This window comes from Agathobacter sp. LCP21S3_B2 (assembly GCF_052118705.1).
Lineage (GTDB): Bacteria > Bacillota > Clostridia > Lachnospirales > Lachnospiraceae > Roseburia.
The window spans coordinates 1-57,671 of the sequence record NZ_JBQKGQ010000020.1 but is presented as its reverse complement, the minus strand read 5'-3'; the positions used below and the strand labels follow the sequence as shown (position 1 = coordinate 57,671).

Sequence of the window (57,671 nt, the reverse complement as noted above, 5' to 3'; positions counted from 1 at the left end):
TATACCTGTAAAACGCTCTACCTTCTTTTTACGCGTGAGCTTTTCAGGCGTAAAAGAGTAGGATTTGTCTTTTATGGTTTTATAAATTGTCTGACCCTGTTTCATACCATAAACATGAACCAGTGTCTCGTGAAGCTTGAGAAGATTGTCTTTTCCCATGCAGTTTAGGAAAGAATCTACCTCAAAATGGTCGAAGTCTTCGGATACTGCCGATACTTCAGAAATATCTGATGTATCAATGCTGTCCGTTGAGGATTTAGCCTCATCTGCTTCGTTTTTATTTGAGCTGTTACCAGAACCATTATGAGGTGTCTGTTCGTCAGTGAATGGTAAGTCATCGTTAGTTGCAAGCTCATCACCTAACGGTTCACTGTCTGTATAGCTGCTATGATTGCCATCGATAAGTTCATTCAAATTGTAAGATTTTGCGGTGATAGCATCGGTATCGGTATCGGTATCAGTATCGGTATTGATATTGATATTGATATTGTTATTGACGTTATCTTCCTTGGATGGAATATCTGCTACTACCTGATACTTGATGTTTTTTCTTCGCTGGACAGCCTGTTTGCAGAAATTTACATTGAATCTGCGTACAGCGAATCCCTTATCTTTCCAGAACCTTACAGCAGGGTCATAGCCTGTGTCATTGCTCATTATGATGTACTCATCAGCACATGGGGCTGCTGATATATCTGCTGTGTTTGCAACGATATGAGTAGCTGAAGAATTATCATTATATGGCTTTGTGTTATCTTGTATTTCAGTGTTGCCTGATGCATGTTCACATGTGCTTTCACTGAGGGAATCGTTGTGTCCCATCAGATAACCCATATAGGATACCAGCTGAAAATCGAGGGCATTCGTTCCCTCATAGCATTCCTCAAATCGTACGTTAATACTGTTGTTTTCCATAAGCCTGATGACTGACATGTATGACATGTGAGGTGATTTTTTTGTGTAAAAAACTACGATTTCGTCGTCCTCATCTGCCATATCAAACAGCATCAGCCAGTTGTCGTTGACATTTTCGCTGTCTACTAAAAAGTGTCTGATAATAATCACCATTAATCCGGACAAAAGTATTGTAACATGAGTTTGAAATAATGGCAAATAAACATGATTTTTAGAAATCTTAGAAATGTTAACAATACAAAGTGCGCAACATATGATATAATTTTTATATGCTATGAGGATTAGGGGGATAAAATGAGAGGCAAAGAAATAAATAAACCGATGCTTGAAATCTGCTGTGGCAGCTTTTCGGATGTGAAAACAGCATATGAAAATGGTGCAGACAGGGTTGAACTGAACAGTGCCCTATATATGGGAGGGCTGACACCTACACTCGCCAATTTAATATATGCAAAGGAAAAATGCAATATACCGGTAGTGGCAATGGTTCGGCCGAGGGGCGGCGGATTTTGCTATTCGGATGAAGAATACGACACTATGCTTATGGATGCAAAAATTCTTTTAGAGCATGGAGCAGATGGTATTGCGTTTGGATTTCTGACAGAGGAAAAAATGCTTGACAAAAAGCGCACGAAGGAAATGATAGAGCTCATTCATGAGTATGGCAGGGAAGCTGTGTTTCACCGCGCCTTTGACTGCATAGATAATCAGGACAGTGCAGCGGAGAAGCTTATTAGGCTTGGCGCAGATCGTATCCTCACAAGCGGTGGAGCAGTAAATGTATGGGATGGCAGAAAACAGCTTAAGCATCTTCAAAATCAATATGGAAAAGATATTACGATTCTGGCCGGAAGCGGTGTGAATGATAACAATGTGAGAGCATTTATCGAATATACAGGTATTACGCAGGTGCACAGCTCGTGTGGCTCATGGAAGTGTGATGTGACAGCAGCGGGTAATGCAGTAGATTTCTCGTATGATGAAGCGATGAAGAACTGCTATCAGTGTGCGGATGCAGGGAAGGTTAGGAAGCTTGCGGAAGAGGTAAGTGGAGAGTAATATTAAAGCAAAAGATTATAGAATTTCGGAGGAAGCAATTAATGGCAGAACAGGAAAATAGTAAGGATTTAATCAGTGTACTTTGGAGTGGCGCTGATGTACTTCGTTCTAAAATGGACGCGAATGAATATAAGAATTATCTTTTGGGAATTGTATTCTATAAATACCTATCAGATTCATTTTTGATTAGAGTATATGATTTGATAAATGATGAGAAACCGGAATCGCTCAAGGTGGCACTTGAGGCATATAAAAATGAGTTGAAGGGTGAATATGCTAATGATTTGCTTGATGAATTAAAGCAGGATCGTAAATATGTAATTGAGCCTGAGCTTACATATACATGTTTTGCAGAGGATGCAAGGAATAATTGCTTTAATCGTGAGCAATTACAGAAAGCATTCAATAATATTGAGCAGAGCGGAGAGTTGTTTGTGGATTTGTTTTCCGACATTGATTTGTATTCAAGCAGGCTTGGAGCGGGAGACCAGAAACAAAGTGATACAATTGCAGAACTGATAAAAGTAATAGACCAGGCGGATTTGCTTAATTCCGATGGTGAAATACTTGGAGATGCATATGAATATCTGATAGGACAGTTTGCGTCAGAGACCGGTAAGAAGGCGGGAGAATTCTATACACCACAGGCAGTATCAAAAATTCTTACTAGAATAGCAATAACAGGACAGGAGAATGTGAAAGGTTTGTCAATCTATGATCCATGTATGGGCTCAGGTTCGCTGCTTCTTAATGCAAAGAGATACTATAAAGGTGATACAAACTATATAAAGTATTATGGACAGGAACTGAACATGTCTACATATAATCTGGCGAGGATGAATATGTTCCTGCATGATGTAGCTGCGGAGAATCAGAATCTGCATCATGGAGATACTCTTGATGCAGACTGGCCAACTGGTGAGGAAACTGACTTTCATATGGTACTTATGAATCCGCCGTATTCTGCAAAATGGAGTGCTGCATCAGGATTTTTACAGGACGAAAGATTTTCAGAATATGGTGTTTTGGCGCCAAAATCAAAGGCTGATTATGCATTTTTACTTCATGGACTTTATCATCTGAAAAGCAATGGAACAATGGCCATCGTTTTGCCACATGGAGTGCTTTTCAGAGGTGCAGCAGAGGGAAAAATAAGAGAAAAGCTCCTTCGTTCAGGAAACATATATGCGGTTATAGGATTGCCGGCTAATTTATTTTATAATACGTCTATTCCTACATGCATTGTTGTACTTAAAAAGCATAGAGATGGCAGAGATGTACTGTTTATTGATGCGTCAAAGAAGTTCATTAAGGGCAAAAAACAAAACGAAATGTCAGACGAGCATATTGATGAAGTTATGGATTTGTATAACAGAAGAGAAACTGTGGACAAAGAATCCTATCTGGCAAGCTTTGATGATATTGAAAAGAATGATTTCAACCTAAACATACCGCGATATGTAGACAATTTTGAAAAGGAAGAGGAAGTCGATATAAATGGTCTGCTCGAGGATATGAAAAAAACTGATGACGAGATAGGAAAGGTCGAAGGTGAGTTTGTGAATTTGTTAAAAGACCTGACATCGTCTGATGAAAATATAATGGCATCGTTAAAGCGTTATATTGATATGATTGAGGGGTGATTTGTATGGAAAATCCAAAGATTAGATTTAAAGGGTTTACTAAGGATTGGGAACAGCGTAAGTTGGGAGACGTGTTCAAAGAATACTCTGAAAAGAACCATACCGAGTTATCAGCTTTAACTATAATTCAGGGTGGTGGAACAGTAAAAAGGGAAGAATCTGATAGGAATTTAATGTATGATACATCCAATTTATCTAACTATAAAATGGTGAGAAAAGACGATTTCATTGTACATCTTCGTTCCTTTGAAGGAGGCTTAGAAAAATCATCATTAGATGGCATTATAAGCCCTGCATATCATACATTTCACAGTGACATGGCAGATTCAAGATTTTATTATCCGTACTTCCGATCTTATGAATTTATAAAGCATAAATTAGTGTCACATGTGTACGGAATAAGAGACGGCAGAAGCATAGATATTGATGGGATGAAAACTATTGAAATCCCGTATACATCAATTGAAGAACAACGAAAAATAGGAGATTATCTGGATTGTTTAGACCACCTCATCACTCTTCACCAGCGAAAGTGTGATCAGACAAAAAATCTGAAAAAATATATGCTTCAAAAAATGTTTCCACAAAATGGAGCAAAAATTCCAGAGATTAGATTTGATGGATATACCTACGATTGGGAACAGCGTAAGTTTAGTGATGTGTTCACTGGATTGCAGAATAATACTTTATCAAGATCCGAATTGAATTATGAAAGCGGAACTGTCAAGAATGTACATTATGGCGATGTGTTGATTAAGTTTGGAGATTATATCGATGTCTCCAAAGAAGAATTGCCATTTATAAATGATGACTCTAAAGTCGAAAAATTCAAAGGTTCTTTTTTACATAATGGAGACATTGTAATTGCTGATACGGCAGAGGACGAAACTGTTGGGAAATGCACAGAAATACAGGGTGTGGATGACATTAAGCTTATTTCAGGATTGCATACAATACCTTGTCGTCCTAAGGAAGAGTATGGTGCAAAATTCCTTGGCTATTATATGAATTCATCAGCATATCATGCTCAGTTGATTCCATTAATGCAAGGAATAAAAGTAACATCTATATCAAAGTCTGCACTACAGGATACCAATATGATAATTCCAAAATCGGTAGACGAGCAGACGATAATTGGAGAATATTTTTCCAACCTTGACCACCTTATCACTCTTCACCAACGTAAGTGCGATGAACTTAAGAAAATGAAAAAATATATGTTACAAAATATGTTTATATAATCATTTGATATTAGAGTTATGAGATCTCTTGAAGGAAGGGAGGGTTAAGAGTGTCACAGGGAATTAAAATGGATACAATAATTTTATATCACGGTTCTCCTAACAAAATAGTAACACCGGTATTTGGCGGTGGAGATGATAAACATGATTATGGTCGTGGATTTTATCTGACAGAAAACGTAGATTTAGCAAAAGAATGGGCGGTTTGCAGACCTAATGAACAGAATGGATGGGTTCATAAGTATGAGTTAAATACAAGGAAACTAAAAATTTTTGATTTTCAGGAGAAGGATGTTTTATCGTGGCTTGCAGAACTTATGAAACATCGCGATGCTGCTGATTCCAAGCGTTATAGGATGCTTGCAGCAAAGTTTATTGATAAATATGGTATTGCTACCGATGCATATGATGTGATAAAGGGATGGCGCGCAAATGCATCATATTTCTACATTGCAAAAGAATTTGTCCGAGATAATATTGATATAGATATTCTTGAAGAATTGCTTTCGTTAGGCGGATTGGGGATTCAGTATTGTATTAAGACAGAAAAAGCATATGCAAATTTATGCGAGATAGAAAGTGATTTACTTCAAGTTGAATACAATGAATTTAACAATAAGTATAATCAAAGAGATATTGAAGCAAGAAAAAAAATGCGTAATTTAGTAGATTCAGATGCAAATAAGGTTACGAATGTTTTTAGTACATTGTTATAGAGGTGAGAAAATGGGCGCATATTCAGAAGCGTATCTGGGTGACGTGGTGGAAAATCAGGGAAAATTATTTGATTTTGTGGCACAGTCTTATCCTGATAGTGATACAGAAGATTTTATAAATACGTATATGAAAAGTAAAACCAGAAAAAACATTGATGATGCGATGGCTTATGTTAATACTATGGATGCAAAAGAACTGTGGAAATACTTTTCAGACACAGAAAAATATAAGTTAAAGAAGGGGAAAGCAATCGAAGGATTTATGCCTGATTGGATTGGAGAATTTTATGCTTATTATCAGTGGTATTATGATATTCCAAGCGCAGAGGTAATAAATAAAGTACCGGTCGATTTTCTGAGGAAAGCTTATTGTGGACTTCATGATTTAGAGCTTGATTTGGCGGTAAAAAAGGTAGGTAAAGTATAAATGAATATAGTTTGTTTTCATAATCCAAATGAGGAAAATGGATATCTTAGTAACTGGTATTTAAGTGAGTTTGAATGTGATGGAATAAGATTTTCATCAATGGAACAGTACATGATGTATCAAAAAGCAAATTGTTTTGGTGATACAAAAATAGCGGAGAAGATTCTTGAAACTACAGATGTTGCACAAATTAAGGATTTGGGAAGAAAGGTTTCAAATTATAATGAAACAATCTGGAATGGAAAGCGACAGATTGTTGTTTACAAGGGAATTTGTGAAAAATTTCAAAATCCTGAATTGAAATCCAGACTAAAGGCTACAGGTGATGCGGTTTTAGCGGAATGTGCTGTGAGGGACTGCATATGGGGTATTGGATTGTCAATGACAGATCCTAAAAGATTAGAAATGGAAAAGTGGAGAGGAAAGAATTTGCTTGGATTTGCACTTATGATGGTGAGAGATGAAATATAAAATATGAAAGATAAAATTCTGATTACTTTTAAGAGCATACATCCGTGCTTTTAATTATTTTTAGGCGTGGGGTAATTACTCACGTCTTTTATATTATAAGTGATGAATAGTGGCATCACTCGTTATTAGCGTAAGTCTATTTGAATATGGTGAATAAAACCAAAAGTTTGGGAACAGCGTAAGGTTTCTGAAATTGGTAATATCGTTACAGGTTCAACTCCAAAAACAAGTATTAGTGATAATTATGGTGGAGAATTTTTATTTGTTAGTCCTGCTGATATACAAGAAAATCGTTATGTTGATGAAACAATAACTACACTTACAAAAAAGGGATTCGACCAAGGTCGCAAGATAAGGGAGAAGGCTTCTCTTTTTGTGAGTATAGGTTCAACAATAGGAAAAGTGGCACAAACAAGCCAAGAATCAACAACGAATCAGCAAATAAATGCTGTTGAACCTTATGATAACTTTGATGATGATTTTATTTTTACGTCCTTAGAAAATATATCTGGAAGTATAAAAGCTATAGCATCTAATCAGGCAGTGCCAATTGTAAATAAGACCACATTTGGAGAAACTGAAATTAAAGTACCTTCAGAATTGGCAGAACAACAAAAAATCGGAGCTTATTTCCGTAATCTCGACCACATCATCACTCTTCACCAGCGCCAGACAGATTTTTATAAAAAAATCAGTTTCTACTATATCTCATCGTAAGCCAATAAAAAATTATAAATGTTGAAAACGATTGGGAACAGCGTAAGTTGATAGATTATCTTGAGGTATCATCTGAAAAGAATAGAGATAATCGTTTCACAAAAGAGGATGTTCTATCGGTTTCAGGTGAATATGGAATTGTAAATCAGATTGAATTTCAAGGTCGTTCATTTGCAGGTGCATCGGTTTCGAATTATGGTGTTGTGGAAAACGGAGATGTTGTATATACAAAGTCACCATTAAAATCTAATCCATACGGAATAATCAAGACAAATAAGGGAATTCCGGGGATTGTATCAACCTTATATGCAGTTTATAAGCCAAAAGAAATAACGGATTCAAAGTTTGTACAGATTTATTTTGAACTTGATTCCAGAATGAATTCTTATATGCATCCGTTGGTAAACAAAGGTGCAAAAAATGACATGAAAGTTTCAGCAGAGAACGCTTTAAAGGGGATGGTTTCTTTTCCTAAAAAAGATGAACAGGAAATGATTTCATTATATTTTTCCACCATCGACCACCTCATCACTCTTCACCAGCGCCAGCACAAATTACATCTGAACATGCTTTTATAAACTGTTTTTTATCGTAAGTAACATTGTATCTATACAATGGTTACCATAAATTTGACAACGAATCAAACATAAATCAACCTCAAACAAAGCAAGCCTAATTATGGTTACATCAGCGTAAGCAGTACTAATAAAGGAGGTAGCGTATGCTAGAGGATATGAGCAAGGATGCATTATTTTACAACTATTACGCACAGTGGATAGAAGTGTATAAGAAAGATGCAATTCGTGAAGCCACTATGGCAAAGTACAGGATGACTCAAAAGTGGGTGGAGAAGCTGGCTCCAGAGCTTAAGGTTTGTGAGCTGACAAGGACCGCGTATCAGAAGATACTAAATGATTACGCAAAGGAGCATGAGAGACAGACAACACTTGACTTCCATCATCAGCTAAAGGGTGCGGTAATGGACGCTGTGGATGAGGGGCTGATAGAGCGTGATCCGACCAGAAAGGCTATCATCAAGGGTAAGACACCACGTGAGAAAAAGATTAAATATCTCAATCAGTTTGAGTTGCATACTTTGATAGCTGATCTGGATATAAAGGAAGAGCCGAACTGGGACTGGTTTATTTTGCTTGTGGCAAAGACAGGGATGCGTTTCTCAGAGGCGCTTGCCATCACACCGAAGGATTTTGATTTTGGAAGACAAACACTTTCTATAAGCAAGACTTGGGATTATAAGGGTAAGGGCGGTTTTCTACCGACGAAGAATAAGTCATCTGTGAGAAAGATTCAGATTGACTGGCAGATAGTAGTAAAGTTTTCTGAGCTGGTAAAAGGGCTGCCGGAGGACGAGCCTATATTTGTAGGAGAGGAAAAGATTTATAATTCAACCGTCAATGATGCTCTCACCAGACACTGTAAGGCCTGTGGGATATCGGAGATTTCCATTCACGGACTTAGACATACGCATGCATCGTTGCTTTTGTTTGCCGGTGTTTCTATAGCCAGTGTGGCGCGCAGATTGGGGCATGCGAGTATGACAACAACGCAGAAAACATATCTGCATATCATTCAGGAACTGGAAAATAAGGATGTGGATCTGGTAATGAGGACTTTGTCAGGACTGTAATGTAGCTTTTTACACAATATGCTTACGCTGATTTTGATATAAGTAATTTTGTGGTATTTTATGCCTATATTTGCTATAATAAATATAGTTAGTGTTTAGGTTTTGAAGAAGGAGAAATTATCATGCCGGAGTTGGAATCGTTAATAGAGCAGAAATTGATTGAGCAGTTGATATATGGGGATTCGCAGTGGACGTACAGACCAGATTTAAAGACAGAAGCGGATTTATGGAACAATTTTAAATATATTTTAGAGCAGAACAATAAGGACAGGCTGGATGGTGAGCCACTTTCTGATTCAGAGTTTGAGCAGGTAAAGAATCAGTTGCAGTTTTCAACATTTTATAAGGCTGGAGAGTGGCTGGTAGGCGAGAACGGCAAGGTCATGGTGCATGTACAGCGTGATACTAAGAAGCTTCATCTGGTTGTGATGAATCATGAGCATATTGCAGGTGGCAGCAGTGTGTATGAGGTTATAAATCAGTACAGTGCATTGAAGGATGATGATGATGCCGCATCAAGAGACCGTAGATTTGATGTGACCTTGATGATAAACGGTCTTCCAATGATACATATTGAGCTGAAAAACAGACAGCATTCATATATGGAAGCATTCAATCAGATAAAGAAATACATTGGTGAAGGGCAATTCAGGGGGATTTTTTCGGCTGTTCAGATGTTTGTTATAAGCAACGGTGTTGACACGAAGTATTTTTCTGCAGCAAGTGATACGGAGCTAAAGAAAGAATTTATCAGCGGATGGGTTGACAGGAACAATCAGCCGGTTTCTGATTATATTGATTTTGCAAAAAATGTCCTTAAGATTCCGCAGGCACATGAGATGATTGCAAGATATACGGTTTTAGATAATGAAGCTAAGCGGCTTATTCTGCTTAGGCCATATCAGATACATGCTATTGAGGCAATTCGTGAAGCATCACGAACAGGAAAGTCGGGATTTGTATGGCATACTACAGGCTCGGGAAAGACGCTTACATCATATAAGGCAACAAGAAATCTCCTTATGGATATTCCGGCGTTGGATAAGGCTATTTTTCTTATAGACAGGAAAGATCTTGATGAGCAGACAAATACGTCATTTAGTTCATATTCTCAGAATGATTCAATTGATGTGGATAATACTGATAATGTGACTGATTTGAAAAATAAACTTAAATCGTCTGACAGACAGATGATTGTTACTACAATTCAAAAGATGCAGATTCTCATTTCAAAGCGTCTGAAGGAGGGCACACCTGAGTATAACAGGTTAAGAGGATTAAAAATAGCTTTTGTGGTGGATGAGTGTCACAGAGCTGTATCTCCGGCTACCAAGAGAATAATCGAACGCTTTTTTGGAAAGTCACTCTGGTTTGGCTTTACAGGAACACCACGTTTTCCGGAGAATCCTTATCCGTTGATGGGGGATTTGCCACGTACAACAGAGGAATTATACGGAGCATGTCTGCACAAATATACTATCCAGAATGCTATTCATGATAATGCTGTTTTGGGATTTCAAGTGGAGCACGATGGTCCAAAGGATGTGACGGATGAGACTGACAGCAGCCGATATGAAAATGAGACGCATATGCTCAAGGTGCTTGAGGTTATTTTAAATAAGTCATATCATAAGCTGGGCTTTCAAAATGGAAAAGGCAAGACCTTTGAAGGGCTTTTGACTACAAGTTCTATTTCGCTTGCACAAAAATATTATGAGCTGCTCACAAGGGTGAAAAATGGAGAAACGCCATTAAAGATAGATGAACGCATAAAGCAGGTTTTACCGGACTTCCCTAAGTTTGCCATTACATACTCTGTGACTGAAAATGAGGACGGCTCGCAGGTCAATCAGGAGAAGATGAAGCAGTCTCTTGATGACTACAACGCTATGTTTGATACAAAGTTTGATATTTCACAGATTACTTCATACAATAGTAATCTAAATAAACGACTTTCTAGAAAAGATCCTAAGTATAAGAGCAGAAACGAACAGCTTGATCTGGTTATTGTTGTGGATCGTCTGCTCACAGGCTTTGATGCGCCATGCATGTCGACAATTTTTATTGACAGGCAGCCGATGGGACCTCACGATTTAATACAGGCCTTTTCCAGAACTAATCGTATTTTTGACAAAAAATCAAAGCCGTATGGACAGATTGTGACTTTTCAGGCACCGGTACTTTTCAAGAAATGTGTGGATGATGCTGTCAAGCTTTACTCTGCAGGAAGTACAGAGGATACACCGCTTATTGCAGAGTGGGATGATGTGGAGCCTGCTTTTAAAAAGGCGCTTGCGGCACTTAGAATTGCAGCTCAGATACCGGACGACATTCCGTCAATGTCAGATGAGGAGAAGCTTCATTTCATGAAGATGTTTCAGAGCTTTGACAGACTTTTTGCACAGCTTAAATCATTCAGCAGATATGATGAAAGTATGCTTGATGATTATGGAATTACTGAACAGGAATATATAGACTATGCAGGTCATTACCTGAACATAAAAAGTGAGATTGGGCCAGACCCGGGACCGGACCCGGATAATCCGCCAGTAGAACCGGAAATAGACTCAGATTATGAGCTTATGGCATACAGTAATACAAGGATTGATTATGAATATATCATCAATCTCATTCAGAATATCGTCAATCCTGAGGATGATGGTGATATTACTCCTGAGGAAAAGCAAAAGAAGATTGATGAGGCAAAGCAGTATGTAGAGGATCTGCGTAAGGATAATCCGAAGGTTGCAGATATCATGTCACATCTGATTAATGAGATAGAGCTTGATGAGAGCAGGTTCAAGGGCAAATCAATTCTAAACATTGTTGAAAATATGAAACATGAATGTATAGAACAGGTTGTGAGTAATTTTTGCCTGCTATGGCATGCAGACAAGGATGATGTAATGTATGCGGCAACACATTACCGCAATGGGATTATCCCTAATGAGAGCGCCATAAAGGCATCTATTAATTATCCTGAGTACAAAAATACAGTGGAACATGCTTTACCTAAATTCAAGTACTATGCTAAGTTTTTTGCAGAGCTTAGGAGTACGCTGGATGACGAGATTAAGCCTTTAGTATAAAAAATATAGCTGTTTTGTCCCCAACAACCAAATCCATTTGACATTTTTGGTACACAGGAATAAAATAATATCGTTGATTTTGCATTTTGTTGACTGTATTCCGACATGATGCTACTATTTGTTCGTAAACAATAAATAGCAAATAAATAATGACATGAGGTTTTAGCAAAGGCGCTAAGGTGTATTCCTTAGTGCCTTTTTTAGCCGGGATATGCGTGGCTAAAGCTATGAATACTTAGGTCATATGGAAAAGAGGAATACAGTATGAGCAGCACAAAATTATTTAAAAACGTAAGGCTTAAGGGTCAAAAGGAGCTTACTTCAATTCTTGTGGAGGATGGAGTATTTAAGAAGATTTCAGCAGATTTACCGGAGCAGGCAGGCTGCGAGATCATTGATTTGCAGGGACAGCTTGTCATTCCACCGTATGTTGATCCGCATATGCATCTGGACTATGTATTTACTGCAGGGCTGGGTGAGGAGAATGGCTCAGGAACCTTGTTTGAGGGCATTCAGCGCTGGAGCGAGTCAAAGGGACATATGACAGTGGAGCAGATGAAGGAGCGCATATATAGTGGTATCAGGAAAGAGATGTTGAATGGTGTGCAGGCAATCAGGACTCATATTGATGTCACAGACCCGACATTTACAGGGCTTAAGGCAGCTCTTGAGGTGAGAGATGAGGTAAAGGACATCCTGGATTTACAGATTGTAGCTTTTCCACAGGAGGGCATGTATGCATACAAGGGTGGTGATGAGCTTGTAGAGGAGGCTCTCAAGATGGGAGCTGACTGTGTCGGTGCCATACCACACTTTGAGCTGGCCAGGGAATTTGGCGAGAAGTCAGTACACAAGGCTATCGAGCTTGCGGTAAAATACGATAAGCTGGTCGACGCACATTGTGATGAGACTGATGATACTCAGAGCCGCTTCCTAGAGCTTTTGAATGCACTTGCCCTGATGGAGGGGATTGGCACCAGGACTACGGCGAGCCATACATGCTCATTCGGCTCAGCGGACAACAGCTATGCCTTCAGGATGATGAAACTCTTCAAGAAGTCAGGTATCAATTTCATTTCATGCCCTACAGAGAATGTATATCTTGAGGGACGTCAGGATACCTATCCAAAGAGAAGGGGAATTACAAGGGTTAAGGAGCTGTATGACAATGGTATCAATGTCTGCTTTGCACAGGATTCCATGTCAGATCCATGGTATCCGCTTGGAAACGGCAATATGATGATGATTCTTGACCATGGCATTCATCTGGCTCAGATGATGTCTCCGGAGGAGATTACAAATGATTTAGACCTTGTTACCACAAATGGAGCCATCACCATGAGCATTACCGATCGCTATGGTATCGAGGAGGGCAAGCCAGCCAACTTTATCGTGCTCGATGCAAAATCAGAATTTGAGGCAATATGTGAGAGAGCAGGAATCACTGCTTCTGTCAGACACGGTGAGTATTTATTCGAAAAAATCCCGGCAAAGGTTACAGGAGCAATCGACCTGCTGAAATAAGAGGTAATAATTCATGTTTCAGTGCAAGGATTTACTTTCGCTTACGACTTTGTCGCAGGCGAAGGTTATCGCCGGAAAAGGCGGTATGGAAAAAGGCATCAGGTGGTCTTATAAGGCAGAGAATATCAATTTTGAGAAATGGGTGCGGGGAAAGGAGCTTCTTATAGTGAGCAGCCCTGTCACACAGAGGAAAAATTTTGATTTGTACAAGACAATAAAGAAAGCGATAGAGCTTCAAATGTCATGTGCGCTTCTGCTGGTTGGAGAAAACTATGTGACGCAGATAGATGATAAGGTAATTGATTTAGCGGAAAAGAATGATTTTCCGCTTTTTACCATGCCCTGGGATGTGCCGCTTTTGGATTTTTTTGAGGAGCTGGGGCATGCGATTTCATATCTGGATGACAGAAAGGATATAGAGGACAGTCTGCTTGCCGAGATTATTTTTGGAAACAGTATTAATACGACAAGCATAGAGCAGAAGTGTATACAGATGGGATATGAAAAAAGTGTGCTTAAGCAGGTGTTTGTACTGCATATAGCAGGCAATATAATAAACAATGATCAGATAAGAAGCTATGCGCAGACCTTAAAGGATTATTTTAAGGCTGCTGATTATCAGGCGATTGTGTCATGCTATGGAGACAGAATAATCGGTTTCATGAATGACTGCACGGACAAAAGAGATGTAATTGTGGATATTTTCACGAAATTTGATGCTTTTTTGAAAAATGAGTACAGTGATATACGCTATACACTTAACATAGGTGAAAAATGTGATAATATCTCAAAGCTTCAAAAGAGCTTTCATGAGACATCAAAGACCAATGCCGTGCTTGAACATATAGACAGGACGAATGAGATTGTCTTTTATGATCAGATGGGATTTTACAGGATGCTCATGGCATATGAGAATACCGCACCTATGAAGAGGTTTGCGGAAGAGGTGCTTGGTGAGATAATTGCATATGAGAGGAAGGCTCACACTCAGCTTATGGAGACTATGTGGACGTATTTTGAGTGTGACTGCAATCTGCAGAGGACTGCGGATAAGCTTTTTTCACATAAAAATACTGTGAAGTACAGGCTGCAGAGAGTAGAACAGCTCACAGGCAGAAGCTTTGCAGACCGCTTTGACAGCCAGGAGCTGTATAATGCGCTGATGATTTATTATTATCTGCAGTGATAGAGTGATAGGACTTAGGGAGGTTACATTAGAAATCCATCGGATAATGACTTGAGCCATGATGCCTTAAGTTTTTGGGTGGATTTGTTACGTGGGAACAAAATCGCAAAGCAGGTTTTGTTTACAAGAGACGAAAATACAGCCAAATTTACATGAGCTATTGATTTGGCAGGCAGATAAATATAATATGTGTTCAACGAAAGGCAACGGGGCCGGAGGATTAGAATCCTTCGGTCCTTTTTGCAGTATATGATGCCTGGAAAGAGAGGAATATAAAGATTATGAGCTATGGACTAATTGCAACATTGATTGTAGTGGCGATTGTCGTCGGTGCAATCACAACAAAAAAATGTGAGGCTTTCCTGATTGCAGGATCTATGGTGGGAGCTGTTGTTCTCTGGAAACAGGATTTCCTGTCAAAATGGGTAAGCACACTCGAGGGTGTGATGAGTGATGAGGCATATGTCATTTTGATATGCGGACTTTTCGGAAGTCTTGTCGCTTTGCTTACTGCTTCAAAAGGAAGCTTTGGTTTTACAAAGATTGTGTCAAAGCTTTGTAATTCAGAAAGAAAGACACTTTTTACCACATTTATTTTAGGAATATTGATTTTCGTGGATGATTACCTGAATGTTTTATCAATAGGAACAGCCATGAAGGGCACATACGATAAAAAGAAGGTGCCAAGAGAGGCTCTTGCATATCTGCTGGACAGCACAGGCGCTCCGGTCTGTGTATTGATACCGTTCTCTTCTTGGGCAGCGTATTTTGGAGCTATTTTCCTTCAGCAGGATTGTGTGAATAAGCTTGCAGGTGGAAGCCTGATGAAGACATATATGATGGCAATTCCATATTGTGTTTATCCGCTTGTGGCTCTTTTAATAGTATTCCTTTTCTGTATGGGATGGTTTCCAAAGCTTGGAGGCATGAAGAAAGCATATGAGCGTGTTGCTGCTACAGGAAAAACATACAGCGATATAAGCAGAAAGTACAATATAGGCTCTGAGTACGGCGAGGACGAGGGCAGAAGTGTATGGTATTTCATCATTCCGCTTGCTATACTGGTAGGTGTGGCAGTTGCAACAGGCGATCTGGTTGTGGCAGCAGTTATTGCAATAATTGTTTCTATGGTATTGTATATCGCAGGAAGGATTATGACATTTTCTGAGTTTTGGGATACATTTGTAAAGGGATTTTCAGATATGCTCCCGATTATCATTTTACTTATATCTGCACTTACATTCCAAAAGATTGCAAGTGAGATGAAGATGACAGAGTTCTTTGTAGATTTATGCAAGCCGTTTATGGCAGGAAGTGTATTCCCGATGATTACATTTATCATTGTAGGACTTCTGGCTTTCATGATTGCAAATGCATGGGGCGTATGTACACTTGTAGCACCGGTGCTTATACCGCTTGGGGCAAGTGTCGGAGCAAATATCGTACTTGTTATGGCTGCTATTCTTTCAGGCTGTGCATTCGGAAATCATGCATGCTTCTACTGTGACACAACAGTGCTCGCGTCAAACGGAGCAGGAATTGACAATCTTGAGCACGCAGGCTCACAGCTGCCGTATGTGCTTATCGGAGCCGGTATTTCTATAATTGGTTTTCTGATTCTGGGATTTGTGATGTAGCAGTTACACTGATGTGTGAACGGTAATTATAATTGTAGGACAATGATCCGTCAAAGGAAAAGGAGTACAGTATGGACGAAAAAAAATACGTTGTAACAATAGCAAGACAGTTTGGCAGTCTGGGACGTCCGATTGCCATGCGTATGAGCGAAAAACTCGGAGTAGAGTTTTATGACAGGGATATCGTGGAGGAGGCTGCGAAAAAGCTCAATCTTCCGGTGTCAAAAATCAATGAGATAGAGGAGAGCGCAAAGAAAAAGGTGCATTCAAACAGCTTTAGAAGGATGATGTATCCGCTTGGTACACAGGCTGACGAGCTGCAGGATAAGCTCTTTGAGGCACAGCAGAATATCATCAGATTTCTTGTGGAACGAGAGTCATGTATTATAGTAGGACGCTGCTCTGATTTTATTCTGGCTGATGAGCCGAACCTGCTTAGAATATATATCTACGCACCATATGAGGAGCGTGTGAAGAACTGTGTAAATGACCTCAATATGGATGAGAATGAGGCCAGAAAGATGATTAAGGCTGTAGATGAGGCGAGGGATCATTATCATATGCACTATGCGGGCTTTCTGCCAAATGACCAGAGATTTAAAGAAATCATGATTGACAGCAGTATGCTCGGTACAGAAGGGACAGCCGACTATCTGGTCGATGCCGTAAAGAGAAGATTTGGACTTGAATAATACATATACAATTAAATACCGGATTGTGTTATAATATGTCTGTCGGCGGATTCGTCGGCAGACTTTTTTTAAGGAGAGTAAAATGAGAGTATTAACAGATTTAGAGCCAAAGAACGTTTTTTCATTTTTCGAGGATATATGCAGTATTCCTCATCCATCATACAAGGAAGAGAGAATCAGTAATTATCTGGTGGAGTTTGCAAAGGCAAGAGGCCTTGAGCATTACCAGGATGAGCTTCACAATGTGATAATCATAAAGGAAGCATCAGAAGGATATGAGGATGTGGAGCCAATCATACTGCAGGGGCACATGGATATGGTTTGCGAGAAGGCACCTGACTGTGATAAGGATATGGACGAGGAAGGCCTAGACCTTTTGATAGATGGTGATTTTATCTCGGCAAAAGGCACTACACTCGGTGGAGATGACGGTATCGCGGTGGCATATGCGCTTGCTATTTTGGACGATGACAGCCTGTCACATCCACGCCTTGAGTTTGTATGCACTGTATGCGAGGAGGTCGGCATGGAGGGTGCTACAGGCATCGATGTGTCTATGCTTAAGGGAAAGAAGCTTCTTAATATGGACAGCGAGGAGGAGGGCGTGATGCTCGCAAGCTGCGCCGGTGGATGCAGAGCCGATGTGAAGCTGCCGGTAGAGAGAGAGACTGTGAGCGGAACAAAGCTTACTGTGAGCTTATCAGGTCTCACAGGCGGACACTCAGGCTCAGAGATTGATAAGGGAAGGGGCAATGCCAATACTCTTATGTCCAGACTGCTTCGCGACGCATCGGCACCTGTAGCTATAGCTTCTATAGAGGGCGGCAGAAAGGATAATGCCATTCCAAGAGAGTGTACTGCACAGATTATTGTAGCACCTGATGAGGCTGCGGCAGTGAAGGCTTCGATAGAACAGGCAGCAGCTGAGATTGCGGAGGAGTTTAAGGCATCTGATCCTGACCTTAAGCTGACTGTGTCAGAGGAGACTGACTGCAGTGAGTCAGCTATAAGTGCAAAGGATAGCGCAAGGGTTATCGCACTTATCGAGGCACTGCCAAACGGCATCATCAGAATGAGCCGGGAAATAGATAAGCTTGTTGAGACCTCACTTAATCTTGGAGTTTTAAAATCAGACGATGCTGCTGTCACTTTAAGATACGCAGTCAGAAGCTCTGTCGGTGTGGCTAAAAAGAGCCTTAAGAACCAGCTTGTATGCATAGCAGGCGCTTTTGCGGCAGAGGTTACATTTGAGGGTGATTATCCTGCATGGGAGTACAAGAAGGATTCAAAGCTCCGCGAGGATATGGTACGGATTTTTGAGGAGATGTATGGCAAAAAGCCTACAGTTGAGGCTATTCATGCCGGTGTCGAGTGCGGTCTTTTAAGCGGCAAGATTGAAGGACTCGACTGCATATCAATGGGACCGGACATGTATGATATCCATACGACTGAGGAGAGGCTTTCCATATCCTCTGCAAAGAGGTCATATGAGTATATACTCAGAGTGATTGCGTGCAAATAAATAGTTATTCAAGGCTTTTGATAAAGGAAAGAGGTGTCATATGATACCTCTTTTTAAATGCCCTGTGAAAATAGCTCAGATTGTGAAATCCGACAGACAGTGAGACATCTAAAACTGAGGTGTTGCCGCGCTCGAACTGTTCTACGGATTTTTCAAGACGCACATTGTTGATATACTGCACGCAGGTCATGTTCATGTGTTTTTTGAAGAAACGCATGAAGTGGTATTCACTGAAATAGCAAAGCCCGGCAAGCTCTGCAACCTGGATGCTTTCGGCATAGTGCACCTCGATGTAATCGAGCACATTTTTTAGCTTATCGGAGGATGTGTTGACACCGAAATCAGCATTTTTTTCACTGTATTGCAGCAATAGAAATATTGCCTGAAGCAGAAATGCCTTTAGAGCCAGCTCATAGCCGAATTCCTGACCGGAGTATAGATTTGTTATGCGCATGAAGCATTTGCAAAGGGATGAATATGCCGGATGCTTCGGTGCAATCAGGTAAGGCATGGCAAACTCATGGTTGATTAGCGGAGTCAGATATCTTGAAGAGCATATATCGGTATTGTTTCCACCTAAAAAATTGATATGGAATACATACGTTTCCGAGTAAAATTCGTCGCAGTCTCTTATTGAAATGGAATGCAGCAGCAGTGGCGGGATAAAGATGATATCGCCTTCCTTTGCTTCATATTCGAGCAAATCAATCTGATAGGTGCATGAGCCCTTTGTAATCAGTGTGAGCTCTGCCTCATCGTGCCAGTGTGTAGTGATGACAGGGTAATCTGCTGCAAGTCTTGTTATATATTTCTGAACGGGGAAAAATACTTCTCCGTGCTTTGCGTTTTCTTTCTGCCCGAGGGCAGGCAGATTATTGTTTTTCATATTGTTGTTTCTCCATAGCTTTTAAAACTATACCCTTTAAAATTATAAGAGCAGTATTGTGTTATAAAATGAAAAAATATTGCAAGAATTTATACTAAACCCTTTCTATAATAGCAGTATAATACATCGAGGCGAAGTGCTCAAGATGTAAATGAGTGCAAAATTTATGATTAGATAAGAGGTACATATTATGGAGAGAAAATGGTGGCATGATAAGGTGGTATATCAGATTTATCCAAAGAGCTTTCAGGATTCTAACGGAGACGGCTTTGGTGATTTACAGGGTATCATCAAAAGGCTTGATTATCTTGAGACGCTTGGAATCAATGCAATATGGCTTTCGCCGGTATTCAAATCACCGCAGGCGGACAACGGTTATGACATTTCGGATTACAGGGATATTGATCCGACGTTTGGCAGTCTCGATGATATGGAGGAGCTCATAAACGAGGCCAAGAAGCACAATATAAGGATTATGATGGATCTTGTATTAAATCATTCTTCAAACGAGCACAGGTGGTTCAAGGAGGCTAAAAAGAGCAAGGACAATCCATACCATGACTACTATATTTGGAGAGACGGAGATGAAGGCGTGCCGCCAAGTGATATGAAGGCTTGTTTCGGTGGAAGCGCATGGGAATATGTGCCGGAAATTGGACAGTATTATTTCCATCAGTTTTTACCGGAGCAGCCGGATTTAAACTGGGAGAATCCAAAGGTCAGAAGAGCAATCTACGATATGATTCTCTGGTGGATGGACAAGGGAGTCGGCGGCTTCAGACTTGATGTAATCGACCAGATAGCAAAAGAGCCGGACAAGAGAATCACCATAAACGGACCAAGGCTTCAGGAATATTTTAAGGAACTGAGCAGGGAGACCTTCCAGAAGGGCGACCTGATTACTGTAGGTGAGGCATGGGGCGCAGACACAGAGCGCGCAAAGCTTTACAGCAATCCGGATGGCAGCGAGTTTTCTATGGTGTTCCAGTTTGAGCACATAGGGCTTGATCAGAAGGAGGGCGGCGAGAAATGGGACCTTGCACCGCTTCCGTTTAAAAAGCTCAAAAAGATAATGGCTCACTGGCAGAATGAGCTCTACAACTGTGGCTGGAACAGTCTGTTCTGGGACAATCATGACCTGCCGCGTATCGTGTCAAGATGGGGCAATGACGGGGAGTACAGAGTGGAATCTGCAAAGATGCTTGCTATATTGCTGCACGGCATGCAGGGTACACCATACATATATCAGGGCGAGGAGCTGGGCATGACAAATGTACAGTATGATATCGAGGATTATAAGGACTGTGAAATCATAAACATGTACCATGAGCGCCTTGAAAAAGGATACTCAAAGGATGAAATCATGAAGTCCATTTACGCAAAGGGCCGTGACAATGCGAGGACACCTATGCAGTGGGATGACTCGGCAAATGCCGGCTTCACCACAGGAACACCTTGGATAAAGGTAAATGACAATTACGACAAAATAAATGCCAAATCACAGGTGGATGACCCTGATTCAATCTTTAGCTGCTACAAGAAGCTTGTTCAGCTGAGAAAGGATTATCCGGTATTTGTTGATGGTAAATTTACACTTTTACTTGAGGATGATGAGAATATTTTTGCATACAGCAGAAAGAATGAAGAAAAAACCATGATTGTTGTGTGCAATTTCTTTGACAAGGAGATACCAATGCCGCTTGCAAAGGAGTGTGAGGGCATGGAGGTGCTGATTTCAAATTATAAGGATACCTCTGATATGTCAGTGCTCAGACCTTATGAGGCCAGGATGTATATACGATAGATAAAATTGATACCGCTTGTTTTTATAAAGGTGTTTTATAAAAGCAGGCGGTATTATTGTATTTTTTAAGGATAATGTATATAATAAGTTACCGAAAAAATTCAATGGACGATGAAAGGAACCAATTCCATGTATGATATAATAATAATAGGCAGTGGTCCGGCAGGACTGTCTGCAGCAATATATGCAAAGAGAGCCAATCTGAATGTGGCAGTAGCAGAAAAAGAATACGAGGGAACAGGCCAGATAGCCGAGAGCGGAAATGTGAACAACTATCTGGGGCTTCCCAACATAAACGGATATGACCTGGGAGAAAAATTCAGGGAGCATGCAGTGTCTCTTGATGTAGAATTTATCGAAAAAGAAGCAGTGCAGATAGAAGCAGTGCAAAATGGTGAGAAAGAAGAATCAGTGATATACAGAGTGAAATTCGATGATGACACGATAGCAGAGGCAAGAGCGCTCATCTATACTGCAGGAGCATATCCGAGAAAGGCAGGAGTGCCGGGAGAGGATGAGTATACCGGTAAGGGAGTATCTTACTGCGCAATCTGTGACGGAGCATTCTATAAAGGAAAGACAGCCGCAGTGCTGGGCGGCGGAGATACCGCTTTGGATGATGCATTATATCTGTCCGATATATGTGAGAAGGTCTATCTGGTTCACAGAAGAGACAGCTTCCGCGGTGCACAGAGCACAGTTGAGCTCTTAAAGCAGAAAGAAAATGTAGAGCTTGTCCTAAACGAAGCAGTGACAGAAATATATGGAGAAAAAAAGCCAACAGGCATAAAACTTAAAAGTGGCAGGACACTGGCTGTAGACGGAGTATTCGTGGCATATGGCTCAGTACCGCAGTCAGAGCTTATAAAGAATCTGGTGCAGCTTGATGCGAGAGGATATGTAGTGGCAGGTGAGGACGGCATCACATATGCTGCAACAAAAAATGGTGACCATGATAGAAACGTCCAGCCGGGACTGTATGTGGCGGGAGATGTCCGTACCAAGACACTGCGTCAGGTGGTAACTGCAGTATCTGACGGAGCAAATGCCGCAACGACAGCCGCAGAGTATTTAATGGACATTAATGGCTATAAACAAAATATATAACCACGCACAAATAATTTGTATAACTGATAGCATTGACTTTCAACCCACACGTTTGTATAATAATCTCATCAATTCCTAGTAACACAATAGACTATGTAAGAATTAACGAGAAGAAGAATACAATGAGATTTAATACAAGCTTACTTCATGCCGGCGTGACAAAAGAGACAAATGGCTCTACACTGCCACCGGTATATCAGACAAGCGCCTTCGAGCAGGAGAGCGCGGCAGATCTGGAAAAAATATTTGAAAACAAAGCTCCGGGCTACTGTTACACAAGAGTTGCCAATCCTACGATTACAGCTTTTGAGAACAGAATAACAAAGCTCGAGGGAGGAATAGCATCGGTGGCATGCGCATCAGGCATGGCGGCACTGATGAATACCTTCTTAAATATACTAAGCAGTGGAGATGAGCTCATCTCAAGCGCCAGCCTCTACGGTGGCACAATAGATTTGTTCCATGATCTTGAGGCCTTCGGCATCACAACCAGATATGTCGAGAACAACAACTGGCAGCAGATAGAGGACAGCATCAATGGGCATACCAGACTGATTTTTGCAGAGACTATCGGTAATCCCTGTCTGGATGTCACAGATATTGAGAAGCTTGCAGAGATAGCACACGCACATGATATACCGCTTGTAGTTGACAATACCACATCGACAGCTTACCTGATACAGGTTTTAAAGCATGGAGCTGATATCGTGGTCAATTCATCTTCCAAATATATAAATGGAAGCAGCAATGCAATCAGTGGTATTCTGACAGACTCAGGTAAGTTCAAATGGGACAAGAACAGATATCCGGGTTTTGCAGATTATGTGAAGTATGGACCTATGGCATTTGTCGCAAAGCTGAGAAACAGTCTTTTCAGAAATATGGGTGCCTGTTTAGCTCCGGTGAATGCATACTTAAATATTATAGGACTTGAGACACTCGGTCTTAGAATGGAAAGAGAATGCTCTAATGCACTCGAGCTTGCGTCGTGGATAGAAAACAATTATCCTGACATAAAGGTTAATTATCCGGGGCTTGAGAGCAGCAAATGGCATGAAATAGCAAAAAAACAGCTCACAAACGGCTATGGAGCAATCCTTACAATCAGGGTTGGCAGCAAGGAAAAGGCATTTAAATTTATAGACAGCCTGACGATTCCATACACACTCAGCAATATCGGAGATACAAAGACACTTGTCATTCATCCGGGCTCCACAATCAGTCTTCACAGCACAGATAAGCAGAAGGAGGATGCAGGAGTATTTGAGGATCTTATAAGAGTCAGCGTGGGTATCGAGGATATAGATGACCTGAAGGAGGATTTTGCACAGGCTTTTGCAAATATAGCTGATTAAGCCATCATAATAAGGTATCAATGTGTATGCAAATGAGAGCGTGCATATGCATTTACATATAAAACAAAACATTAACATATTTACACAGTAAGGAGATTAAAAATGGCGGAGAAAGTTGATTACGCGGCCCTAAAAAAGGGCGGATTCATGAGACAGAAGCAAAAGGGCTGTTTCTCACTTAGAATTGCGGTTGTAGGAGGAAATCTTACAGCAGAAAATATCAAAACAGTAGCAGAGGTTGCTGAGAAATACGGACACGGATATGTTCATATGACATCGCGTCAGGGTATTGAGATTCCTTTTATCAAGGTTGAGGATATCAATGTGGTAAAAGAGGAACTGGCAAAGGGTGGTGTAGGAACAGGTGTCTGCGGACCAAGAGTACGTACTGTCACAGCGTGTCAGGGCTCAGAAATCTGTCCTAGCGGATGTATCGATACATACACTCTGGCTAAGGAACTTGATGAAAGATACTTCGGAAGAGAGCTTCCTCACAAGTTCAAGTTTGGTGTCACAGGCTGTCAGAACAACTGCTTAAAGGCTGAGGAAAACGATGTCGGAATCAAGGGCGGCATGACAGTAGAGTGCAGCCATGACGATTGTATCCAGTGTGGTGTATGTGTGAAGGCATGCCGCGAGGGTGCGCTTAGCATGGAGGATGGCAGGATTGTCATAGACAGAGACAAATGTAACAACTGTGCGCGCTGCGTAAAGAGCTGTCCGACAGATGCATGGAAGGGAACTCCGGGATATATCGTATCGTTTGGAGGACTTTTCGGAAACCACATCTATAAAGGAGAGCAGCTTGTTACAATTATCCGCGACAAGGAAACTCTTTTCAGAGTGACAGATGCAGCGATTAGTTTCTTCGAGAAGCATGCAAACGGTGGTGAGCGTTTCAGACTTACTCTTCAGAGAGTGGGCGAGGAAGAGTTTAAAAAAGAGATTCAGGCAGCATACGAGGGTAAATAATTCCCATGTATAGCAGGAAATATCCGGCATGCATAAACAACAATGGTTACGGCAAAAATATAATAAATATGAGTATAGGAAGGGAGATGCAAAATGGCAGATATAGCATTCGACGATCAGGTAGATATAACTGACAAGGTTTGCCCTCTTACATTTGTAAAGGCAAAGGTAGCAATAGAGGAATTAGATGACGGTGAGGTGCTTGCAATCCGTATGAATGATGGAGAGCCGGTACAGAATGTTCCAAGAAGCATGAAGGAAGAGGGACACAAGATACTTAAGCTCGAGGACAACGAGGATGGAACATACACTCTTTACGTCAGAAAGGTTGAGGACTAATCATGGCAGCAAGAATTTCAAAGGCGGATTTCGATGAAAAAGTATTAAAAAGCAAGCTTCCGGTAATTGTTGATTTTTACTCGGATTCATGTGTGGCCTGCAAGAAGCTGGCACCGGTTCTCGGAAATATCGAGGATGATTATGAGGATAAGCTTCACGTATACAAGGTCAACACAAACTTTGACGGAGAGCTCGCTGATGAGTATGAGGTGACTGCGAATCCGACACTGCTTTTCGTAAAAGACGCAGAGGTCTTAGATAGAAAGGTCGGCGCACAAAAGCCTGCCGATTTGAAAGCATGGGTTGAAGAATTATTATAGTTTTTAGATTATTATATAAAGCAGTCCGATACAGGATAATAACACATACAGATACCACAATCTGTGACACAGGAGGAAATAAAATGACTATCACAGTAGCAGGAGAGAAGAAAGAATATAAGGATGGACTTACATTACCGGAGCTTATCGAACTTGAGAATGTAGATATGCCTGAGTATGTAACAGTTTCAATAAATGAGGAATTTGTTGCCACAGAGGATAAGCCAAAGACAGTGCTTAAGGATGGCGACAATGTAGAGTTCCTTTACTTCATGGGAGGTGGATGCTAATGGCAATGACTGATGAGCAGATCGAGCGCTATTCACGCCACATTATCCTTAATGAGGTGGGCGTTAAAGGTCAGAAGAAATTATTAAAGGGCAAGGTGCTTATTATCGGTGCCGGCGGACTTGGAGCTCCGGCAGCCATGTATCTTGCAGCAGCAGGAGTTGGCACAATCGGTATTGTGGATGCGGATGAGGTAGATTTATCCAACCTGCAGAGACAGATTATCCACGGAACAGCCGATGTGGGCAAAGCCAAGGTAAAGTCAGCAAAAGAGACAATGAACGCCATGAACCCGGATGTTCAGGTCAATACATACCGTATGTTTGTAGATGCGTCAAATATCAGAGAGCTTATCAGGGATTATGATTTCATCATCGATGGAACTGACAATTTCCCGGCAAAGTTCTTAATCAACGATGCATGTGTGCTTGAGAAAAAGCCGTTTTCACATGCAGGAATCATCCGTTTCAAGGGTCAGCTCATGACATATGTGCCGGGAGAGGGACCTTGCTACAGATGTGTATTCAAGAATCCGCCACCAAAGGATGCAGTGCCTACATGTAAGCAGGCAGGCGTTATCGGAGCTATGGGCGGAGTAATCGGTTCGCTTCAGGCTATGGAGGCTATCAAGTATTTAATCGGTGTTGGAGAGCTGCTCACAGGATATCTGCTTACATATGATGCACTCACCATGGAGTTCCACAAGATTAAGCTTCCAAAGGATACACACAACTGTGCAGTCTGTGGCGACCATCCGACTATTCTCGAGCCAATCGACTACGAGCAGGAGATCTGCGAGGAGACAGCGGGCAGATTTGATGCACCTCGTACACAGGAATAAAAAGACAGTAAGGAAAGGAACGATATGAGTATCATAAGAATGAAATATCCGTTTCTGGATGAAATAGCAAAATATGCTAAAGAGCATCTGCCGGAGGAGGCGTGCGGTCTGATAGCAGGCAGTGAGGACGAAAACGGTCGTCTCATCACAAAGGTATATTACCTGACGAATACAGACCATGCCGAGGACCATTTCACAATGGATCCAAAGGAGCAGCTGGCAGCCATAAAGGACATGAGAGCAAACGGCCTTAAGCCACTTGGCAACTGGCATTCACACCCGTCTAGCCCTTCAAGGCCATCGGATGAGGATATTAAGCTTGCATACGATTCAAGTGCGAGCTACATGATAATGTCGCTTATGGCAGAAAATCCTGTAATCAACTCGTTTCATATCGAGGGTGGACAGGTCACGAAAGAGGATTTACGAATATATTCTGATGAATATTACTTCTAAATCATATGTTAATGTTTTGAGTCGCAGCGAAAGCTGCAAAGAAAAGTCAGCTTCATCGAAGATGGCTTTTCTTTTTTAGAGAAAGATGTTATTATAGCATGTATATTTAATAAAACGAAAGAGCGTGCGAAAATGAAATTAAAAACGAAGGAACTTACAACATGTGCACTTTTTGCGGCACTTATAGCAGTTGGAGCATTTATCAAGATTGATATTCCGCTTCCTATGTACACCATGCATTTTACATTACAGTGGTTCTTTGTGCTGATGGCAGGATTTCTGCTGGGGGCAAAGCTGGCATCGCTTAGCGTGATAGTATATTTGTGCATCGGACTGGTGGGAGTGCCTGTATTTGCGGCAGGCGGCGGCCCTACATATATTTTAAGACCTGGCTTTGGGTTCCTCCTAGGCTTTGTGCTTGCCGCATTTTTAATCGGAGCTATCACAGAAAAGCTTAAAAAGACCAATGCGTTTACACTTATTCTTCCGGCAACGGTCGGACTGGTGGCATATTATACAGTTGGAGCAATATACTTTTACTGCATGAAGAATTTCTATGCGGCAACACCTGTCAGCTGGGGCATAGTAATAGTAGATTACTGTCTGATAACTGTTGCACCGGACTTTATATTATGCGTATCGGCAGCAGTGTTTTCTGCCAAGCTTCGTCCTGTTTTTGAAGGAATGCTCAATGGATACAGTGTGAAGCATAAGGCAAAAAATAAAGCATAAAGCGTATAATAAAGTATAAAATAAGGCATGAAATAATATATGAAATAAAGTATGGATATGGTATTACAGGGAGATAAAAATGGCGTATTTTCCGATGTTTGTGGATATGACGGAAAGAGAGTGTCTGATCGTCGGCGGTGGAAATGTGGCATACCGCAAGGTGATTGTAATGCTGGATTTTGGCGCGAAGGTCACGGTTGTGGCAGAGGATATATGTGATGAGCTGAGAAAGCTTACAATTGATGATATAGCAAGCGAGGATAAAACGGGCTCATATACGGCAAATAAAGAAAACAATCAGACGGACCCGGATGCAGCAGATAGAATTACGTTCATAAAAAGAAGGTTTGAACGAAAAGACTGTGACGGCATGGAAATGGTTATCGCTGCCACTGATGACAATGCTTTAAATCATGAGATTGCAGAGTATTGCAAAACTAATGGCATCATGGTAAATGCGGTCGATCAGAAGGCTGATTGCAGCTTTATTTTTCCGTCATACATAAAGGAAAAGAATCTTGTTGCGGCATTTTCGAGCGGAGGAAACAGCCCTGCGCTGACTCAGTATCTGAAAGGCAAAGAGCAGGAGATTCTTACTCCGTTTCTTGGTGAGCTGAACGAATACATGGGACAGATCCGCGAAAAAGTAATAGCGCAATATGACACGGAAGCCGAGAGAAAGCGTGTGTTTAAAGAAATATTGTGTGCAGCTATTGATAATGGAAGGATTCCGGAAATATAGTTTAAAGTATGGTATTACAGATTTTAAGTTGTTGTTCATTTATAAATTATAAATGGAAAATGGCATGATCCGTAGGAGAGTAAAATGAGGTATTTAATAGGAACGAGAGGCTCAAAGCTTGCTCTTGTTCAGACTGATTACGTGATAGATAAGTTAAAAAGAGCATATCCGGATGATGATTTCGAGGCTGTTATCATAAAGACAACAGGCGATTTAGAGCAGAAAAAGGCACTCGATAAGATTGGATCAAAGGGTATCTTCGTAAAGGAGATAGAGGACGAGCTTTTATCGGGAAAGATTCATATGGCAGTCCATTCCATGAAGGATATGCCTGATGAACCGGCAGTAGGGCTTACATTTGCAAAGGCATGGAAGCGTGAAGATCCAAGGGATGTTTTGGTGCTAAAAAATGCCGCTTCACTGGATGAGCTTCCTCATGGTGCCGTGATAGGAACCGGAAGCAAGCGCAGAAAGTATCAGCTTTTAAAGCTGCGTCCTGACCTTAAGGTGGTTGGCATACGCGGAAATATCGATACGAGGCTTCGTAAGCTATATGATGGGGAAATTATATATGAAGAGGTTTCCGATAATACTGTAAATAACAATGAGATAGCTAACGAAAAACAGAATAAGTATAACGAATACAGGCTGGATGGAATCGTACTTGCAGCGGCGGGAATAAAGCGTATCGGAAGAGATTCTGAGATCACACAGTACTTTTCAGAGGATGATATGATTCCGGCTCCGGCACAGGGCACACTTGCGCTTGAGCTACGTGCTGACAATGCTAAGCTGATGGCAAAGCTTGATGCTTTGTCAGATGAGAAAACCAATCTGTGCGCAGGCATTGAGAGAGAATTTTTAAAGCGAATCGGTGGAAACTGTCATCTGCCTGTGGCTGCATACTGTGATATTGTAAGTGAAAAAGACCGAGGTAATGACAGCAACAAAAATAACAGGCTAAAGCTTCTTGCGATGTTTGGTTCAGAGGATGGAAAAAAGCTTGCAAGGACAGAGCAGGTATGGGATATTACATCAGACAGAAACAATATTGTGGAGCGTGCGGTGCACGATATTCGGTATAAATTAGAAATCGACTAAAGTTTATTATATTTAACCTGGTTTTAAACTTAAAAACATGCAGCCGATACATCAAGTGGCTCGTTTAAAAATATCAAGGCATAATTTTTAATCATAATAATTCAGTAGAAAAATAATTAGGAAAATCATGAGAGAAAACACAGGAAAAGTAGTATTAGTTGGAGCAGGACCGGGAGATACGGGCCTGCTCACTTTAAAAGGAGAAAAATATATAAAACAGGCGGATTGTCTGGTGTATGACAGGCTGTCATCACCAGAGTTTCTTTCAATGGCAAAGGCAGGCTGTGAGCTTATTTATGTGGGCAAGGAAAATCACAAGCATGTCATGAAGCAGGATGCCATAAACGAGCTTTTGTACGAGAAATCAAAATATCATGAGCTTGTAGTCCGTTTAAAGGGCGGAGATCCGTATGTCTTTGGAAGAGGCGGAGAGGAAGCTCTCTACCTGGTAGATAGAAATGTGGAGGTAGAAGTGGTACCGGGGGTCAGTTCGTCGGTTGCAGCGCTTGCAGCTGCAGGAATACCTATTACGCACAGAGGCATAGCAAAAGGCTTTCAGGTCATCACTGCGCACAGCAGAAAGGATGAGGAGGCAGATATAGACTATTCCCTTCTTACAGATGAGACAATCACCTGCGTATTTTTGATGGGACTTGCGCATGTAAAAAGCATTGCAGCAGGGCTTATGAAAGCAGGACGAAGAGCGGATACTCCGGCAGCAGTGATATCGAACGGCACACTTGCCGCGCAGCGCAAATGTATAGGAACGCTTGCAGATATCGGAGAGAAGATTGAGGAAGCAAAGCTGACATCACCGGCTATAATCGTTGTGGGAGATGTGGTTTCTCTGAATGACAGGCTGGATTTCTTTGAAAAAAGACCACTGTTTGGAAGAAAAATCACAGTACCATATATCGAGGCTATGCCTGAGAATATTGAAGCAGGAGCAAAAGATGATGGAAGAAAATTTGAAAGCTCTAAAGCGTTAAAAAATAGTAATAACAATATCAAAACAAACGAATTGATAGCAAAATTACAGCAGCTTGGAGCAGACGTCACACCGGTTAAGACAGGCATAATAAATCCGATAATAATTCCTGAATTTGCTGATAAGGTAAGATCGGCAGACTGGATTGTTTTTACAAGCAAAAATGGTGTAAGATCATTTTTCTATAATCTGAATCTGGCAGGGGCTGACATCAGGATTATAGCAAATGCAAGGTTTGCAGTGGTGGGAAAAGCTACAGAAAAAGAGCTTGCAAAGCATCACATAAATGCAGATATTATTCTGGCAGAACAGACCGGAAAAGGACTTGCAGATGCAATGAAATTATGTATGCCGTATGTCTATGGGGAAAGTGATGAGGATACATTTGATTTAGGGAAAAATAGTACATTGGATTTAAGCAATGGTAATATATCTGATAAAATGTGCAAAGTCTGCATTTTCTCGGCACAGGAGGCTTCACCTGACCTTGAGGCAGGGCTTAAAGAAATATGTGAATTAGAAAAAATTGATGCATATGTAAATGAGCAGGCATATGAGAGTATTCCTGAAAACATTGGAAACATGGTAAGTGAAGCTGTTTTTACAAGCGCATCAAATGTGGAAAGATTTTTTCATATGCTGCCGGAGAATGCATACGTGGAAACAGCATACTCGATAGGTGAAAAAACAACAGCAGCATTAGAGCAGCACAATGTCAGAGAGATACTGCAAGCTGATGACAGCAGCTATGAAGCACTGGTAGATACAATATGTTATAAAGCTTAAGAATTTATGGTGACAAAAGTTATATAATCTGAATTTGTCAAAACGCGCCAAATGTAATATACTATACACAACTGAAACATTAACATATTAAAGGAGAAGCACAATGAAAGAATACAGTATAGGTACAAAGTGTGTACAGGCAGGCTATGAAGCCGGAAACGGAGAGCCGAGACAGATTCCGATTATTCAGTCAACTACATTCAAATATGACACAAGCGAGGACATGGGAAAGCTTTTTGACCTTGAGGCAGAGGGTTATTTCTACAGCAGACTGCAGAATCCAACCTGTGACACGGTAGCAAGAAAAATCGCAGCTATGGAGGGTGGCACTGCTGCCATGCTCACATCATCAGGACAGGCAGCCAATTTCTATGCCATGTTCAACATATGTGAGTGCGGAGACCATATCGTGGCATCATCATCCATATATGGAGGCACCTTCAACCTCATCGCGGTAACTATGGCAAAGATGGGTATTACAGCTACATTCGTATCTCCTGATGCTACAGAGGAGGAGCTGAATGCAGCATTCAGACCGAACACAAAGCTTATGTTTGGTGAGACTATTGCCAATCCTGCGCTTACGGTGCTTGATATAGAGCTTTTTGCAAAGGTGGCACACGAGCACGGAGTACCGCTTATAGTGGACAATACCTTCCCGACACCTGTAAACTGCAGACCAATTGAGTGGGGCGCAGATATTGTCACACACTCTACCACAAAGTACATGGACGGACACGGAGCCACACTCGGCGGAGCAATCGTAGACAGCGGCAAATTCGACTGGATGGCACATGCAGATAAATACCCGGGACTGTGCACACCTGACGACAGCTATCATGGCATCACATATGCAGAGAAATTCGGCAAGGAAGGTGCGTTCATCACCAAATGTACAGCACAGCTTATGCGCGATTTTGGTTCTATGCAGTCACCACAGAATGCATTTATGCTGAATCTTGGCCTTGAGTCACTTCATGTGCGTATGCCAAAGCATGTGGAAAATGGACAGGCAGTGGCTGAATTTTTGGAAAATCATCCAAAGGTTGCCTATGTAAACTACTCAGGGCTTCCTTCAAACAAATACTATGAGAGAGCACAGAAGTATCTTCCAAACGGAGGCTGCGGAGTCGTATCATTTGGCTTAAAGGGCGGCAGAGAGGCAGCGTCTGCATTTATGAAGGCATTAAGGCTTGGTGCAATCGAGACACATGTGGCAGATGCGAGAACCTGCTGCTTAAATCCGGCAACAAGCACGCATCGTCAGATGAATGATGAGCAGCTTAAGGAAGCAGGAGTGCCGGCAGAGCTTATCAGAATAAGCTTAGGTCTTGAGGACAAGGTGGATTTGATTGCAGATATCTCAAACGCACTCGACGCCATAAAATAAAAATACAAAATTTATACATAAATAAATTAAAACAAAACTTTACGGAACAGCATACTAATGATATAGTAGTGTTATGGAAAAATGATTAATTTATAGGTTGAATTATTAGTGGGAAGTATTTATGAATAAAGAAGTTGATGATAAAAAGAGTATAAAATTAGATTTGCAGGCTGCATTTGCATTCTTTGGGAAATATCTTTTCAGATATTTCCCAAAGGAAGGGTATTTGCAGCTTTCTTCTTATGTTGTTTCTACACATGATACAGCAGGCAAGATTACAGATTTAAAAAATAATCATTTTATAGACAATATTGTGGATTCTGAAAAGTTGTTTGAGGCTATGGACCGGATAGCAGACGGTGCCCAAAGTGCCACAGTAGTATTACATGCTAAAGAGGGAACGGATGCATACCGCATTTCGCTTAATTCATCTGAGTTTGACGAAGAAGGAAAGACGACGGAAGCTGTTGGGATTATAGAAAAGCTTGACCACTATACAAACCGCAGTGAAATGGTCAGTGCGCTCGGCAACAATTTCCACAGCATATATTATGTGGATGTTGATAATGATAAAGTGTACACCTACAGAGTGAAGGATGAAATACGGGGGATGTTTGGAGAGCTTCTTAAGACAATTCCGGGCTATACTCAGTTGATTACCGAGTATGTTTCAAATGTTGTTTTAGAGGAAGATAAGCTCCATATGCTTTCGGAGCTATCGGTTGAAAACCTGCGCAGACAGTTCATGATTAAGGATACGTACCAGCATGATTTCCGTATTGTAAGAGACGAACAGGTGAGATACTGCAGGGCGAAATTTGTTAATGTGTCTGGAGTAGGAGAGCTTCACAAAATGGTAGCCGGTTTTTCTGATATCAGTCCGGAGAAGCAGAGAGAGTATGATCGAATAGCGTATTCAGATCCGGTGACAGGTGAGGACAATTACGATAGCTTCAAGAAAAAGATTCGCGACAGAAGAGAGCCTGGGTATCTTTTGTCAATGGATATACATTCATTTAAGATAGTAAACTCTATCTGTGGGGTGGCCAAAGGTGATGAGACGCTAAAATGGATATCGGACAATATACTTGGCGTGATTGGAGAAAAGGATCTGGCGGGGCATATAAATGCGGACAGATTTGCCATATATTGCGCCAATGATGATATTTCAGATGTCATAAGAAAGATAGAGACAATTAACTTACAGCTTCAGAAGGTTTCTAATGCACTTAAGATTCCAAAGATTGTACCGTATTTCGGAGTTACAAGGTGGGAGCCGGGGAAAAAGGTTGAGGAAGCTTACAGTGAGGCGAATTTTGCAAAGAACCGCATTAAGGATAGAAAGGATGTGCTGTATCAGGTATACAGTCAGGCGGATACTGACAAGATACTCGAGGAAAAGCGCATGGAGGACGATTTCTATAAGGATTTGAAAGCAAAGCGTTTTGAGATATGGTATCAGCCTAAGTATGATCCGAAAACCAATGAGCTTGTCGGTGCAGAGGGACTTGTCAGATGGAGAGATTCGTCCGGCAATATTATACCGCCGGGCAGATTTATACCCTTATTTGAGAGAAACGGATTGATAAAGGTGCTTGATGAGTATGTATTCCGTACTATATGTGAGTATCAGCGGAAGTGGCAGCTGGAGGGGAAAAAAATAGTGCCGGTTTCCATCAATCTGTCAAGAGCAAGTCTGTACTTTGAGTCTGTTGTGAAAAGATATCATGACATTGCAGGCAGAATAGGTGTGAAGACGGAGCTTGTGCCGATAGAAATTACAGAGAGTGCGGCGATAGATAATGACAACATAAAGGGGCTGGCAGACAGGTTCCACAGTAAAGGCTTTCCTCTTCTTGTTGATGATTTCGGCTCAGGCTATTCGTCCCTTGCAACACTTAATATGAAGTGCTTTGATACATTAAAAATAGACAAGAGCCTCATCGATTATATCGGTGATTTAAGTGGTGAAAGACTTTTGACCCATACCATTGCTCTGGCAAAAGAGCTGGGACTTTATGTGACGGCTGAGGGTGTTGAGAAAAAGGAACAGGTTGAATTCCTGAAAAATATAGATTGTGACAGCATACAGGGCTTTTATTATTCCAAGCCATTACCGGTTGAAGAATATGAGAAGCTTTTAGGGTAGCAAAAACAGCAGGTCTCATTGATTTTCAATGAGACCTGCTGTTTTTGCTTTAAAGGAAAGCATATAGATAAAAGAGCCGACACGAATCGGCTCTTTTGAGGGGAGTATAAATAATTAATAAGAGGTATAACATTGAAAAGATTTCTCTTTTCACGATGTATTATAGATTAATGGAAACTAAAAAGCAATAGAGTATAAGAAAAATTATTAAATCTTAAGAAACTAACACGTTGATGTACTAAAGTTTGCATTGATATTACTAGACTTAAGGACTATATTGAGGGAAGCTTTGTGTGTCAAACAAAATAGTTGTATGGAAACTCATACATTATTTTCACTTTTTTTGATACATAGAATATTCTGATATAAATAGATAAATGCCGGGTGTGGTTATATTATGAAATTTAAAATAGTATACGCAGATGAACTCGATAATGTGATAGAAGCAAAAAATGCAATGCTTGTTGATATCAGGACACGCGAGGAATATGAGAAATCCCATTGGAAGGCTGCTGTCAGTCTGCCGATGGATATCACGGATTCGTACGAAGAGCTGCTTAACAGAACGCAGCCCGTGATTTTTTATTGTACGCATGGCGGCAGCAGCATGAAGCTTGCCAGATATCTGGGAAACAGGGGATTTGATACTGCAACTGTCATAGGAGGCTACAATGCTTTGTGCGGATATCAAAAAAAGTTGCAGAAATATGGCTAAAACTATTTAAAAAAAAGTGAATTTATGTAACAATAATAGATAATGATTTAAGAAAGAATATAGAAAGGCTGTTTTACAATATATGGATAAATTTGAGCTTGTTGTTCCGTGTCATTTTGGTCTGGAGGCAGTGGTAAAGAGGGAGATATATGACCTGGGATATGAGATAACACGTGTGGAGGACGGCAGAGTGTCGTTTGAAGGCGATGCTGAGGCAATATGCCGTGCAAACATATTTTTGCGCGGAGCTGAGAGAGTACTGCTTCAGGTAGGACGTTTTAAGGCAACGACGTTTGATGAGCTTTTTGAGAATGTTAAGGCGCTTCCGTGGGAGAATTTTATCCCAAAGGATGGCAAATTCTGGGTGAAAAAGGCTTCTTCCATAAAGAGTAAGCTTTTTTCACCATCGGATATACAGTCTATCGTGAAAAAAGCCATGGTTGAGAGAATGAAGAGGTCGTATCATATCGACTGGTTTCCGGAGGATGGGGCTATGTATCCGGTAAGAGTTTTCCTGTACAAGGACGAGGTGATGGTTACACTTGACACATCCGGAGATTCATTGCACAAGAGAGGCTATCGTCTTGCAACGAGCAAGGCACCGCTGACTGAGACTCTGGCAGCATCACTCATCATGCTCACACCATGGCATGCAGACAGGATACTTGTTGATCCCTTCTGCGGCAGCGGTACATTTCCGATTGAGGCAGCCATGATGGCGGCGAACATAGCACCGGGAATGAACAGGGAGTTTACGGCTGAGAGCTGGACCAATATCATACCGAGAAAGCTGTGGTATGAGTCAGTGCAGGAGGCTGAGGACATGATAGAAAAGGATGTGCAGGTTGATATCCAGGGCTATGACATCGACCCTGATGTGGTGGCGGCAGCCAGAGAAAATGCAAAGCGCGCCGGTGTGGACCACATGATTCATTTCCAGCAGAGAGCGGTGGCAGACATGCATCATCCTAAAAAATATGGATTTATCATATCCAATCCGCCTTATGGTGAGCGACTTGAGGAAAAATCAGCGCTGCCTGCACTTTATTCACAGATTGGCGAGGCGTATAAGGGGCTTGATTCCTGGTCCATGTATCTGATTACAAGCTATGAGGATACGGAGCGTTATATAGGCAGAAAAGCGGATAAAAACAGAAAAATCTACAATGGCATGATAAAGACGTACTTTTATCAGTTTATGGGTCCTAAGCCTCCAAGAAGAAAAAAGGATTAAGAATAATAAATGAAATATTCAAAGAGATACATGGTATTTACACTCATATTGGCACTCATTTTTGTGTCGAATTTTTATATATATGCAAAGGATAATTCGACACTTGGGGCATTCCGCGGTGCGAAAATACAAAGCGGTGTATGGAGCCCTCTGGTTGCCGATGATGTAAATGGCGGTACTATTAAGCTTAAGATAGAAAATAAAGAATATACGAGTGAGAATGAGCATGTGTATATGGATGACGAAAGGAATATCATGGTTCCGGTAACGATGCTGCGCGATGCGTTAAACAGCAGTGCACATGTCTATAATAAAGAGGAGCTGCTGGTTGAAAAGCATAGTCTGACGGCTGATTTCAAGCTTTCCGATGATAATGGCTTTGTGCAATATAAAGGTGCATTTTACGTCAGTCTGGACAAGCTTTCAAAGCTGTTAGATATGACATGCAGCTTTGACACAGCATCGAATACGCTCACCATGACAGATAAGTCTGAGGGTGTTTCACCAGTTCCGCCAAAGTATGACTTAAGAGAGAAACAGCGTGTTTCACAGGTCAGGGATCAGGGGACATATGGCACCTGCTGGGCATTTGCCGCTACCAGCGCACTTGAGTCGGCGCTTATGCCGGAGGAGAATCTGTTGTTTTCTGTTGACCATATGAGCATGAGCAATTCATTCAATGTCAATCAGTATGATGGCGGTGAGTACACCATGGGAATGGCATATCTTGCAGCCTGGCAGGGACCGGTCTATGATGCCGACGACCCATATGGAGATGGCGTGACCAGGAGTGATCTTACGGCAGTAAAGCATGTGCAGGAGATTCGTATAATAGACGGAAAGGATTATCAGGGTATAAAGGAGGCTGTATTCAAATATGGAGGTGTGCAGACATCGCTTTACAGCACCATAACAAGCTCAAAGACAAAGACTCCTTATTACAACAGACAGACAAATGCCTACTGTTATATGGGGTCTGAAAAGCCGAATCATGATGTTGTCATAATAGGATGGGATGATAACTACCCAAAGGAGAATTTTAATGTGGACCTTGAAGGCGATGGAGCTTTCATATGTCAGAATAGCTGGGGCTCACAGTTTGGTGAGGATGGAGTGTTTTATGTGTCTTACTATGATACTAATGTAGGTACACACAATGTTGTCTACACAGATGTTGAGGATACTGACAATTACGATAATATTTATCAGAGTGACCTCTGCGGCTGGGTAGGCAAGATGGGCTATGATAAGGAGGATATGTACGGAGCTAATGTTTTCACCGCACAGTCGGCTGAGTCACTTAAGGCTGCAAGCTTTTATGCAACAGCATCTGATACATCATATAAGCTGTATGTGGTCAAAAATTTTGAGAATGAATATTCCTTCCAGAACAAGACACAGGTAGCGGAGGGAACTCTTGAAAATTCCGGATATTATACGGTTGATTTTGATGAGCCGATGGAGGTGGAGGCTGGCGAGCGTTATGCTGTGGTGCTGTATATCAGTACACCGGGCTCAACCCATCCTATGGCTATTGAGTATGATTCCGGTGAAAAATATATGTCAGCCGTGGATTTAAACGATGGTGAGGGCTATATCAGCTACGATGGAGTAGCTTTTATCAATGTAAAGGAAAAACAGGATTGCAACCTCTGTATAAAGGCCTTTTCTGATAACAGATGATATGTACAGAAAAATTTTAAAGATAATAACAGTACTCTTTATGGCGCTGGTGATTATTGTTCCGGTAACAGTCAAGAAGCTGCCGGCAATGAATGAAAAATATGCCATGGCAGAGGAGCTTGAAAATAATGTACTGCAGAATTATGTCAGGGCATCAGCCCTGGCAAAGGAAAAGAAGAATCCGGATGATATATTAAAATCGACAGACAATCAGGATGGAGACCTGAAAATAGAGCTGCCAGCTTCCGTAGGAAAGTCCAAGCAGGATATTTCTGTGGAGACAGATTATCTGACACAGACAGTATATGTAAAGCTTAAAACAGAAGAGGAAAACTATTTCACAAACTATTCAATAACCGGAAATTCAGATTATATTGACTCTATGCAATATTACAAAAATGACGGGGCCGGTGTTATAGCTATCACTACAGATAAGCTGTATGAGATAAAGTACCTGATAAAAAACGGAAGCCTTTATATTAAATTTGTCGATTTACATGACATATATGACAAGGTTGTTGTGATAGATGCAGGTCATGGAAGCAGAATGAGCGGCGCTGTGCGAAATGGTGTATATGAAAAAGATATAAACCTTGATATTGTGCTGGCATTAAAAAATCTGCTCGATGATTATTCCGGCGACAAAAAGATAGGTGTTTTTTACACCAGGACCACAGATGTCAATCCAACACTCCAGCAGAGAGCAGCATTGGCAAATAAGGCAGATGCTGATTTATTTATCAGTGTGCACTGTAATTCATATGAGACTGGTAATTTTACCGCAATCCATGGCACGCAGGTGCTCTACAGTCAGTCTGATGACCGTAAGCTTGGCAGTAAAAGACTGGCACAGATATGTATGGACAATGTGACAAAGGAGACCGGAAGCAGCGCATTCGGACTGCTTGAGGCAGACAATATATATATAATAAGGACAAGCAATGCACCGGTTGCACTTGTCGAAGCAGGTTATATGACGAACCGTGAAGAGCTTGACAATCTGACCAATCCGGATTATCAGAAAAAGATGGCACAGGGCATATATAATGCTATTATGCAGGCATTTGATGAGGGGTACTAGTACAGCGAATAATAAGTAACCAGCCATATGACTTGCCTGATTTTCAAACCGCAGCATCAGAAAGGCATAACGCAGCTGGTTGCGCGGTCCGGCAATAATTGTACCAATACAATAATGAAACACAATAGAGAGGATAGATGATATGACAAAAATAATATTTGCAACAGGAAACAAGGATAAGCTCAGAGAAATCAAAGAAATACTTTCAGACTGTGATGTGGAGATTCAGTCAATGAAGGAAGCCGGTATCAATGTGGATATCGTGGAGGATGGAAAGACCTTTGAGGACAATGCACTCATTAAGGCGCGTGCAATTGCGGCGCACACAGATGCAATTGTTCTAGCAGACGACTCAGGGCTTGAGATTGACTATCTGAACAAGGAACCGGGAGTATATTCAGCGCGCTATATGGGCGAGGATACTTCCTATGATATAAAGAATAATAACCTTATAGAACGCCTTGACGGTGTGCCAAAGGAAAAGCGAACAGCACGCTTCGTGTGCGCTATCGCAGCAGTGCTTCCGGATGGAAGGGAGCTTGTGACCAGACAGACTATGGAGGGCTATATCGGCTGGGAGATAGCAGGTGCAAACGGATTTGGCTATGATCCTATATTCTATCTTGATGAGTACGGCTGCTCTTCTGCAGAGCTTACACCACAGCAGAAGAATGCCATAAGCCATCGTGGCAAGGCTCTTCGTGCCATGAAGGAGCTGCTTATGAAAGTGCTGTAACACAGCAAAAAAGGCTGCCGGAAAGCGCCTGGGCGCGGCCCGGCAATTGCCTTGTAAAAAAATATTAAAAAAAATAAAAAAAGTTGTTGACAGAATGACTTCTTTGCTATATACTAATTCTTGCGTCACGGAAAGAACGCAAAACAAAAACCTTCGGGGTGTGGCTCAGCTTGGCTAGAGCGCCTGGTTTGGGACCAGGAGGTCGCAGGTTCGAATCCTGTCACCCCGACTATATGCGGGTGTAGTTCAATGGTAGAACACCAGCCTTCCAAGCTGGATACGTGGGTTCGATTCCCATCACCCGCTTAGATATTGCAGCATTTGCAGTATCGCATGTGTGTCTGTAGCTCAGTTGGATAGAGCACCGGCCTTCTAAGCCGGGTGTCGGGGGTTCGAATCCCTTCAGGCACATTTCTTATTTCATATTAATTCCATATGGACCATATGAAGTAAATATGGTGGGTATAGCGCAGTTGGTTAGCGCGCCAGATTGTGGCTCTGGAGGCCCAGGGTTCGAATCCCTGTATCCACCCTTTGCATTAGTGCAAAAGTGTCGTGCGCATTATATGCGTATCCGTGCGGCGCACGAGTATTACTCAAGGGCTATCGCCAAGCGGTAAGGCACAGGATTTTGATTCCTGCATTCGTTGGTTCGAATCCAACTAGCCCTGTTACAATCTGATAGATATGGGATATTAGCTCAGGTGGTAGAGCACTTGACTTTTAATCAAGTTGTCCGGGGTTCGAATCCCCGATGTCTCATTCTCAGTATTCATACTACTTGATACTGATTTTATTGCGTATAACTATTTCGCTAAGAAAGTGTAGGTTAAGCACACAGAAAGCGAGGTTGTTATATGTCACAACAGATTCAAATGAATCATCAAAAAGTTCTTAAAGTTGCAGACGCTTATGATTTATTTATTCGTAAGTGTAGAGTTAAAAACTTATCTGATGCAACAATCCAATCCTACAATACTAAAATCAAGCCGTTCATTGATTATTGTAATGGCGGTAATATCGTTTCAGTAACTATTGATACAGTCGATGGATTTACTGATATGCTTAAGACAGAACATCATGTTAATGACGTGTCCGTTGTATCTTATCTACGGTCAGTAAGAGCGTTCCTATATTATTGCATGGAATGTAATTACATGGCTACATTTAAAATCCATTTGCCAAAAGCACAGAAAGCTATCAAGGAAATCTATTCAGACGAGGACTTAGAGAAGCTACTGGTTAAGCCAAACACAAATACTTGTTCTTTTACAGAATATAAGACATGGGTGTTTGAGAATTACATGATAGCCACAGGAAATCGTCTCAGTACGGCTTTAAACGTCCATATTAAGGATTTAAACTTTAATGACGGACTAATTACCTTGCGTAAGACAAAGAACCGCAAACAGCAGATTATCCCACTCAGCGCAAGCCTAGCAGAAATCCTACAAGAGTATTTAGTTGTGCGTGGTGGAAATCCTGATGATTTTCTTTTCTGTAATAACTATGGTGGACAGGCAAGTAACAGAACATGGCAGACATTGGTGTATCGCTACAATATTAAACGTGGTGTTAATGTTACCTCAATTCATGCTTTCCGTCATTCATTCTCACGTCTATGGTTGCTCAATCATGGAGATATTATGAGACTTAAGACCATACTTGGACACAGTAATATAGCCGTGACAAATGAATATCTGCAAATGTTCGGGCAAGACTTACAAATGGATTTTGAAAAATTCAATCCACTAGACAACATGAAGAAGAAAGAAGCACAGATTAGGATGTAGAAGGAGAATATCATAATGAAGAAATGGATTAAGGCAAATAACGACAGAGTAACACAGGTGATTGAATTTGATGATGGCTCAAAGATAGAACTGCCATTAAATAGTCAGGGAAAATTAAAATGGTTTGATGATGAATTATTAAGAAAGGAGAATAAATGAATTATGCGAATGTATTTGGTCGTACACAGAGACAGTTTGATATGACCATGAATAGAGAACGAATCACAGTTACAGATTTTTACAACTCCGATATTAAATATGATGTATTTTTTCGTAGAAATCAGAGAAGCACAATACCAGAGGGTAAGGTTAGATTTTTTTATGCTCAGAGTACACCTATTAATATTGGAACAATCTTTATATTAAATGGAAGTACTTTTATTGTTACTTCCAAAGATGGGATTGAAAGTGGGATTTACAACACTTCCGTTGCAGTTAAAAGCGATTTTATCTATAAGATTAAAACAGATAATGGTATTGCTGAGATTCCATTTTATGTTGTATCTGATAAATGGACGTTATCAAGTGGCAATACTATTGGCTATGTGAATGGCGCAGTAGCTTTATATACTGGATATAACAGTATATTAGAGAATTTAAAGGTAAACGATTTATTTGTCGAATTTGGCAATTATTATAAAATTGGAAACACATTTAGAAATAATAATCTGTTCTATCTGTATTTGGAGCAGACAGTTAAGCCACAAGACAATTATAAAATCATATATAATGGTGTAAGCTCATTTGATATGAAGGATTCTACAACTTATCAGTTAAGCTACACTGTGACAAATAATAATTCAATAATAGTCAATCCGACTATTACTTATCAAAGCTCAGCCAATGATGTAGCTACAGTTGACGAGAATGGTCTTATGACTATGCTCAAAGAGGGTTCAGTTGATATAACGGCTACGGCATACGGAGCTTCATGCACTACAACTATGACCATTACAAATACATCAGCACCACAACCAGAAAATATAAAAATTAAACTGACTGCTGACGATACTGAGCTAAGAATGAATCTTCAAGATATGTTAGTATGTAGCTTTATAGATTCATCAGGTAATGATATTACAGATAGCTTTATAACTAAATTATCAGCAGACGATTTTGTATGGACTTGTTCTGTTGATTCAGTTGAGCTTACAAATAACACAAATGTTATTAGATGGAGTAATAATTCAGCCATTAATAAAAAGATGTTCGAGTTTGTGGAAAGTGATGAATCATACAACTATATTGATAAGACACTTATATGTAAAGTAGCAGTTAAAAATATGAGTGCAACTGTTAATATAATACTTAAAGAAGGATATTAAATCCGAAAAAGCCACATCCCCATTTTTGCCTTATATATCAGGTGATTATGGGGATATTGGAACTAAATTTCGTTCCTCTTGAATGTATAGAAGAGAAACGCTTAAATGTTTGAAAAACTCAATCTCGTGAACCATTGATTTATAAGGCTTTTCGGCACATTTTTAAAAAAAATTTGATTTTCTTAAATGTATAGAAGAGAAAGAAAAATGTCACGGAAGCCTAATACCATACAAGCCTTGATTTCACTAGGGTTTGAGCTACTACGTCTGTTTTTCTTATTATGGTAGGAAGATAAGTTTTGCATAAAATTTTTCTATTTTCCTCACCCAATTTCCCCGAAACCCTTATAAAATAAGCAAATTTTGAATTTCTCTATTTTGAGATAATGACATAAAGGGAAGGACGATAAAAGAAGTTTTGCATAAATTTTAATTAAGCGTTACATCAATTTCCCCGAAACCCTTATAACATAAGCATTTCAGCGATTTCCAAAAAATGAGAAAACGGACTAAGGGGGACGAGCAAAAATGAAAACATTGATTTATTTTAATATGGCTCGGCTTCAAAAATGCAAAAAATCACAAAATTCGGCAAATCAATACTATCTCAGATAACGAATTTCGTGACCAAATTTATTTTACTATGGGGGAGTATAATCCACCTTGACATTTTTTATCATAAAATGCGAAATCGAGGGCTTGTTACAACTCTAGCTCTACTGTATATTTTTATTTTACATAGGAGAGGGTAATTACAAAAAAACAGGCAAAATGCGAAATCGAGTAAGTCTTAGATAACGAATTTCGTGACCAAATTTAAGTTACATAGGAGAGGGTGGTTTTCTGGATTCAGACCAGTTTCCGCATATCTTCATAGTCCATATAACATGGATGTTTTCAGAACTTCAAAAATCAAATAGTCCACTTTTCATGGGTTTTCATTTGTGGCTATAAGGGAAAAGAAAAATAAAGAGAAATGTAGTAGCTAGGCTTTAATTAAAAAATAGACCACAACTAATGGATTATTATATTTTATCAAAAAATCCATAACCCATTACTAATGGTCGAAAATTATACTCCAAATGTTTATATATGGAGAACAACATATCATGCACAAAAATATTCGGCAACTATGCACGATTATGGTGTAATTAAACTCTCAGAATACTTGATTTTCTTAGGTTTTTCAAGGCTTTAAGCGTTTGACTTAATGGGTGTAATATGGAGAGAAGAAAAACTGCACGATTATTACCGAATTAAATTCCCTAAACCCTTGTAAAATAAGGCATTCCGAGGTCATTACAATGGGTGTTATATGGAGGGAAGAAACAATCTTATGAGGAGAAAGAGTAACGCAAGCCGAATCCTATACTAGACGTTTTAAAATCCTTATATCCTCTATAAATTATAAGGGTAAAATCCTGTTTTCATGTATGTATATATCAGTAATGGAAAGTAATGTGAATGAGAAATGAAATTTTAATGAAAAAATACAACTCCGAAAACCATTGATACATAAGTTTTTTAAAGTACATTTTCAAAAAAATTCGATTTTCTTAAATGTATAGAAGAAAGGCGATTTTGGAATAAAAGCCTATTACTCAAAAATCCTTGATTTAACTAGGCTTTCGGCTACCATGCCCGTTTTTCTTATTATGTATAGTAAATAGAATATTGAAATATTTTAGGAGCATACTTCGGTATGTTCCTTTTTTGATGCAAGAAAGTTGCGTAGATTTGGTGGTTACGAATAAATCGGAAGCACCAATTTACATATATAACAAACACACAATGTATTGTGGGGCGTAAACATGAACTCAATGAGGGCATGATAGAGCAACACAGAAAGGAGCAATTTAATGGAACTTAATATTGAAGGATTAACACAGGAGCAGATTGAAGCAGTACAGAGAATCATCCAGTCGGAAACAGATAAGGTCAGAACAAAGTACAGTTCGGAACTTAAAACTGTCAATGATGAATTAGCACAGTACAAGCCAAAACAGAAATCTGATTCTGAACTTGCTTTAGAACAGCGTATAGCTAATCTTGAAGCAAAAGAAAAGGAATTAGCCAATAAGGAAAGAGCAATGACGATTGCCGATAAACTTAAAGCTAAAGGACTTCCTAGCGAACTGGCACAGTATCTTAACGTTGGTGAGGATATTGATGGCTCAATATATAAGGTAGGTGACGCACTCGGCAACTACTTTCTCGGACAGGTATCAAATCCCACGGGGAATCACTCTACCAACAAAGGAATCACCAAAGCCGATTTCGCCAAAATGTCCTACTCTGAAAGAGCAAAACTTTTTCAGGAGAACAATGAACTTTATAAAGCACTTAGTAAATAGGAACTGTTAAGCAGTTCTTTTTTTATTGTGCGGAAAGGACTGACGAATGGATGTAAACACAATCCAAACTGCCATAAGTACGCTTGGCTTTCCTATCGTGTGTGTTCTTTTCTTGGGTTGGTTCATCTGGAAGATCTGGATGAGTCAGCAAGACCAGAACAAAGAGCGAGAGGACAAGTTATATGAGTATATTGGCAAAGCACAGGCGGTCAATGAACAGTTGACCAAGACTAATTCAGAATTTGTAGAAGTCTTACACTCGTATAAATCTGATTTGGACACCATTAAAAATGATGTGACAGAAATTAAACAAAATATGAAAGGTTAAATATAGGTAAATTTATATGGCAACAATTAACAATACAACAACTAGCGCAGTAAATAAAAACATGATTATTCCTGAAGTGTACTCAGCACTTGTACAGGAAAAGATTGCAGGAAAGTGCCACGTAGCAAATATGGCAAAGGTACTTGGTGACTTACAGGGTAAGCCAGGCGAGACACTTACTGTACCTTCAATCGTATATGATGGAGATGCAACTGATTGGACTCCTGGCACTGCAATGACTGCAACAAATCTCAAGACAAAGACAAAGAGCTTTACAATCAAAGCAATCGCAGCACCTGCATATGACATCTATGATTTCGACAATGAGGTTGAGATGGGTAACTCTATTGAGAACGCTTCAAAAAATCAGTCCACAGCAATCGCAAGAAAGATGGATGCTGATGCTATCACAGAAGCACTTAAAGCTCCATTCAGGGCAACAGTAGCTACAAGCGGTGTGATTACACAGGATGAGTTACTTGACGCTCTTGGTCTGTTTGGTGACGATAGAAATGTCGAGGACTTTGCAGGAGCAGGTATCGTAGCACACTCTGCATTTGCTAAATCATTCTATGGCATGGATTTATTCGTTAAGTCAACATCAACAACTGCACAGGCAGGAAATGGTATCGTAAGAAACGATTGCATAGGTTCGTTCCTTGGAATCAACGTATACCTCTCTGACAGATGTGTAGAAGCAAGCAAGCCAGTAATGCTTATCATCAAAACTGAGGCTCTTGGCATTATTCCAAAGGAGACTCCATTCTCTGAGGTTGCTCGTGACGCTTCTAAGAGACTTAATACAATCTACTGCTCAGATGCTTATGCAATCGGTGTGATTGATGAGTCAGGAATCGTTGTTGTTCGTGCTAAAGCTACAAGTGGAAGTACAAGTCACTAATTTGACTTAGTGGGGGTGGTGTCTTAAATGACACTGCCCTTTTAAGGAAGGACAAGACAAATGTTAGACGGAACTGTATTACAAAGATTAAGAATGAGGTCGGGAAAAACATTAGTGCAAGTGGCTGATTGGTGTAATGTATCTAAGAGGTACATAATTTATATCGAACAGAATAAAGAAGTACCAAGCGAAGAAACATATGAAGCTTATCTGAACTGTGTCTATGGTACTGGTAAGCCACTGCCACATGAGCCACGATGTAATCAGACCTCTAGGAAGAAGAAGTCGGGTGATGAGTAATGAGATTATTTGGTAAGAGTAAGTCTATCAAATCAATAGCCAAGTCAACGTCATTTCTTGGTGCATATAGAGAAGCAGGTAGGCAATCCTATTCTGGTGGTGGTTGGGGATTAGCTAGATTTAATAGTATTATAAATGCTCATTCATCAGTAGATGGAATAGTTGATGAGTGGGGACTTGATTCTGAAAATTGTCCTTATAGCTCACTTGATGGATATTCTAATTCATATGAACAAGCATACGATGAAGAAGAAAGACGTGCTGAAATAAAAGCGCAAATTCTTGGAATGTTTGGAGTAGATGTTGATGTAGAAGACCTTATGGATTTTGATAGAATTAAAGAGAACGCATATAAATATGCAGAAGAACTTGCACAAGCATGGTTAGATGGGGATGAGTTCATACCAGAAGAGATTATGGATTGGGCTTGGTATAGCTTATCATCACATAATGGATAAGAAGAATAGAAGGTGCAACAATGACAGGAAAAGAGTTTCGCATATGGCGAAGATACAAAGAGATTTCTCAACAAGTAGTTGCGTCATTTGCGGAATGTAATAAGTCAACTATCTGTCGTTGGGAGAAGGAACAAATCAATTTATATCCTGACCTATATTCTAAGGTCATGGAATTTTATGAAACAAATAACAAATAAACAAATAAGCGACTATAGGTCGAGAAAGGAAGGTGAGATAATTTGTTATGTAATTATTTCACCTTCATCTTTATTCGTAGCGGATTATCTCACTATGGATTAAAGAATGAAGGAAGAATATAGACAGAAATTATTAAAAGGAAACGAATGGATTGATGGCACAGATAAATATGGTCTTACGTTAACTGATGATTTGGATTCACTTTTATCATGTGCAATATTAAAACAGATTAAAGGATGGAACATTGAAAGTGCATTTATATTTAATGACAATAAAGTGCATGAAAAAGATAAGCAGAAACTTGACTGCTATTATAAGGTCGCTGATACAGATAATGAACAGATCGGTGTAGACTTTGCAAAAGCACAGGGAAAATGTTTCGACAATCATCTTACACAGTTTACATATCACGAAGAAATAAATTCACAAGCAATCAATTTAAACAGAGTACAGAACATTTACAGAGAGAAATACTGCAAGAAGTATAATCTGTCAACTGTACTACTTCTATGGTCTTTATATGATTTACCAAAAGAAAAATTAACAGATGAATTAATGATGTTGCTCATAGCAATAGATTCAAGTGACGCTGGCTTTTACACAGATAAGAGATGGGTTGGCATACATGAGTATTGGATAAATGAGGTACTTGATTTGCCAGAATTATTAGAGTTTGAGCGCAGTCATACAAAGGAAGACTTTAACAAATTTAGAAGAGAGCTAGGCTTAGTAAAAGGTCGTAGCAAGATTTGGGTAGAAGATAAAAAGTTATGCACTGACATAGACCTTGAAGCAGTAAATGAAATCTTATGGTGGAACACAGACATAGAGATTAAGCTACCAGAAGTGGACTTCTATCGTAATGGCATATACAAAGACAACATTGTAAACATCCAAGGATTTCCAAGTAGTATTAAATCTATTTGTGACAATCCTTTTTCTTATGCCATGACAAGTAAATATGCAGTAGCAGTATCAGAACAGGTGATGTAATGAATTATTCAAATGAACATAAAACAGAGTGCTATATATTCAGTGGATATGTAGCCAATGAATTGCTTCGTCGTGGGTACAGAATAACTCACGTCAAGGCAGACAAGAAGAACAAACAACGCTCAGTATTCTTATTCAAAGTGGAGAATAATATAGAAAGAGCTATTGACTCTATTACTGAGCAGATGAATTAGCTACCTATTTAGGTAGAGTATTTTTAATAATACTCCTTAAATTTTTGCATAGTTAATATTTTATAGGTTAGCTCCATTTGGGGCTGACCTAATCCTCCCAAAAGAAAGGACACAGAAAGATGAATGAATATTTTTATGAAATGACAAAGGACTTAAACAACAGAGAGTTTGAGAAAGTATATAAATCATACAGAAAGGGGAATAAGATTCATGAAAGAGAAAGATACAGTGATAATCTTCACAGCGAAGAAAGCGAGAACTTTATTGAAGATGGGTTATACGCTTGTGGATATTAAGCCAGATAAGATGGATGTAGATCATAAGAGAAGTGTATTCGTTTTCAAGAATGATGATGGAATTTTGGAGAATATATAAGTGGCTCAAAATTGAATCAAACTTATCTTTATCACTTAAAGGAATAATCGTCTGCCCTGTCGGGCATCCGTTCCTTGAAGTAAGAAAGAGAAGTTTGCAATTTTTCACTTGGAAGATACACATATTTAGTTAGCCCTTGCGGTCTAAGTATCTCTCTTAATGGAAACCAAGTGAAGAAAACAACACAGGCGTATGCCACTCGTACCTACAACTTTCCAAAATCGACCGTTGAGATGCACATATAGTAAAGTTACTTAATATGTACTCCTCAACGGTCGAAAATGGAAAATCAAAAATGTAACACTTGTCCTCAAGGACAACTCAATATGTATCAAACAAAGCACAAAAAGGAGAATTAAAGAATGACAACAACAAATTACACACAAAGAGGAAAGAAGTATATCTATTCAGTTGCAAGAGCAAATGAGTTCATGCAGAGAGGTTATCGTTGCTTAGAGACAGGTTTTAATGCAAAGCAACAGAGATTCTTTTGGGTATTCGATTATCAGGAAGTTCAACCTTTTTATGATGAACAGAATAGATAAGTAAGAGAAAGGATTAAAGCAATTATGATAGAGTTAAATAAAGAGTATACATACAAGCAAATAGTTGAGCTTTTAGGATGGAAATATTATTCAGGTGGTAATGGCAAGAAAGCACAAATCAAAGAGATAGAATCATCATTTGAATATTATCATCCTATAAATAAGAAAACTCACAAGGAGAAGAAGTCATATATCTTTACAAAGCAGTTGAAAGATTTGGTTGAGCCTAAACATGGTGGTGTGCGTAATACAAATTATATTCAACCTATGATGGACTATCTCAGAATGAAAGTCGATATGGGCTATGATTTTAAATCATTTACTACATGGTTCTGTGAGGACTTGGATTTATTGAATAAAGATATGTATGACATTGCATATAAAAGTGAGGATGAGATTGCTCTGTTTTGTCAAGAGAAAGGTATCTCAAAGCCACAACTTTTAAGTGAGTATATCAGCAAGACCAAACATCATATAAAGGATATGTTTCGTAAATCTTTGAACGCACTGGCTAAACAGGATATGGCTGAGTTCTATGATGGCTATACTTTTCGCTATAAGGTTGGAATGAAGAGTCGTGGCAAGTTTGACTCAGATGAGCTTAATGAAATTATCCAAAGAATAGAGACAGATATTTGTAATGAGATGCAAGAGACTTATAACCTTGCTCCGTCTATGAAAGGTCGTCAGTTACTCTTCCTTATATATAGTAATAAAAGTTACAAGGACGAATTTGATGAAAAGAAATATGAAGCTCTTATGGCAGATGAATCAGCCGTGAAACTTATGAATAAAGCTATTGATGAAAAAGAGACAGAGTTTGGAGATTACTGTGGGCGCAAGTACATAGATGAAGAACATCCTCTGATAAGTTACTGGCAGTCCGTAGCTATTTATCAGATAGATGGCTTAGAGTATGACGAGGGCATTGAGAAAGAAGTCAGCAATAATATTCGCAAGAGAGTAAGACGAGACATTTTTAATATCAAGTGGAAAACCAAAACAGGATATTCTTATTGTCCTTATGACTCTTGGGAAGATGCTACTGATATAGTGGCTATTGAGAAATTATTATTCACACATTTTGACGAGGACTTTGATGATGGAACATCACTTGATTTAGCGGTGCTTGATAATGAATTAAAGGATTTTTTATTGGATGACGTTTCCCAAAATGGTAAATCAGATGGGTTCATGGAGATACCGAAATCTCCAGAAGATGAGGAAGAATTAAACAGATTATTTGATAGGGTGTCTATTGCATAGGCATCCTTTTTTGGTTCGACAAAATTGGCGAGTGGATTTCCACTCTTATGTGGAACATATTAACTTAGAAAGTGAGGAACATAAAATGAGAAAGAAAGATTTAATTGCAGAGAACAAGAAGTTAAAAGATGAGGTTGAAGATTTAAAGCGTCAGTTGACATATGCAAAGACACAAATAAATATAAAGGATATTTGCTTGATGCTTAAGGAAAGAGAGGTATATCATGACTAAAGAAAAGACAATTATGCAAGCATTAACAGAGGTTGTTCCTAATTATCTTGCGTCATATCTTTGTTGGTATTACTCTGATCCTAATAAGAGAATTAGTTGGGATGATTTGTGTAAATCTGATTCTAACTTTAGAAGTAAAAACGGAGAGAATAAAACGGAAGATTTTGCCGAACAGAATTGGCTCATTCGTGATGATGTTCAGAAAGCAATGATTATCTATTTGCAGTATATGAAGCGTTATAACTTTATGAAGCGTTATCAAGAGATGAATAAGAAAGCATTATCTGGTGACGTGAACAGTGCAAAGTATGTTGATGAAATGGATAAGCTACTCGATAAAATGAGCGTTGATAAGAATACAGAGAGTGAGATTGATAAACTCTTACAGGGGGTGAATATCAATGCAGATTAGTTTAGATACTGCCAAGAAGTTAAATTGGCTATGGAAAGACGAAAACAAGATTGCATGGATAGAAACCTTTATTAAGATTGCTGATAAAGAGGGGAATATTGTTCCTTTTATCTTGACTGATGAGCAGAGAAAGTTGGTCGAGAATTTAGGACATCAGAATATCATAAGCAAGTCAAGACAGTTGGGAATTTCTGTAGTAACAGTAGCCCTCAGTATTAGGGCTTGTGTTGTAAACTCTAATACTAACTGTGTGCTTATATCACATAATCAGTCCAGTACCAATGCCGTGTTTGATAAATTAAAGCAACAGTTCTATTCATTGCCCGACTGGTTAAGACCTAAACTAATCACTAATAACAGACAAGCTCTTACATTTGAGAATGGTTCTTCTATTGTGTGTATGACCGCAGGAAACAAAGATGTAGGACGTGGCTCAACTTATAATGGCATAGTTCATTTATCTGAGTTTGCTTTCTGGAAAGACCAAGACCGCCAATTAAAATCAGTCATGCAAGCAGTAACAAGTTCAGCAACTGTGATAATTGAGTCAACGTCAAATGGTTACAATGGCTACAGTTCGCTTTTTCTTTCAGCCAAAAATGGCGAGAACTCTTTTAAGCCGTTTTTCTTTAATTGGATAAATGGTAGGTCTCTTTTCAAACCACAGTATGATGAATCTGTAAAATTGTATAAAGCTCAGCATAATGGCAAAATGCTTACGGAGAATGACTATGATGAGGAAGAGTTACAGTTGGCTAAATTAGGCATGACACCAGAACAAGCCGTATGGAGAAGAGACAAGATTTCTATTAGTGGATTAGATGCTTTCCATGTAGAATATCCTGCTACGCCCGAAGAATCATTTGTAGCTACAGGAAGTGCGGTTGTATATGACAATGCTAAAATAGTTAAGCTACAACAGGCATTAGTAGAACAAAAGGTTAAGCCACTATCTGTTGACAAGATAGTTGGTCTACCACAGATACTTAGGACTTATGTGCAGAATAAATCACTTGATATATATAAAGTTCCAAAAAGAGGAATAAAATATTACATAGGTGTGGACGTATCAGAGGGCTTGGGCGGTAAACATGACTATTCTACTATGTTTGTAATGGATAAGGATGGTGAGCAAGTAGCGGAGTTCCATAATAATAAGGTACAACCATATCTCTATGCAGATATATGTAATGCAGTCGGACGATTCTATAATAAAGCATTACTCTGTGTCGAGAAAGCATCAGGTGGTCATTCTGTTATTGAGAGATTGAGATATGAGCATAAGTATATGAACATGGTTAAGTATAAGACCTATGATGAATATAATCGTGCCGTATGGAAGGTCGGATTCGATACCAATAATAAAACAAAGAGCATTGCGGTTAATGATTCAAGGGAATGGTTTGATAAAGGAATGGTTAAGATTGTCAGCAATAATCTTTTAGAGGAAATGAAAACATTTGTTGCAGAAGAGAATGGTTCGTTTAATGCGGTTGTGGGCTGTCATGATGATTTAGTGTCAGCATTTTGGCTCTGTATTCAGGGCATGAAGAGTGGGTTCTGGTATCCATTCTAATCGGAATAATTATTAACAGAATAGGGAATTTAGGACTTTAATGACGTTAGGTATAGATTTATATGCCTAGCTTTTTTTATTGTCTAAATTCCCTATTGTAACAGTAAATAGAAAGGAAGAAATATGACAATACAAGAATATATAGATAAGCAGTATGATGGTTCTGCTACTTGGTTCATGGAAGAAGTTAATCAGAAGAATCATGTGGCTAGAATTGCGAGTGTTGTAGCAAATATGGATTATCTTGCAGGACGACACAAGGTATTAGGCAGAGAAGATTGCTATTACAAAGGTAAGGTATTAAGGACACGTAAGACTATATTGAATTATGCTAAGACAGTGCTACGTTTCCATGATACATTTCTGCTTGGAAAGAAGGTGTCATTAAGCTCAAAGGATAATGAGACAGTTAATACATTCAATGATATTTATAGGCTTGGTCAGTACGAGACAGTTGACTATCAGATACTTGACAGAGTAAATAAGTTTGGTGACGCATATGAGGTTGTATACATTGATAATGGAGTGATTAAGAGTAAAGTGCTTGATAGTGCTTGCAGTTATCCTGTATATGATGAGTTGGGTGAGTATCTGGCTTTCATTGAAACATGGACTGATGTATTCTCTAGTATCACTTATTGGAATGTATATTATCCTACATACGTTGAGCATTGGAGTAATGAGGGTGCAGATGAGCATTTAGTATCTACTACTATGTCTGTTGGTCTGCCTATCCACTATCATAATTTCAGTGATGAAGACTATAACTTCGGTGTGAGTATGCTTACGGACATTAAACCTATAATGGACGAGTTAGAGGATGTTATTAGCAAGATGGGTGATGCTATATATGTCAATTCACTCAATCCTATGAATGTAGCTATCGGACAGAGAATAGAGAGTTCAATTCCTGCTGATGCAGTTGGTTATGTACTAAATTTGGATGCAGGTGACTATAAGGTAGTCAGTGCGTCTATGGATTATAATACGATTAAGCTTTATTTGGATAACCTTAAACAGATGCTCAATGATATTAGTTGTATTCCTAGTGTGTTAGGCTCTAGTACCAATATTGCTAATGTTAGTTCCGTAGCTATGCAGATATTGTATGCTATGGCTCAGGTCAATGCAGATGAGACTAAGAAGTGGCTTAATATTGGATTCAGAGAGAGATTTGAGAGATTTAAGAAGATACTGAGTATGCAGGGCATTAGTGTAGAGAGTGACGTTGATGTTATCTATAATGTGTCTATGCCAGTTGCTACTACTGAAATGATTGCTAATCTGAAGGCATTGCAGGAAATGGGAGCAATCTCAAAGGAAACAATTATGGAAAAGAGCGATATTGTCAGTGATGTAGAGGTTGAAAAGAAGCGTTTGAGTGGTGAAAATGTAAAGGGTTCTCCAAATGGAGTAACCTTAAAAACCACTGATAATGTGGATAACTCTGTGGATAACTTGAAATAAATTGTGGATAACTTTAAATGTTTCACGGATGTTTCACGGAGTGAAGTTTTTTTGGTGGTTATATGTGGTATTTCAAGAGTAATATACACACTATATATAGTGCGTAAAATGATATACATACACTATATGTAGTGTGTTATGCGTTGATACTATACAATGCTAAAGTGGTAAAATTTGGATAAATATGCCAAAAATACAATTGAATATGCACTTTACATCTGCATGATACCTATGACGCAACCTGTTAATGATGCATTCAAAAAACAGTTCACTGTATTCTTATACTCTGTACTGAAAAAATGCGTACTTTCGTAGTTTTTACGTATTTTTATGACGCACATATACAACACGTAGTATTCAATACTATATATAACACAAGAAATCTCGATTTCCTTGGCTTACATTCACTTGACTATCAATCAAGTGAGCGTTTTAGGGGTGATTTGAGCCGATTTTGGGGTTAAATGTGACCAGATACAGGGTGATAGAGCGTAAAAATGCTCTGTGAGAATCCATTGAGCAATATGCACAAAGGGTGCGGATAGGTTTGTTATGCAATACGGAGAAAATACAGTGCTATTTTTGTGCAATTTTTTATCGCATTTTGGAGAGAATTTGAATAAAGATTTGTGAATTTGTCTCTTTTTGAAAAATCTGGTAGGCATGACTAACTGACGATTTCATAAAAAATTTATAAAAACTTTATGATTTTTTTCGCGTTACCCCTTGACAACGAAAAATTTTTTCCTTAATCAGAAAAATCCCCACAGAGCAATTTTTAGTTTCCGAATTATTCGGAATCTAAAATCCGAGCCGAAACTTTCGGATGGGAATCAATATAAAGAGGATTCCGAAACTTTCGGAAGGCATATTTGCAAGGTACATCCACAACCATCACGAAATCGTATGCGTTACACAGATAGTGTGTACCCTTAAACCGATATAGTCGGTTTAGACCATTATGGACTAATCAAGGTGTGGTAAATTTACCACAAGTCCGTTTTACCAAATTCGGTCAAACGAGAATACCGTTTCGGTAAATTTACCAAAACAGTCAGATATGCACACAATGCACTTCCCACAAAATAGTGGTTTTCAAATTCCCTCTTGTATTATTCTTTATAGAGTAGTAAAATATTCCTATAAAATATTTAAAGGGGGGAATGTTTATGGCATTAATTAAATGTCCAGAATGCGGTAAGGAAATTTCAGATAGAGCAAAATCTTGTCTGAACTGTGGGTGTCCAGTTAATGTTTATAAAAAAAATACTAGAAACATCGAATTAAATAGAAAAAAAATTATAGTTATAATAGCAATTATAGTTTTTATAATAGGGATATTATCATTTTTTATAGTGAAATATAAATATAATAAAGATAATCCAAAAATTATTGGTGATATTCGATTAAATATGTCTCAAAAAGATGTAGAAAATATATTACATAAGAAAATCGGTAATAATTTAGATATAGATAGTGATACTGATGGGGACGAAATATGTATTTTTGAAGATGAAATACGTAAAATTGACAATAATAAAACACTGGAAGATCTATATTCAACAGGAGTAGTTTCATTAGATTTTGATAAGAATAACAAACTACAACAAATAGACATTGGTTTTTTTAGTACAACAATTATGAAAAATGATGTATTAGAAAACTTTGGTTTAGGATTAAAGGAGAGTGACATTCATTCCTATCGTCCTGATGTATTTTCTGTTAAATTTTATTATGGGATAACTGGAAATACATACGTTGAATTTAATGATAGATTAGATGGTGTAGATAAAGATTATCAGAGTATTACTTTTATGCGAAAAGTAGATGCTAGAAAGGGGAATAAACATGTTAATTAATTGTCCAGAATGTAATAAAGAAATATCTGACACTGCAAAGAGTTGTCCTTATTGTGGGCATCCAATAAAAAATCCACTAAAAATAGCTAAAAGCAAAGAAAGAGCAAAGACATCAACCCTAATAACTATCACATATGTGGTTATATGGATTGCATATGAAATGACTGTAGCATCTGATAAAAATGCTTCTCATGCGTATTATATGACAAGTGGATTAGGCGATTATCCAAGATATTTGTTAATAGGCGAGTTATTAGAGTTCGTTTTCTTTGTTCTATTAATTGTAACTATAGTCTTTTGGATAATATATTTTGTAAACAAATCTAAATAAAAACCCCAAGAGAGGATTACCTTAAACCAAGGTAGTCCTTTTTTATTGCCTAAAATCACATATGCCAATACGAAATTATTTCGTAGCACCACTTATATATAGAAAGGAGAAATTATGCAAGTATTAGATAGATTAAAGATGGAGTTATCAAATCAACAGTATTTCTCTGATGAGCAATACATTCAGTTCCTTGCAGAGAACTCATTAACTCCAACAGATGAATATGATAAATCAACAATGCAGAAGTCATTACTGTTCACTGTTATTGATGTACTAGAAGCCGTTACAAATGACATAGATTTAATGACAGGTATCAGTACAGAATTTTCTGATATTGGACAAGCATATAGCTTCTTAGAAGCAAGAATACAACAGGTGAAAGATAAGATTGCAGCCATTCCAGATGAGGATGAGAATTATTCATGTTTTTCACTGATGTATACGAATAACAGAAGCAATAATATTACTTCGGCTGTTAAATATCACAATATTTAACAGCCATATATTTCAATATATTTCAGCTTGCTATGCTTAAACAAACAAGTTACCTGTTCCTTATTCTCCTGTAGTCC

Annotated in this window: 56 protein-coding genes and 6 tRNA genes (1 of these 62 running past the window's edge); 60 read left to right on the top strand and 2 right to left on the bottom strand. The window is 39.4% G+C overall.

Translation table 11 applies throughout. The features are described from left to right. Window positions 1-1,068, bottom strand: the 5' portion of a protein-coding gene (locus ACTQ1L_RS13070; RefSeq protein ID WP_441367603.1) for a PIN domain-containing protein. It extends 186 nt beyond the left edge of the window; 1,068 of the gene's 1,254 nt are visible here — the first part of the coding sequence; the start codon lies at window positions 1,066-1,068; its stop codon lies beyond the left edge, outside the window. Between the two features lie 168 nt (window positions 1,069-1,236). Between ACTQ1L_RS13070 and ACTQ1L_RS13065 the strand changes: the two genes are divergently transcribed. The 15 genes from ACTQ1L_RS13065 to ACTQ1L_RS12995 all read left to right on the top strand — a co-directional run bounded on the left by ACTQ1L_RS13065 (window position 1,237) and on the right by ACTQ1L_RS12995 (window position 18,487). Further along, the gene (locus ACTQ1L_RS13065) at window positions 1,237-1,974 is read left to right on the top strand and encodes a copper homeostasis protein CutC (RefSeq protein WP_441367607.1); all 738 of its coding nucleotides are present in this window, start codon (window positions 1,237-1,239) and stop codon (window positions 1,972-1,974) included. A 41-nt stretch (window positions 1,975-2,015) separates the two neighbouring features. Then, window positions 2,016-3,617 carry a type I restriction-modification system subunit M gene (locus tag ACTQ1L_RS13060; protein WP_306771609.1) on the top strand — a complete coding sequence of 534 codons (1,602 nt, stop codon included), beginning with the start codon at window positions 2,016-2,018 and terminating at the stop codon, window positions 3,615-3,617. Between the two features lie 5 nt (window positions 3,618-3,622). Further along, on the top strand, window positions 3,623-4,858 hold the full coding sequence (locus ACTQ1L_RS13055) for a restriction endonuclease subunit S (RefSeq protein ID WP_441367601.1): 1,236 nt from the start codon (window positions 3,623-3,625) through the stop codon (window positions 4,856-4,858). Window positions 4,859-4,908: 50 nt separating this feature from the next. Next, window positions 4,909-5,574, top strand: a complete 666-nt coding sequence (locus tag ACTQ1L_RS13050) for a DUF3990 domain-containing protein (RefSeq protein ID WP_441367600.1) — start codon at window positions 4,909-4,911, stop codon at window positions 5,572-5,574. Next, window positions 5,552-6,001, top strand: a complete 450-nt coding sequence (locus ACTQ1L_RS13045; protein ID WP_441367598.1) for a hypothetical protein — start codon at window positions 5,552-5,554, stop codon at window positions 5,999-6,001. The genes ACTQ1L_RS13050 and ACTQ1L_RS13045 overlap by 23 nt, the downstream gene beginning before the upstream one ends. Beyond that, the gene (locus tag ACTQ1L_RS13040; protein ID WP_441367597.1) at window positions 6,002-6,472 is read left to right on the top strand and encodes an NADAR family protein; all 471 of its coding nucleotides are present in this window, start codon (window positions 6,002-6,004) and stop codon (window positions 6,470-6,472) included. A 153-nt stretch (window positions 6,473-6,625) separates the two neighbouring features. After that, window positions 6,626-7,189, top strand: a complete 564-nt coding sequence (locus tag ACTQ1L_RS13035) for a restriction endonuclease subunit S (protein WP_441367605.1) — start codon at window positions 6,626-6,628, stop codon at window positions 7,187-7,189. A gap of 47 nt (window positions 7,190-7,236) precedes the next feature. Further along, window positions 7,237-7,767, top strand: a complete 531-nt coding sequence (locus ACTQ1L_RS13030) for a hypothetical protein (RefSeq protein WP_306793446.1) — start codon at window positions 7,237-7,239, stop codon at window positions 7,765-7,767. Between the two features lie 143 nt (window positions 7,768-7,910). Then, window positions 7,911-8,837 carry a site-specific integrase gene (locus ACTQ1L_RS13025; RefSeq protein WP_138305441.1) on the top strand — a complete coding sequence of 309 codons (927 nt, stop codon included), beginning with the start codon at window positions 7,911-7,913 and terminating at the stop codon, window positions 8,835-8,837. Window positions 8,838-8,959: 122 nt separating this feature from the next. Continuing rightward, a complete protein-coding gene (locus ACTQ1L_RS13020) occupies window positions 8,960-11,926 on the top strand; it encodes a type I restriction endonuclease subunit R (RefSeq protein WP_441367595.1) in 2,967 nt (988 codons plus the stop codon). Between the two features lie 264 nt (window positions 11,927-12,190). Further along, window positions 12,191-13,450: a cytosine deaminase gene (gene codA / locus ACTQ1L_RS13015; protein ID WP_441367594.1), complete on the top strand. Its 1,260-nt coding sequence runs from the start codon at window positions 12,191-12,193 to the stop codon at window positions 13,448-13,450. Window positions 13,451-13,463: 13 nt separating this feature from the next. After that, window positions 13,464-14,636: a PucR family transcriptional regulator gene (locus tag ACTQ1L_RS13010; protein WP_441367593.1), complete on the top strand. Its 1,173-nt coding sequence runs from the start codon at window positions 13,464-13,466 to the stop codon at window positions 14,634-14,636. Window positions 14,637-14,917: 281 nt separating this feature from the next. Continuing rightward, a complete protein-coding gene (locus tag ACTQ1L_RS13005) occupies window positions 14,918-16,273 on the top strand; it encodes a Na+/H+ antiporter NhaC family protein (RefSeq protein WP_441367592.1) in 1,356 nt (451 codons plus the stop codon). A 71-nt stretch (window positions 16,274-16,344) separates the two neighbouring features. Continuing rightward, window positions 16,345-16,965, top strand: coding sequence for an AAA family ATPase (locus ACTQ1L_RS13000; protein WP_441367591.1), 621 nt, complete (start codon window positions 16,345-16,347; stop codon window positions 16,963-16,965). An 82-nt stretch (window positions 16,966-17,047) separates the two neighbouring features. Continuing rightward, window positions 17,048-18,487, top strand: a complete 1,440-nt coding sequence (locus tag ACTQ1L_RS12995; protein ID WP_441367590.1) for an aminoacyl-histidine dipeptidase — start codon at window positions 17,048-17,050, stop codon at window positions 18,485-18,487. A 4-nt stretch (window positions 18,488-18,491) separates the two neighbouring features. Here the strand turns inward: ACTQ1L_RS12995 and ACTQ1L_RS12990 are convergent, their stop codons facing one another. Next, window positions 18,492-19,373: an AraC family transcriptional regulator gene (locus ACTQ1L_RS12990; RefSeq protein WP_441367588.1), complete on the bottom strand. Its 882-nt coding sequence runs from the start codon at window positions 19,371-19,373 to the stop codon at window positions 18,492-18,494. A 190-nt stretch (window positions 19,374-19,563) separates the two neighbouring features. Between ACTQ1L_RS12990 and ACTQ1L_RS12985 the strand changes: the two genes are divergently transcribed. The 45 genes from ACTQ1L_RS12985 to ACTQ1L_RS12765 all read left to right on the top strand — a co-directional run bounded on the left by ACTQ1L_RS12985 (window position 19,564) and on the right by ACTQ1L_RS12765 (window position 57,594). Continuing rightward, entirely contained in the window at window positions 19,564-21,177 is a 1,614-nt protein-coding gene (locus ACTQ1L_RS12985; protein WP_441367586.1) for a glycoside hydrolase family 13 protein, read from the top strand. 129 nt (window positions 21,178-21,306) lie between these two features. Continuing rightward, on the top strand, window positions 21,307-22,284 hold the full coding sequence (locus tag ACTQ1L_RS12980) for an NAD(P)/FAD-dependent oxidoreductase (protein ID WP_441367585.1): 978 nt from the start codon (window positions 21,307-21,309) through the stop codon (window positions 22,282-22,284). A 122-nt stretch (window positions 22,285-22,406) separates the two neighbouring features. Beyond that, complete coding sequence (locus ACTQ1L_RS12975; RefSeq protein WP_441367583.1) at window positions 22,407-23,639, top strand: O-acetylhomoserine aminocarboxypropyltransferase/cysteine synthase family protein; 1,233 nt, start codon at window positions 22,407-22,409, stop codon at window positions 23,637-23,639. Between the two features lie 102 nt (window positions 23,640-23,741). Continuing rightward, a complete protein-coding gene (locus ACTQ1L_RS12970; RefSeq protein WP_441367581.1) occupies window positions 23,742-24,611 on the top strand; it encodes a 4Fe-4S binding protein in 870 nt (289 codons plus the stop codon). Window positions 24,612-24,704: 93 nt separating this feature from the next. Continuing rightward, window positions 24,705-24,950 (top strand): sulfurtransferase TusA family protein, encoded by a 246-nt coding sequence (locus ACTQ1L_RS12965; protein ID WP_012741768.1) that lies wholly within the window; start codon window positions 24,705-24,707, stop codon window positions 24,948-24,950. Between the two features lie 2 nt (window positions 24,951-24,952). Continuing rightward, window positions 24,953-25,270: a thioredoxin family protein gene (locus ACTQ1L_RS12960; RefSeq protein WP_441367579.1), complete on the top strand. Its 318-nt coding sequence runs from the start codon at window positions 24,953-24,955 to the stop codon at window positions 25,268-25,270. Window positions 25,271-25,353: 83 nt separating this feature from the next. Then, a complete protein-coding gene (gene thiS / locus ACTQ1L_RS12955) occupies window positions 25,354-25,560 on the top strand; it encodes a sulfur carrier protein ThiS (RefSeq protein ID WP_012741770.1) in 207 nt (68 codons plus the stop codon). Further along, complete coding sequence (locus ACTQ1L_RS12950; RefSeq protein ID WP_441367577.1) at window positions 25,560-26,399, top strand: HesA/MoeB/ThiF family protein; 840 nt, start codon at window positions 25,560-25,562, stop codon at window positions 26,397-26,399. Before thiS ends, ACTQ1L_RS12950 begins: the two co-directional genes overlap by 1 nt. Window positions 26,400-26,423: 24 nt before the next feature. After that, a complete protein-coding gene (locus ACTQ1L_RS12945; RefSeq protein WP_441367575.1) occupies window positions 26,424-26,855 on the top strand; it encodes a M67 family metallopeptidase in 432 nt (143 codons plus the stop codon). A 132-nt stretch (window positions 26,856-26,987) separates the two neighbouring features. Beyond that, window positions 26,988-27,587, top strand: a complete 600-nt coding sequence (locus ACTQ1L_RS12940; protein ID WP_012741773.1) for a biotin transporter BioY — start codon at window positions 26,988-26,990, stop codon at window positions 27,585-27,587. Between the two features lie 79 nt (window positions 27,588-27,666). Beyond that, window positions 27,667-28,329, top strand: a complete 663-nt coding sequence (locus ACTQ1L_RS12935) for a precorrin-2 dehydrogenase/sirohydrochlorin ferrochelatase family protein (RefSeq protein WP_321111458.1) — start codon at window positions 27,667-27,669, stop codon at window positions 28,327-28,329. Between the two features lie 84 nt (window positions 28,330-28,413). Continuing rightward, entirely contained in the window at window positions 28,414-29,430 is a 1,017-nt protein-coding gene (gene hemC, locus ACTQ1L_RS12930) for a hydroxymethylbilane synthase (RefSeq protein ID WP_441367573.1), read from the top strand. 127 nt (window positions 29,431-29,557) lie between these two features. Next, window positions 29,558-31,204 carry a uroporphyrinogen-III C-methyltransferase gene (gene cobA / locus ACTQ1L_RS12925; RefSeq protein WP_441367571.1) on the top strand — a complete coding sequence of 549 codons (1,647 nt, stop codon included), beginning with the start codon at window positions 29,558-29,560 and terminating at the stop codon, window positions 31,202-31,204. A gap of 103 nt (window positions 31,205-31,307) precedes the next feature. Continuing rightward, on the top strand, window positions 31,308-32,594 hold the full coding sequence (locus ACTQ1L_RS12920; RefSeq protein WP_321111455.1) for an O-acetylhomoserine aminocarboxypropyltransferase/cysteine synthase family protein: 1,287 nt from the start codon (window positions 31,308-31,310) through the stop codon (window positions 32,592-32,594). 121 nt (window positions 32,595-32,715) lie between these two features. Continuing rightward, the gene (locus ACTQ1L_RS12915; RefSeq protein ID WP_441367568.1) at window positions 32,716-34,743 is read left to right on the top strand and encodes an EAL domain-containing protein; all 2,028 of its coding nucleotides are present in this window, start codon (window positions 32,716-32,718) and stop codon (window positions 34,741-34,743) included. Between the two features lie 397 nt (window positions 34,744-35,140). After that, window positions 35,141-35,458 carry a rhodanese-like domain-containing protein gene (locus ACTQ1L_RS12910; protein WP_321111452.1) on the top strand — a complete coding sequence of 106 codons (318 nt, stop codon included), beginning with the start codon at window positions 35,141-35,143 and terminating at the stop codon, window positions 35,456-35,458. 82 nt (window positions 35,459-35,540) lie between these two features. Then, entirely contained in the window at window positions 35,541-36,692 is a 1,152-nt protein-coding gene (locus ACTQ1L_RS12905) for a THUMP domain-containing class I SAM-dependent RNA methyltransferase (RefSeq protein WP_321111450.1), read from the top strand. Window positions 36,693-36,701: 9 nt separating this feature from the next. Beyond that, window positions 36,702-38,375 carry a lectin like domain-containing protein gene (locus ACTQ1L_RS12900; RefSeq protein ID WP_441367566.1) on the top strand — a complete coding sequence of 558 codons (1,674 nt, stop codon included), beginning with the start codon at window positions 36,702-36,704 and terminating at the stop codon, window positions 38,373-38,375. A 1-nt stretch (window position 38,376) separates the two neighbouring features. Further along, window positions 38,377-39,456, top strand: a complete 1,080-nt coding sequence (locus tag ACTQ1L_RS12895) for an N-acetylmuramoyl-L-alanine amidase family protein (RefSeq protein WP_441367564.1) — start codon at window positions 38,377-38,379, stop codon at window positions 39,454-39,456. A gap of 142 nt (window positions 39,457-39,598) precedes the next feature. Then, a complete protein-coding gene (locus ACTQ1L_RS12890) occupies window positions 39,599-40,192 on the top strand; it encodes an XTP/dITP diphosphatase (RefSeq protein ID WP_321111445.1) in 594 nt (197 codons plus the stop codon). Between the two features lie 154 nt (window positions 40,193-40,346). Then, a tRNA-Pro gene (locus ACTQ1L_RS12885) sits at window positions 40,347-40,421 on the top strand. 6 nt (window positions 40,422-40,427) lie between these two features. After that, window positions 40,428-40,498: transfer RNA gene (locus ACTQ1L_RS12880), tRNA-Gly, on the top strand. Between the two features lie 31 nt (window positions 40,499-40,529). Further along, window positions 40,530-40,603 (top strand) — tRNA-Arg (locus ACTQ1L_RS12875). Between the two features lie 47 nt (window positions 40,604-40,650). Further along, window positions 40,651-40,724: transfer RNA gene (locus ACTQ1L_RS12870), tRNA-His, on the top strand. 67 nt (window positions 40,725-40,791) lie between these two features. Continuing rightward, window positions 40,792-40,863 (top strand) — tRNA-Gln (locus tag ACTQ1L_RS12865). 18 nt (window positions 40,864-40,881) lie between these two features. After that, window positions 40,882-40,954: transfer RNA gene (locus ACTQ1L_RS12860), tRNA-Lys, on the top strand. Window positions 40,955-41,049: 95 nt separating this feature from the next. Beyond that, complete coding sequence (locus tag ACTQ1L_RS12855; protein WP_441367563.1) at window positions 41,050-41,985, top strand: tyrosine-type recombinase/integrase; 936 nt, start codon at window positions 41,050-41,052, stop codon at window positions 41,983-41,985. A 15-nt stretch (window positions 41,986-42,000) separates the two neighbouring features. Continuing rightward, window positions 42,001-42,144 (top strand): hypothetical protein, encoded by a 144-nt coding sequence (locus ACTQ1L_RS12850; RefSeq protein WP_441367562.1) that lies wholly within the window; start codon window positions 42,001-42,003, stop codon window positions 42,142-42,144. Beyond that, complete coding sequence (locus ACTQ1L_RS12845) at window positions 42,141-43,310, top strand: Ig-like domain-containing protein (RefSeq protein WP_441367560.1); 1,170 nt, start codon at window positions 42,141-42,143, stop codon at window positions 43,308-43,310. Before ACTQ1L_RS12850 ends, ACTQ1L_RS12845 begins: the two co-directional genes overlap by 4 nt. A 1,859-nt stretch (window positions 43,311-45,169) precedes the next feature. After that, on the top strand, window positions 45,170-45,664 hold the full coding sequence (locus ACTQ1L_RS12840; protein WP_441367559.1) for a capsid assembly scaffolding protein Gp46 family protein: 495 nt from the start codon (window positions 45,170-45,172) through the stop codon (window positions 45,662-45,664). Between the two features lie 139 nt (window positions 45,665-45,803). Next, a complete protein-coding gene (locus tag ACTQ1L_RS12835; RefSeq protein WP_441367558.1) occupies window positions 45,804-45,992 on the top strand; it encodes a hypothetical protein in 189 nt (62 codons plus the stop codon). A gap of 16 nt (window positions 45,993-46,008) precedes the next feature. Continuing rightward, window positions 46,009-46,893: a hypothetical protein gene (locus ACTQ1L_RS12830; protein WP_441367557.1), complete on the top strand. Its 885-nt coding sequence runs from the start codon at window positions 46,009-46,011 to the stop codon at window positions 46,891-46,893. 60 nt (window positions 46,894-46,953) lie between these two features. After that, window positions 46,954-47,193: a helix-turn-helix domain-containing protein gene (locus tag ACTQ1L_RS12825; RefSeq protein WP_441367556.1), complete on the top strand. Its 240-nt coding sequence runs from the start codon at window positions 46,954-46,956 to the stop codon at window positions 47,191-47,193. Next, a complete protein-coding gene (locus ACTQ1L_RS12820; RefSeq protein WP_441367554.1) occupies window positions 47,193-47,651 on the top strand; it encodes a hypothetical protein in 459 nt (152 codons plus the stop codon). Before ACTQ1L_RS12825 ends, ACTQ1L_RS12820 begins: the two co-directional genes overlap by 1 nt. A 303-nt stretch (window positions 47,652-47,954) precedes the next feature. Further along, window positions 47,955-48,842, top strand: coding sequence for a hypothetical protein (locus ACTQ1L_RS12815; RefSeq protein ID WP_441367553.1), 888 nt, complete (start codon window positions 47,955-47,957; stop codon window positions 48,840-48,842). 404 nt (window positions 48,843-49,246) lie between these two features. Then, window positions 49,247-49,411 (top strand): hypothetical protein, encoded by a 165-nt coding sequence (locus ACTQ1L_RS12810; protein ID WP_441367552.1) that lies wholly within the window; start codon window positions 49,247-49,249, stop codon window positions 49,409-49,411. A gap of 362 nt (window positions 49,412-49,773) precedes the next feature. Next, window positions 49,774-49,956, top strand: a complete 183-nt coding sequence (locus ACTQ1L_RS12805; protein ID WP_441367550.1) for a hypothetical protein — start codon at window positions 49,774-49,776, stop codon at window positions 49,954-49,956. 24 nt (window positions 49,957-49,980) lie between these two features. Beyond that, a complete protein-coding gene (locus ACTQ1L_RS12800; protein WP_441367548.1) occupies window positions 49,981-51,222 on the top strand; it encodes a hypothetical protein in 1,242 nt (413 codons plus the stop codon). 85 nt (window positions 51,223-51,307) lie between these two features. Further along, window positions 51,308-51,454, top strand: coding sequence for a hypothetical protein (locus ACTQ1L_RS12795; RefSeq protein WP_441367546.1), 147 nt, complete (start codon window positions 51,308-51,310; stop codon window positions 51,452-51,454). Continuing rightward, window positions 51,447-51,866 carry a hypothetical protein gene (locus tag ACTQ1L_RS12790; protein WP_441367544.1) on the top strand — a complete coding sequence of 140 codons (420 nt, stop codon included), beginning with the start codon at window positions 51,447-51,449 and terminating at the stop codon, window positions 51,864-51,866. Before ACTQ1L_RS12795 ends, ACTQ1L_RS12790 begins: the two co-directional genes overlap by 8 nt. After that, entirely contained in the window at window positions 51,856-53,442 is a 1,587-nt protein-coding gene (locus ACTQ1L_RS12785) for a phage terminase large subunit family protein (RefSeq protein ID WP_441367543.1), read from the top strand. Before ACTQ1L_RS12790 ends, ACTQ1L_RS12785 begins: the two co-directional genes overlap by 11 nt. A 123-nt stretch (window positions 53,443-53,565) precedes the next feature. Beyond that, window positions 53,566-54,909 carry a phage portal protein gene (locus ACTQ1L_RS12780; RefSeq protein WP_441367542.1) on the top strand — a complete coding sequence of 448 codons (1,344 nt, stop codon included), beginning with the start codon at window positions 53,566-53,568 and terminating at the stop codon, window positions 54,907-54,909. 1,169 nt (window positions 54,910-56,078) lie between these two features. Further along, window positions 56,079-56,768 (top strand): zinc ribbon domain-containing protein, encoded by a 690-nt coding sequence (locus tag ACTQ1L_RS12775; RefSeq protein ID WP_441367541.1) that lies wholly within the window; start codon window positions 56,079-56,081, stop codon window positions 56,766-56,768. Next, window positions 56,758-57,099: a zinc-ribbon domain-containing protein gene (locus tag ACTQ1L_RS12770; RefSeq protein ID WP_441367540.1), complete on the top strand. Its 342-nt coding sequence runs from the start codon at window positions 56,758-56,760 to the stop codon at window positions 57,097-57,099. The genes ACTQ1L_RS12775 and ACTQ1L_RS12770 overlap by 11 nt, the downstream gene beginning before the upstream one ends. 114 nt (window positions 57,100-57,213) lie before the next feature. Then, a complete protein-coding gene (locus ACTQ1L_RS12765) occupies window positions 57,214-57,594 on the top strand; it encodes a hypothetical protein (RefSeq protein WP_441367539.1) in 381 nt (126 codons plus the stop codon). The last annotated feature ends 77 nt before the right edge of the window (window positions 57,595-57,671 follow it).

Coding starts and splice junctions, on each gene's coding strand:
- ACTQ1L_RS13065 (WP_441367607.1), top strand. CDS start 1,237: ATGCTTGAAATCTGCTGTGGCAGCTTTTCGGATGTGAAAACAGCATAT.
- ACTQ1L_RS13060 (WP_306771609.1), top strand. CDS start 2,016: ATGGCAGAACAGGAAAATAGTAAGGATTTAATCAGTGTACTTTGGAGT.
- ACTQ1L_RS13055 (WP_441367601.1), top strand. CDS start 3,623: ATGGAAAATCCAAAGATTAGATTTAAAGGGTTTACTAAGGATTGGGAA.
- ACTQ1L_RS13045 (WP_441367598.1), top strand. CDS start 5,552: ATGTTTTTAGTACATTGTTATAGAGGTGAGAAAATGGGCGCATATTCA.
- ACTQ1L_RS13040 (WP_441367597.1), top strand. CDS start 6,002: ATGAATATAGTTTGTTTTCATAATCCAAATGAGGAAAATGGATATCTT.
- ACTQ1L_RS13025 (WP_138305441.1), top strand. CDS start 7,911: ATGCTAGAGGATATGAGCAAGGATGCATTATTTTACAACTATTACGCA.
- ACTQ1L_RS13020 (WP_441367595.1), top strand. CDS start 8,960: ATGCCGGAGTTGGAATCGTTAATAGAGCAGAAATTGATTGAGCAGTTG.
- codA (WP_441367594.1), top strand. CDS start 12,191: ATGAGCAGCACAAAATTATTTAAAAACGTAAGGCTTAAGGGTCAAAAG.
- ACTQ1L_RS13010 (WP_441367593.1), top strand. CDS start 13,464: ATGTTTCAGTGCAAGGATTTACTTTCGCTTACGACTTTGTCGCAGGCG.
- ACTQ1L_RS13005 (WP_441367592.1), top strand. CDS start 14,918: ATGAGCTATGGACTAATTGCAACATTGATTGTAGTGGCGATTGTCGTC.
- ACTQ1L_RS13000 (WP_441367591.1), top strand. CDS start 16,345: ATGGACGAAAAAAAATACGTTGTAACAATAGCAAGACAGTTTGGCAGT.
- ACTQ1L_RS12995 (WP_441367590.1), top strand. CDS start 17,048: ATGAGAGTATTAACAGATTTAGAGCCAAAGAACGTTTTTTCATTTTTC.
- ACTQ1L_RS12990 (WP_441367588.1), bottom strand. CDS start 19,373: ATGAAAAACAATAATCTGCCTGCCCTCGGGCAGAAAGAAAACGCAAAG.
- ACTQ1L_RS12985 (WP_441367586.1), top strand. CDS start 19,564: ATGGAGAGAAAATGGTGGCATGATAAGGTGGTATATCAGATTTATCCA.
- ACTQ1L_RS12980 (WP_441367585.1), top strand. CDS start 21,307: ATGTATGATATAATAATAATAGGCAGTGGTCCGGCAGGACTGTCTGCA.
- ACTQ1L_RS12975 (WP_441367583.1), top strand. CDS start 22,407: ATGAGATTTAATACAAGCTTACTTCATGCCGGCGTGACAAAAGAGACA.
- ACTQ1L_RS12970 (WP_441367581.1), top strand. CDS start 23,742: ATGGCGGAGAAAGTTGATTACGCGGCCCTAAAAAAGGGCGGATTCATG.
- ACTQ1L_RS12965 (WP_012741768.1), top strand. CDS start 24,705: ATGGCAGATATAGCATTCGACGATCAGGTAGATATAACTGACAAGGTT.
- ACTQ1L_RS12960 (WP_441367579.1), top strand. CDS start 24,953: ATGGCAGCAAGAATTTCAAAGGCGGATTTCGATGAAAAAGTATTAAAA.
- thiS (WP_012741770.1), top strand. CDS start 25,354: ATGACTATCACAGTAGCAGGAGAGAAGAAAGAATATAAGGATGGACTT.
- ACTQ1L_RS12950 (WP_441367577.1), top strand. CDS start 25,560: ATGGCAATGACTGATGAGCAGATCGAGCGCTATTCACGCCACATTATC.
- ACTQ1L_RS12945 (WP_441367575.1), top strand. CDS start 26,424: ATGAGTATCATAAGAATGAAATATCCGTTTCTGGATGAAATAGCAAAA.
- ACTQ1L_RS12940 (WP_012741773.1), top strand. CDS start 26,988: ATGAAATTAAAAACGAAGGAACTTACAACATGTGCACTTTTTGCGGCA.
- ACTQ1L_RS12935 (WP_321111458.1), top strand. CDS start 27,667: ATGGCGTATTTTCCGATGTTTGTGGATATGACGGAAAGAGAGTGTCTG.
- hemC (WP_441367573.1), top strand. CDS start 28,414: ATGAGGTATTTAATAGGAACGAGAGGCTCAAAGCTTGCTCTTGTTCAG.
- cobA (WP_441367571.1), top strand. CDS start 29,558: ATGAGAGAAAACACAGGAAAAGTAGTATTAGTTGGAGCAGGACCGGGA.
- ACTQ1L_RS12920 (WP_321111455.1), top strand. CDS start 31,308: ATGAAAGAATACAGTATAGGTACAAAGTGTGTACAGGCAGGCTATGAA.
- ACTQ1L_RS12915 (WP_441367568.1), top strand. CDS start 32,716: ATGAATAAAGAAGTTGATGATAAAAAGAGTATAAAATTAGATTTGCAG.
- ACTQ1L_RS12910 (WP_321111452.1), top strand. CDS start 35,141: ATGAAATTTAAAATAGTATACGCAGATGAACTCGATAATGTGATAGAA.
- ACTQ1L_RS12905 (WP_321111450.1), top strand. CDS start 35,541: ATGGATAAATTTGAGCTTGTTGTTCCGTGTCATTTTGGTCTGGAGGCA.
- ACTQ1L_RS12900 (WP_441367566.1), top strand. CDS start 36,702: ATGAAATATTCAAAGAGATACATGGTATTTACACTCATATTGGCACTC.
- ACTQ1L_RS12895 (WP_441367564.1), top strand. CDS start 38,377: ATGTACAGAAAAATTTTAAAGATAATAACAGTACTCTTTATGGCGCTG.
- ACTQ1L_RS12890 (WP_321111445.1), top strand. CDS start 39,599: ATGACAAAAATAATATTTGCAACAGGAAACAAGGATAAGCTCAGAGAA.
- ACTQ1L_RS12855 (WP_441367563.1), top strand. CDS start 41,050: ATGTCACAACAGATTCAAATGAATCATCAAAAAGTTCTTAAAGTTGCA.
- ACTQ1L_RS12850 (WP_441367562.1), top strand. CDS start 42,001: ATGAAGAAATGGATTAAGGCAAATAACGACAGAGTAACACAGGTGATT.
- ACTQ1L_RS12845 (WP_441367560.1), top strand. CDS start 42,141: ATGAATTATGCGAATGTATTTGGTCGTACACAGAGACAGTTTGATATG.
- ACTQ1L_RS12840 (WP_441367559.1), top strand. CDS start 45,170: ATGGAACTTAATATTGAAGGATTAACACAGGAGCAGATTGAAGCAGTA.
- ACTQ1L_RS12835 (WP_441367558.1), top strand. CDS start 45,804: ATGAGTCAGCAAGACCAGAACAAAGAGCGAGAGGACAAGTTATATGAG.
- ACTQ1L_RS12830 (WP_441367557.1), top strand. CDS start 46,009: ATGGCAACAATTAACAATACAACAACTAGCGCAGTAAATAAAAACATG.
- ACTQ1L_RS12825 (WP_441367556.1), top strand. CDS start 46,954: ATGTTAGACGGAACTGTATTACAAAGATTAAGAATGAGGTCGGGAAAA.
- ACTQ1L_RS12820 (WP_441367554.1), top strand. CDS start 47,193: ATGAGATTATTTGGTAAGAGTAAGTCTATCAAATCAATAGCCAAGTCA.
- ACTQ1L_RS12815 (WP_441367553.1), top strand. CDS start 47,955: ATGAAGGAAGAATATAGACAGAAATTATTAAAAGGAAACGAATGGATT.
- ACTQ1L_RS12810 (WP_441367552.1), top strand. CDS start 49,247: ATGAAAGAGAAAGATACAGTGATAATCTTCACAGCGAAGAAAGCGAGA.
- ACTQ1L_RS12805 (WP_441367550.1), top strand. CDS start 49,774: ATGACAACAACAAATTACACACAAAGAGGAAAGAAGTATATCTATTCA.
- ACTQ1L_RS12800 (WP_441367548.1), top strand. CDS start 49,981: ATGATAGAGTTAAATAAAGAGTATACATACAAGCAAATAGTTGAGCTT.
- ACTQ1L_RS12795 (WP_441367546.1), top strand. CDS start 51,308: ATGAGAAAGAAAGATTTAATTGCAGAGAACAAGAAGTTAAAAGATGAG.
- ACTQ1L_RS12790 (WP_441367544.1), top strand. CDS start 51,447: ATGACTAAAGAAAAGACAATTATGCAAGCATTAACAGAGGTTGTTCCT.
- ACTQ1L_RS12785 (WP_441367543.1), top strand. CDS start 51,856: ATGCAGATTAGTTTAGATACTGCCAAGAAGTTAAATTGGCTATGGAAA.
- ACTQ1L_RS12780 (WP_441367542.1), top strand. CDS start 53,566: ATGACAATACAAGAATATATAGATAAGCAGTATGATGGTTCTGCTACT.
- ACTQ1L_RS12775 (WP_441367541.1), top strand. CDS start 56,079: ATGGCATTAATTAAATGTCCAGAATGCGGTAAGGAAATTTCAGATAGA.
- ACTQ1L_RS12770 (WP_441367540.1), top strand. CDS start 56,758: ATGTTAATTAATTGTCCAGAATGTAATAAAGAAATATCTGACACTGCA.
- ACTQ1L_RS12765 (WP_441367539.1), top strand. CDS start 57,214: ATGCAAGTATTAGATAGATTAAAGATGGAGTTATCAAATCAACAGTAT.